Source organism: Enterococcus sp. DIV1208 (genome assembly GCF_050530455.1).
Lineage (GTDB): Bacteria > Bacillota > Bacilli > Lactobacillales > Enterococcaceae > Enterococcus_B > Enterococcus_B hirae.
In genome coordinates this window covers 2,142,501-2,200,171 of the sequence record NZ_CP172887.1, presented here as the reverse complement: position 1 = coordinate 2,200,171, position 57,671 = coordinate 2,142,501, and the positions used below count along the sequence as shown (strand labels likewise).

Annotated in this window: 52 protein-coding genes, 2 rRNA genes, 1 other RNA gene and 1 riboswitch (2 of these 56 cut by a window edge); of the genes, 42 read left to right on the top strand and 13 right to left on the bottom strand. The window is 37.3% G+C overall.

What is annotated here, in order from left to right:
* On the bottom strand, positions 1-311 hold the 5' end (the start) of the coding sequence (locus tag IGK91_RS10135; protein WP_010720765.1) for an ABC transporter ATP-binding protein. 799 nt of this gene lie to the left of the window's left edge; 311 of the gene's 1,110 nt are visible here — the first part of the coding sequence; it begins with the start codon at positions 309-311; the stop codon falls past the left edge of the window.
* A gap of 173 nt (positions 312-484) precedes the next feature.
* On the opposite strand from IGK91_RS10135, the gene mgsA reads away from it, so the two are divergent.
* Both mgsA and IGK91_RS10125 read left to right on the top strand, forming a co-directional pair.
* Positions 485-910: a methylglyoxal synthase gene (gene mgsA / locus IGK91_RS10130; protein ID WP_014834468.1), complete on the top strand. Its 426-nt coding sequence runs from the start codon at positions 485-487 to the stop codon at positions 908-910.
* Between the two features lie 156 nt (positions 911-1,066).
* A riboswitch (THF riboswitch) is annotated at positions 1,067-1,165 on the top strand.
* Positions 1,166-1,202: 37 nt separating this feature from the next.
* Positions 1,203-1,739, top strand: coding sequence for a folate family ECF transporter S component (locus IGK91_RS10125; RefSeq protein ID WP_181934391.1), 537 nt, complete (start codon positions 1,203-1,205; stop codon positions 1,737-1,739).
* Between the two features lie 330 nt (positions 1,740-2,069).
* On the opposite strand, the gene IGK91_RS10120 is transcribed toward IGK91_RS10125, so the two are convergent.
* On the bottom strand, positions 2,070-2,501 hold the full coding sequence (locus tag IGK91_RS10120) for a thioredoxin family protein (protein ID WP_010737171.1): 432 nt from the start codon (positions 2,499-2,501) through the stop codon (positions 2,070-2,072).
* Positions 2,502-2,514: 13 nt separating this feature from the next.
* Positions 2,515-3,237 (bottom strand): hypothetical protein, encoded by a 723-nt coding sequence (locus IGK91_RS10115; RefSeq protein WP_228012216.1) that lies wholly within the window; start codon positions 3,235-3,237, stop codon positions 2,515-2,517.
* A 420-nt stretch (positions 3,238-3,657) separates the two neighbouring features.
* Between IGK91_RS10115 and IGK91_RS10110 the strand changes: the two genes are divergently transcribed.
* Positions 3,658-4,548, top strand: a complete 891-nt coding sequence (locus IGK91_RS10110; RefSeq protein WP_010737173.1) for a helix-turn-helix domain-containing protein — start codon at positions 3,658-3,660, stop codon at positions 4,546-4,548.
* A 283-nt stretch (positions 4,549-4,831) separates the two neighbouring features.
* Here the strand turns inward: IGK91_RS10110 and IGK91_RS10105 are convergent, their stop codons facing one another.
* Together IGK91_RS10105 and IGK91_RS10100 are read right to left on the bottom strand one after the other, a co-directional pair.
* Positions 4,832-6,598 (bottom strand): ABC transporter ATP-binding protein, encoded by a 1,767-nt coding sequence (locus IGK91_RS10105; protein ID WP_010737174.1) that lies wholly within the window; start codon positions 6,596-6,598, stop codon positions 4,832-4,834.
* 1 nt (position 6,599) lies between these two features.
* The gene (locus tag IGK91_RS10100) at positions 6,600-8,315 is read right to left on the bottom strand and encodes an ABC transporter ATP-binding protein (RefSeq protein WP_081129601.1); all 1,716 of its coding nucleotides are present in this window, start codon (positions 8,313-8,315) and stop codon (positions 6,600-6,602) included.
* A 386-nt stretch (positions 8,316-8,701) separates the two neighbouring features.
* Between IGK91_RS10100 and IGK91_RS10095 the strand changes: the two genes are divergently transcribed.
* From IGK91_RS10095 to IGK91_RS10065, 7 genes are all read left to right on the top strand, one after another.
* Complete coding sequence (locus tag IGK91_RS10095; protein ID WP_010737176.1) at positions 8,702-11,470, top strand: sigma 54-interacting transcriptional regulator; 2,769 nt, start codon at positions 8,702-8,704, stop codon at positions 11,468-11,470.
* Between the two features lie 76 nt (positions 11,471-11,546).
* Complete coding sequence (locus IGK91_RS10090) at positions 11,547-11,966, top strand: PTS sugar transporter subunit IIA (RefSeq protein ID WP_010720759.1); 420 nt, start codon at positions 11,547-11,549, stop codon at positions 11,964-11,966.
* A 12-nt stretch (positions 11,967-11,978) separates the two neighbouring features.
* The gene (locus tag IGK91_RS10085; RefSeq protein WP_010737177.1) at positions 11,979-12,449 is read left to right on the top strand and encodes a PTS sugar transporter subunit IIB; all 471 of its coding nucleotides are present in this window, start codon (positions 11,979-11,981) and stop codon (positions 12,447-12,449) included.
* A 17-nt stretch (positions 12,450-12,466) separates the two neighbouring features.
* On the top strand, positions 12,467-13,246 hold the full coding sequence (locus tag IGK91_RS10080; RefSeq protein WP_081123357.1) for a PTS mannose/fructose/sorbose/N-acetylgalactosamine transporter subunit IIC: 780 nt from the start codon (positions 12,467-12,469) through the stop codon (positions 13,244-13,246).
* On the top strand, positions 13,233-14,054 hold the full coding sequence (locus IGK91_RS10075) for a PTS system mannose/fructose/sorbose family transporter subunit IID (protein WP_010737178.1): 822 nt from the start codon (positions 13,233-13,235) through the stop codon (positions 14,052-14,054). The genes IGK91_RS10080 and IGK91_RS10075 overlap by 14 nt, the downstream gene beginning before the upstream one ends.
* Positions 14,055-14,070: 16 nt before the next feature.
* On the top strand, positions 14,071-15,120 hold the full coding sequence (locus tag IGK91_RS10070; RefSeq protein ID WP_010737179.1) for an SIS domain-containing protein: 1,050 nt from the start codon (positions 14,071-14,073) through the stop codon (positions 15,118-15,120).
* 12 nt (positions 15,121-15,132) lie between these two features.
* Positions 15,133-16,134 carry an SIS domain-containing protein gene (locus IGK91_RS10065; RefSeq protein WP_010737180.1) on the top strand — a complete coding sequence of 334 codons (1,002 nt, stop codon included), beginning with the start codon at positions 15,133-15,135 and terminating at the stop codon, positions 16,132-16,134.
* A 170-nt stretch (positions 16,135-16,304) separates the two neighbouring features.
* On the opposite strand, the gene IGK91_RS10060 is transcribed toward IGK91_RS10065, so the two are convergent.
* From IGK91_RS10060 to IGK91_RS10050, 3 genes are all read right to left on the bottom strand, one after another.
* Complete coding sequence (locus tag IGK91_RS10060) at positions 16,305-16,949, bottom strand: lytic polysaccharide monooxygenase (RefSeq protein WP_010737181.1); 645 nt, start codon at positions 16,947-16,949, stop codon at positions 16,305-16,307.
* 343 nt (positions 16,950-17,292) lie between these two features.
* Positions 17,293-17,940 carry a lytic polysaccharide monooxygenase auxiliary activity family 9 protein gene (locus IGK91_RS10055; protein ID WP_010737182.1) on the bottom strand — a complete coding sequence of 216 codons (648 nt, stop codon included), beginning with the start codon at positions 17,938-17,940 and terminating at the stop codon, positions 17,293-17,295.
* 132 nt (positions 17,941-18,072) lie between these two features.
* Positions 18,073-18,945, bottom strand: a complete 873-nt coding sequence (locus tag IGK91_RS10050) for a helix-turn-helix domain-containing protein (protein ID WP_010737183.1) — start codon at positions 18,943-18,945, stop codon at positions 18,073-18,075.
* A gap of 217 nt (positions 18,946-19,162) precedes the next feature.
* Between IGK91_RS10050 and IGK91_RS10045 the strand changes: the two genes are divergently transcribed.
* The 15 genes from IGK91_RS10045 (at position 19,163) to IGK91_RS09975 (ending at position 36,911) form a co-directional block, all read left to right on the top strand.
* Entirely contained in the window at positions 19,163-20,896 is a 1,734-nt protein-coding gene (locus IGK91_RS10045; RefSeq protein ID WP_081123354.1) for a fibronectin type III domain-containing protein, read from the top strand.
* 561 nt (positions 20,897-21,457) lie between these two features.
* A complete protein-coding gene (locus IGK91_RS10040) occupies positions 21,458-22,477 on the top strand; it encodes an NAD(P)H-dependent glycerol-3-phosphate dehydrogenase (RefSeq protein WP_010737185.1) in 1,020 nt (339 codons plus the stop codon).
* Positions 22,478-22,508: 31 nt separating this feature from the next.
* Positions 22,509-23,378 (top strand): UTP--glucose-1-phosphate uridylyltransferase GalU, encoded by an 870-nt coding sequence (gene galU, locus IGK91_RS10035; RefSeq protein WP_010737186.1) that lies wholly within the window; start codon positions 22,509-22,511, stop codon positions 23,376-23,378.
* A gap of 169 nt (positions 23,379-23,547) precedes the next feature.
* Entirely contained in the window at positions 23,548-23,904 is a 357-nt protein-coding gene (locus tag IGK91_RS10030; protein WP_010720747.1) for a hypothetical protein, read from the top strand.
* A gap of 781 nt (positions 23,905-24,685) precedes the next feature.
* Positions 24,686-25,285 (top strand): SIS domain-containing protein, encoded by a 600-nt coding sequence (locus tag IGK91_RS10025; RefSeq protein WP_081123353.1) that lies wholly within the window; start codon positions 24,686-24,688, stop codon positions 25,283-25,285.
* Between the two features lie 680 nt (positions 25,286-25,965).
* Positions 25,966-27,705 carry a putative basic amino acid antiporter YfcC gene (yfcC, locus tag IGK91_RS10020; RefSeq protein ID WP_010720745.1) on the top strand — a complete coding sequence of 580 codons (1,740 nt, stop codon included), beginning with the start codon at positions 25,966-25,968 and terminating at the stop codon, positions 27,703-27,705.
* A 244-nt stretch (positions 27,706-27,949) separates the two neighbouring features.
* Complete coding sequence (gene iadA / locus IGK91_RS10015; protein ID WP_081123352.1) at positions 27,950-29,134, top strand: beta-aspartyl-peptidase; 1,185 nt, start codon at positions 27,950-27,952, stop codon at positions 29,132-29,134.
* A gap of 88 nt (positions 29,135-29,222) precedes the next feature.
* The gene (locus IGK91_RS10010; RefSeq protein WP_010720743.1) at positions 29,223-29,447 is read left to right on the top strand and encodes a CsbD family protein; all 225 of its coding nucleotides are present in this window, start codon (positions 29,223-29,225) and stop codon (positions 29,445-29,447) included.
* 758 nt (positions 29,448-30,205) lie between these two features.
* The gene (locus tag IGK91_RS10005) at positions 30,206-31,885 is read left to right on the top strand and encodes a ribonuclease J (RefSeq protein WP_010720742.1); all 1,680 of its coding nucleotides are present in this window, start codon (positions 30,206-30,208) and stop codon (positions 31,883-31,885) included.
* 154 nt (positions 31,886-32,039) lie between these two features.
* Positions 32,040-32,513: a YbaK/EbsC family protein gene (locus IGK91_RS10000; protein ID WP_430605296.1), complete on the top strand. Its 474-nt coding sequence runs from the start codon at positions 32,040-32,042 to the stop codon at positions 32,511-32,513.
* 153 nt (positions 32,514-32,666) lie between these two features.
* Complete coding sequence (locus tag IGK91_RS09995) at positions 32,667-33,347, top strand: metal-dependent hydrolase (protein ID WP_010720740.1); 681 nt, start codon at positions 32,667-32,669, stop codon at positions 33,345-33,347.
* 9 nt (positions 33,348-33,356) lie between these two features.
* Complete coding sequence (locus IGK91_RS09990) at positions 33,357-34,688, top strand: DRTGG domain-containing protein (protein WP_081123351.1); 1,332 nt, start codon at positions 33,357-33,359, stop codon at positions 34,686-34,688.
* A 14-nt stretch (positions 34,689-34,702) separates the two neighbouring features.
* Positions 34,703-35,653, top strand: a complete 951-nt coding sequence (locus IGK91_RS09985; RefSeq protein ID WP_081123350.1) for a DHH family phosphoesterase — start codon at positions 34,703-34,705, stop codon at positions 35,651-35,653.
* Between the two features lie 140 nt (positions 35,654-35,793).
* A complete protein-coding gene (locus tag IGK91_RS09980; RefSeq protein WP_010720737.1) occupies positions 35,794-36,126 on the top strand; it encodes a zinc ribbon domain-containing protein YjdM in 333 nt (110 codons plus the stop codon).
* 77 nt (positions 36,127-36,203) lie between these two features.
* A complete protein-coding gene (locus tag IGK91_RS09975) occupies positions 36,204-36,911 on the top strand; it encodes a zinc metallopeptidase (protein WP_010720736.1) in 708 nt (235 codons plus the stop codon).
* 201 nt (positions 36,912-37,112) lie between these two features.
* On the opposite strand, the gene IGK91_RS09970 is transcribed toward IGK91_RS09975, so the two are convergent.
* Positions 37,113-38,576 (bottom strand): helix-turn-helix domain-containing protein, encoded by a 1,464-nt coding sequence (locus IGK91_RS09970; RefSeq protein ID WP_010737192.1) that lies wholly within the window; start codon positions 38,574-38,576, stop codon positions 37,113-37,115.
* Positions 38,577-39,021: 445 nt separating this feature from the next.
* Here IGK91_RS09970 and IGK91_RS09965 point away from each other — a divergent pair, with 445 nt between their 5' ends.
* Both IGK91_RS09965 and IGK91_RS09960 read left to right on the top strand, forming a co-directional pair.
* Entirely contained in the window at positions 39,022-39,564 is a 543-nt protein-coding gene (locus tag IGK91_RS09965) for a hypothetical protein (protein WP_010720734.1), read from the top strand.
* A 159-nt stretch (positions 39,565-39,723) separates the two neighbouring features.
* A complete protein-coding gene (locus tag IGK91_RS09960; protein WP_010737193.1) occupies positions 39,724-40,059 on the top strand; it encodes a hypothetical protein in 336 nt (111 codons plus the stop codon).
* 106 nt (positions 40,060-40,165) lie between these two features.
* Here IGK91_RS09960 and IGK91_RS09955 read toward each other — a convergent pair whose 3' ends face one another.
* Positions 40,166-41,026, bottom strand: coding sequence for a helix-turn-helix domain-containing protein (locus IGK91_RS09955; RefSeq protein WP_010737194.1), 861 nt, complete (start codon positions 41,024-41,026; stop codon positions 40,166-40,168).
* 108 nt (positions 41,027-41,134) lie between these two features.
* Here IGK91_RS09955 and tadA point away from each other — a divergent pair, with 108 nt between their 5' ends.
* From tadA to IGK91_RS09905, 10 genes are all read left to right on the top strand, one after another.
* On the top strand, positions 41,135-41,626 hold the full coding sequence (gene tadA, locus IGK91_RS09950) for a tRNA adenosine(34) deaminase TadA (protein ID WP_010720731.1): 492 nt from the start codon (positions 41,135-41,137) through the stop codon (positions 41,624-41,626).
* Between the two features lie 40 nt (positions 41,627-41,666).
* Positions 41,667-41,751: signal recognition particle sRNA small type (gene ffs, locus IGK91_RS09945), an RNA gene on the top strand.
* A 433-nt stretch (positions 41,752-42,184) separates the two neighbouring features.
* Positions 42,185-42,307 carry a hypothetical protein gene (locus IGK91_RS09940; protein ID WP_256734524.1) on the top strand — a complete coding sequence of 41 codons (123 nt, stop codon included), beginning with the start codon at positions 42,185-42,187 and terminating at the stop codon, positions 42,305-42,307.
* Between the two features lie 444 nt (positions 42,308-42,751).
* On the top strand, positions 42,752-43,123 hold the full coding sequence (locus IGK91_RS09935; protein WP_010737197.1) for a phage holin family protein: 372 nt from the start codon (positions 42,752-42,754) through the stop codon (positions 43,121-43,123).
* A gap of 293 nt (positions 43,124-43,416) precedes the next feature.
* Positions 43,417-44,154, top strand: coding sequence for a phage tail tip lysozyme (locus IGK91_RS09930; RefSeq protein WP_228022568.1), 738 nt, complete (start codon positions 43,417-43,419; stop codon positions 44,152-44,154).
* Positions 44,147-45,352, top strand: a complete 1,206-nt coding sequence (locus IGK91_RS09925; protein ID WP_240187597.1) for a hypothetical protein — start codon at positions 44,147-44,149, stop codon at positions 45,350-45,352. Before IGK91_RS09930 ends, IGK91_RS09925 begins: the two co-directional genes overlap by 8 nt.
* Positions 45,353-45,802: 450 nt before the next feature.
* Positions 45,803-47,188 carry a bifunctional metallophosphatase/5'-nucleotidase gene (locus IGK91_RS09920; RefSeq protein WP_181934389.1) on the top strand — a complete coding sequence of 462 codons (1,386 nt, stop codon included), beginning with the start codon at positions 45,803-45,805 and terminating at the stop codon, positions 47,186-47,188.
* A 36-nt stretch (positions 47,189-47,224) separates the two neighbouring features.
* The gene (locus IGK91_RS09915) at positions 47,225-47,884 is read left to right on the top strand and encodes a YutD family protein (protein WP_010720726.1); all 660 of its coding nucleotides are present in this window, start codon (positions 47,225-47,227) and stop codon (positions 47,882-47,884) included.
* A gap of 2 nt (positions 47,885-47,886) precedes the next feature.
* On the top strand, positions 47,887-48,651 hold the full coding sequence (locus tag IGK91_RS09910) for a TIGR01457 family HAD-type hydrolase (RefSeq protein WP_181934388.1): 765 nt from the start codon (positions 47,887-47,889) through the stop codon (positions 48,649-48,651).
* A gap of 1 nt (position 48,652) precedes the next feature.
* Entirely contained in the window at positions 48,653-49,294 is a 642-nt protein-coding gene (locus tag IGK91_RS09905) for a TIGR01906 family membrane protein (RefSeq protein WP_010737201.1), read from the top strand.
* Positions 49,295-49,872: 578 nt separating this feature from the next.
* Here the strand turns inward: IGK91_RS09905 and IGK91_RS09900 are convergent.
* Together IGK91_RS09900 and IGK91_RS09895 are read right to left on the bottom strand one after the other, a co-directional pair.
* Positions 49,873-50,382, bottom strand: a complete 510-nt coding sequence (locus IGK91_RS09900; RefSeq protein WP_010720723.1) for a phosphatidylglycerophosphatase A family protein — start codon at positions 50,380-50,382, stop codon at positions 49,873-49,875.
* Between the two features lie 120 nt (positions 50,383-50,502).
* The gene (locus IGK91_RS09895; RefSeq protein ID WP_430605295.1) at positions 50,503-51,501 is read right to left on the bottom strand and encodes an NAD(P)/FAD-dependent oxidoreductase; all 999 of its coding nucleotides are present in this window, start codon (positions 51,499-51,501) and stop codon (positions 50,503-50,505) included.
* Between the two features lie 327 nt (positions 51,502-51,828).
* Between IGK91_RS09895 and IGK91_RS09890 the strand changes: the two genes are divergently transcribed.
* Entirely contained in the window at positions 51,829-52,413 is a 585-nt protein-coding gene (locus tag IGK91_RS09890; RefSeq protein WP_010720721.1) for a peptidylprolyl isomerase, read from the top strand.
* 142 nt (positions 52,414-52,555) lie between these two features.
* On the opposite strand, the gene IGK91_RS09885 is transcribed toward IGK91_RS09890, so the two are convergent.
* On the bottom strand, positions 52,556-53,722 hold the full coding sequence (locus IGK91_RS09885) for a MalY/PatB family protein (protein ID WP_081123348.1): 1,167 nt from the start codon (positions 53,720-53,722) through the stop codon (positions 52,556-52,558).
* 91 nt (positions 53,723-53,813) lie between these two features.
* On the opposite strand from IGK91_RS09885, the gene IGK91_RS09880 reads away from it, so the two are divergent.
* The 4 genes from IGK91_RS09880 to IGK91_RS09865 all read left to right on the top strand — a co-directional run.
* Positions 53,814-54,194, top strand: a complete 381-nt coding sequence (locus tag IGK91_RS09880) for a CvfD/Ygs/GSP13 family RNA-binding post-transcriptional regulator (RefSeq protein WP_010720719.1) — start codon at positions 53,814-53,816, stop codon at positions 54,192-54,194.
* Positions 54,195-54,267: 73 nt separating this feature from the next.
* A complete protein-coding gene (locus IGK91_RS09875) occupies positions 54,268-54,630 on the top strand; it encodes a hypothetical protein (protein WP_010720718.1) in 363 nt (120 codons plus the stop codon).
* 689 nt (positions 54,631-55,319) lie between these two features.
* A 16S ribosomal RNA gene (locus tag IGK91_RS09870) occupies positions 55,320-56,879 on the top strand.
* 232 nt (positions 56,880-57,111) lie between these two features.
* Positions 57,112-57,671 (top strand): 23S ribosomal RNA (locus IGK91_RS09865) (it continues 2,354 nt past the right edge of the window).
* The 16S and 23S rRNA genes sit together here, the layout of an rRNA operon.

Genomic DNA, 57,671 nt, shown 5'->3' with positions numbered 1-57,671 from the left:
AACTTCAACCCAAAAGCCATATTGTCAAATACAGTCATGTGTGGGTATAACGCATAGTTCTGGAATACCATAGCGATATCACGATCTTTTGGTGCTACATCGTTCATTACTTTACCGCCGATGCTTAATTCTCCTTCCGAGATATCTTCTAGCCCAGCAATCATTCTTAATGTAGTTGATTTTCCACAACCAGAAGGTCCAACAAAGACAATAAATTCACGATCATCGATTGCTAAGTTAAAATCCGTTACGGAATAATTTTCTGCGTTGTCATATTGTTTGTATACATGTTTCAGTGCCATTTCTACCATGATTCATTCCACGCTTTCTGTTTAGTTTTAATGTTGAATTAAGTATAAATGAAAGCGTTATCTATGATCAATGGCAACTTGAACAAGAATTGATTGTCTTTTTGGGCAATATGCTACACCTTGAGGTAGAATAGAGTAGGAACAAGATGTTGAGAGAGGAAAGGATGATCAATATGAAAATTGCTTTAATTGCTCATGACCGCAAAAAGCCCTTGATGATCAAGTTGACAACCGCCTATAAGGCAATCCTGGAAAAACATGAATTATTCGCAACTGGGACAACAGGTGGTAAAATCACCGAAGCAACTGGCTTAAAAGTCCATCGCTTTAAATCCGGTCCTTTAGGTGGTGACCAACAAATTGGTGCAATGATCTCAGAAGATCAATTAGACCTCGTGATTTTTCTGCGAGATCCGTTGGCTGCACAGCCTCATGAACCGGATGTGACTGCACTGATCCGCTTATCGGATGTTTACGAAATTCCTTTAGCGACCAATATTGGAACAGCAGAAGTACTGTTGCGAGGACTAGAAGCTGGCTTTCTGGATTTCCGTACTGTAGTTCATGAGTTAGAAAATCGACCGTTGTCTCTGGAATAAAATTCGTTATTTGCTATTGATCGTCCATTTATGTTCGTTGAATGTGTGATTTTTCACGAACATGAATTACTTTTTATTCGGGAATGTATGTTTTTTTTATTTACAGTCGTGTGTGATCTATGCTATAGTTTTGCTGGGAATGACTTCCCAAAAATAAACAGAGTAGAAAATAAAGCGTTAAGTGCTGAGAGGATGGGATGTTGCCTCTTTGACGAAGGACAAGTTGTTTGCGGTTTTATTTTCGCATTCGCTGCATGTAGGATGTAGCAGCTCTTAAAGGAGATGCTAAGAAATGAAGAAAAATCGGTTAGACGCACGCATGATCGCTATCATGGGATTGTTGATTGCTTTGATGGTCACTTTATCCCGTTTGGTATCGATCGAAACCCCTTTTGTGAAGATCAGTGTCACATTTATTCCACAAATGATCATGGGGATTTTATTTGGCCCGTTTTGGTCTGGAATTGGGGGTGTATTAGCTGACTTAGTAGGAATGGCGTTATTTTCAAAAACAGCTTTCTTCATTGGTTTTACTTTGAATGCCTTTATTGAAGGAGCAATTTATGGTTTCTTTTTTTATCGAAAAGAGATTACTTGGAAAAATTCGCTATTAGCTACACTTTCGGTCACGCTGATCCTTAATTTGCTATTGACTCCTTTGTGGCTAGCGATGATGTATCACGTTCCATTATTTAGTTGGATCGTCTGGGCACCAAGGTTATTAAAAACAGTCGTTTGGATTCCTATTCAAACCATTGCGATGTATTACGTCGGACGTAGTATTCCATACAAAAAGATTTTAAGAAGTATGACTCTTTACGCAAAATAGTCAACTCAGAAACCAAAGAAGCAACCTTCCCATCCCAGAAGGTTGCTTCTTTTGCTTATTTATTGTAAAAAAGGAGACGTTTATTTCTATAAAATAGTGAACAACGATTGAAAGAGATGATATATGGCCATACCACCTAGAATACTACTGATGATGGTCAAAAGGATTGTGACACTTTTAGAGGGCTTTGTTAATGAAAGATAGTAATAGGCAAGCCCAATTTGAAGATTGAAGTAGAAAATAGCACTTCCAGATCTAAAATTAGGGAAAAGTGTCATAATAATATTTATACACAGTGATATCTTTAACAATTCTTTGTACCAATTCTTTTTAGCCATTTAGGATAAACTCCTCGATTGCTTTTTCATTTTTTAGGCCAATTATTCGATCAATAACTTTCCCATCCACAATTTTTATTATGGCCGGGATAGAATTAATTCCTAAGCTGTCAGCCATTATTTCCAACTTATCCTCATTCTCTTTACGAGCGTGATCTGTATTATAATATCCCATAGATTGGTGCTGGTTGTTTAGTACTTTTCGCAAAATAGGCTCAAATTCTTTACATTGGGGGCATGTAGGTCTCCCTACATAAACAAATAAAGTATCCTTTCCATTCATTATTTTTTCTAAAGAAATACTATCCACTTCATATAAACCCTCTTTAGATGTTGCCATTTGAGTATAGACATATAAAATAGTAGGTAAACTACAAATAATTAAAATGAAACACATCAATTTTTTTGGATTAATATTTATCATAAACACAACCAGTTTATAATTTAAAACATGCGACTACTCCACCGATGGCACCACCAGCAAGAGCGACAAAACCTGTTATACAAGCAGCACATACTAATGGAACTGCAAGACAAGCAGCAGCACATGTAGGGGCAATGATGTTAGCAACTGCACGGCTTATTCCTAAAACAATTGCTAGACAGGCTGCTTTTTCAGCCATTCCACGGGCTTGCTTCAAATGAAGAAACTCCCTTTGAACTTCTTGTAACTGTTTTTTCAATTCATTATTTGGTATAAATTTATCTTCAAGAATTTGGTGAGTCATTTCTTCGCCATTGGAAAATGTTCTAATCTCGAAAGTATCTTTTTCTGATTGAGTGATCAAAGATTCTTGGACTCCCTTAATGTTGTACATCATATCAAAGATTACCGTAACACTGCTGAATAGATTATAGTGTTCATTTGTGATTGGTACAGTCAATGAATAATAATCTTTATTTTCTCCATTTTCACTTATAATTTGTAACGCTGTAGCATTGTCCAATGTTAAATATTTTTCTGAAACATGTAATTGAATAGTAGAGTCAAGTTTAGATGAAAATACGTCCATTAGTTTGTTTTTTTCTTTCGAGCTAATTTCTTTTGCTGTTTCAGACAAAATGACCATATTTTTAACGATTGATGTAGCTTCTTTCGAATTTATACCAGGAACCGTCACTGGATTACTTTCAAAATAGGTACTAATCGTTTGTGTCATTGGCACATAGTCAGTCTCTTGAATCATCTCTGCATTGACAATCATAGAAAAGTTAGGAATGATAAAGGAAGCTAGAGTTATAACAGCAATAAGACTTATAATGAATTTGTTTTTTTAACATATTTTTTTAATTCCTTTCGATGATCCAGTTTAAGTAAAAAATAGTTACTCTTAGTCGTGTGAATTCTTACATAACATTTCTTTTTTGTACTTTGCAGTAAAAATAAGCACTTTATAACAATTTAGTGAATAAAACATAATCACCAAATAACTATATTCACAAATCTCCTGATATTTTCTCCTTTACTATTATTTAAAGCGCTTTTATTACTTGTATCCATAGTATAGAATGAAAACGAGTAAATTATTTTATATGGTATCAATAGTCACATTGAATTTAAAAAAGGAAGTGAACGACGAATGGAAATTCATGAATTACTACGTAAATTTCGAAAGGAAAGGGGGTTATCTCAAAAAGAGTTAGCACATAAAATAACTTCTAGAGAATCTTTAGTAAAATACGAAAGTGGTAAAAATCAGATTCCATTGATTCCTTTATTAGCTTTTTTAAAAAAGATGAACATTGAGTTAGACGAATGTTTATTTTATTTAAATAAAATAAACGGAAATCATCCAAGACAAAAGTTAAATCAGCTACTTAGTCAATTGGAAGATGTCCAGTTACCAATTGACGACCGATTAAGAAATTTAGAATTAGATATCAAAAAAACAAAAAGCATTGTTGATAAGCGGAATTATCTAATAGCTAAAGGCTATCAATGGCATTTACTACCGAATGATGAAAGAAAGTTTACCCTACATGATAAGGTTTATATCAAAGCGATCATGAACCATCTAGAAAAAGTAGCAGAATATGGTCGTTTTGAAATAGTCACATTTACTTCACTGGCTTTTCTTTTTACAACAGAATTTATTCAAATGCAAGCTTCGAAAGTAGAAAGAATGGGTGATAACGAAAATTTTCTCTCTTCACTTTGCACGTTGTATCATGTTCTCTTTCTTTTAATGCTAGAAAGAAAAGAAAGCGGCTATTCAAAAGAATATCTAGAAAAATTAAAGATGGTTCGAGGTAGACTAGTGACACCACAAAAAACAGAGGTACACGAAAGGTTTGACGATTTGCTACTGAATAGCTTGGTCGAGCGTACAGCTAATCCTAAGCAATTAACAGATTTTTTTATGGGGATTAGGTTAATTGGTGCAACTCAACTTGAAGAGGAGTTTCTTTTAGCTTTAAAAAAATATGAGAGACTTTATGGTCTTTCTCTTTTACCTTCAATTATAGAATAAAAACCGTTGGTAGTAAGGAAGTTTTGGGCAGCTAAGCTATTTAAAGATGAGCTAGGGATGAAATGTTTTGCTTTTGTTTTTTTATGAAGAAGTATAGTTTTGATAACCATTTACATATAAAGTGAGTCATGTCGCAAAGACGTTGTTCATGTTTTAGGAGTGAATGAATAGGTTCTTTTAATGCTTTTCTCTAATAAAATAATAACTGTCCCACAAAAGTTAGTGAAAAACTAGCTCTTGAGGGACAGTTACACTGATTTATTACAACTACTTTTTGATTGAGTTAACTATTTTTAGTAAACTGCGCTTGATATAGTTGATGATAGTACCCGTCTTTTTGTAGTAATTCATCGTGGGTACCCATCTCAACGATGGCGCCTTGCTCCATGACTAAGATTTGATCGGCATTTTTGATTGTCGATAAACGGTGGGCAATCACAAAGCTCGTTTTGCCTTCCATCATTGTTAAAAAGGCATCTTGAATTTTCTTTTCCGTCAAAGTATCGACTGAACTAGTTGCTTCATCTAGGATCAACATGGGAGGGTTGCTGATCATTGTACGGGCGATCGTTAACAATTGTCTTTGTCCGTCAGAGATTTTCAGACCTTGTCCGCCGATTTTTGTTGCTAACTTTTCAGGCAAGCGTTCCACAAATTCATACATATACGAAGCTTTGAGTGCTTGATTGATTTCTTCATCACTAGCATCTGGATTGCCATACTGTAGATTTTCTTTTAACGTACTGTCAAAGAGCCAAGTATCTTGTAAAACCATACCAAAGCTTTTTCGCAAGCTATCTCTTTGGATATCTCGAATATCATACCCGTCGATCGTAATGGTTCCACCTGTCGCATCATAAAAACGCATCAACAGGTTAACTAACGTGGATTTACCAGCACCAGTCTTACCTACAATCGCAATCGTTTGCCCTGGTTTAGCAACAAAACTGAAATTTTCGATCAATCGTTGACTTGGTTCATAAGAAAAGGATACATGATTGAACGCTACTTCACCTTTGATTGTTGCTGGATTCAACGCATAAGCATTAGGTTCATCTGGCGTTTCTTCGGGTTGATCGATGAGTTCAAAGGCACGTTCTAATCCAGAAAAAGCGGTTTGGATCTGTGTCGTGATTCCAGAAAGTTCAATAAACGGTTTAGAAAACTGACTAGAATAGATCGTGAAACTAGAGATCACACCGACTGTAATGGCTGAGCCACTTCTTAATGCTAGTAAACCACCAACTAATCCAATCGAAAGATAAGCTAAGTGATCCACAAAACGAGAAGACGGATTCGTCAAAGAAGAAGAAAATTGGGCACGTTGTCCTTTTTGATAAAGATCAGTGTTCAATGCTTGGAATTGTCGTTGATTCATTTCTTCTTGTTGAAAGGCTTTGACGATTTTTTGATTCCCAATCCGTTCGGTAACAAAGCCAGAGATATTCCCGATAATCTTTTGTTGATTGTCAAAGTCGTTTTGTGATGCACGGGCAACGATCCAACTCACAAGAAAAATGATCGGTGTGGAGCAAATCACGACGAGTGTCAATAACGGGCTAAGGCGTAACATAAATATAAAAGACAAGACGATGATAGCCACGCCGGCAAACATTTGGTTAAACGCCGCAGAGATCGCAATGGAAATATTATCCATATCGTTGGTAAAACGACTAACGATATTCCCGTGTGAATTTTGATCATAGTAACGAAGCGGTAATTTATTCAAACGTGCAAAGGCATCTTTTCTTAATTTTGCTACGGAAAGATAAGCCAAGCGATTACTTAAGACTTGGATTAGCCATTGACTGATCACGTTGATCAATACGATCCCTCCAAATAATAATAAGAGGTGGAACAATTGAGCAAATCGAACTTGACCTGCGCCGATCATTTGGTCAATACTTTGACCAATCTGTAAAGTCATTACCACAGTAGCGATCCCGTTGATGATCCCTAAAAGGATCGCAAACCAGATATCTTTTGAATAGGCTGTAAGGTAAGGAACGAATCGTTTGAGGGTTTTCCAGGATAATTTTTTTGTTTTCATCTTATTCTTCCTCCTGTGATGCGACGATTTCGCGATACTCAACGGAATCCTTCAATAAATCTTCATGTTTCCCTTGCGCAACGATCTTTCCTTGATCCATCACGAGGATCTTATGTGCTTCTTGAATCGAGCGGATTCGTTGAGAAATAATAATGACTGTCGTATCTAATGAGGTTTGTAATGCTTTTCTTAAGTTAAGATCGGTTTGATAATCTAACGCGCTTAAAGAATCATCTAAAATCAATAATTCAGGTTTGGCAATTAACGCACGTGCAATCGTTAGCCGTTGTTTTTGACCGCCAGAAAAGTTTTTTCCGTTTTCCATTACCTTTGTTTCTAATCCTTTAGGAAGTTGTCGAACAAAATCTTCTGCTTGAGCAATTCTAAGAGCTTCCCAACATTTTTCATCTGTGGCATCTTCTTTTCCCCATTGAAGGTTTTCACGGATGGTTCCAGTGAATAGAACAGCGGTTTGAGGAACTTGTGAGATTTGGCTTCTTAAAGGATCAAGTTTCCATGAGCGAACATCCACGTCATCAAAAGCGACGGAACCTGCGCTGACGTCATAGAAACGTGGAATCAATTGAGTTAAAGTTGTTTTTCCGCTACCGGTTGGTCCAATGATCCCCAAAACCGTGTTTCGTTTCAAAGCAAAAGTAATGTCTTGTAAAGATAATCCTGATTTTTCAGTATAACGAAAGTCGACATGTTCAAATTGAACGATATTTTCGGATTGGAAATTCGGTGTCAAGGCATCTTCTGCATCTGTCAGTGTAATGTCAGTTTCTAGGACTTCTTTGACCCGATTACCTGAAGCTTCGGCCCGGGTAAAGATAACGACCAGGTTAGATACGACGATCAATGCCAGTAACATTTGATTCATGTAATTGATCAACGCAAGGACTTGACCTTGTTGTAAATGTCCGATATTGACTTTGATCCCACCAACAGTCAATAAACAAATAATACCGATATTCATGATCAATGTGGTAGCCGGTGATAAGAGAGCTGAGATGTTTGAAACACGTAAATAGTTTTTAGCTAATTCATCGGTGTCCTCATCAAAAGTATCAATTTCTGTTTTTGTGCGGGAGAATGCCCGAATTACACGAACACCGCTTAGATTTTGACTAACCGTTTCATTTAAACGATCCAGTTTTTCTTGGACTTTTTGGTACAGTGGAATTGTTTTTTTGATGATAAAGTATAAAATGATTGAAAAAATCGGTAGGATAGCTAAGAAAAACAAGCCGATTTCCCAGTCAATCACAAAGGCCATGACGACTGAACCGATACTTAGAAATGGCGCACGGATCAATAAACGGATTACCATGGCTAATGCTAATTGGAGTTGGTTGATGTCGTTCGTCATTCGAGTGATCAATGTATCTGTACCAAAATGATTTAATTCACTATGTGAAAAGGAATTGATTTTCTTGATTAGTTGATTTCTAAGCTCAGTACCAAATCCTTGTGAAGCTATTGAAGCATAATATTGACAAATGATCGCACAAATCAATCCAACAACTGACATCACGACCATCCAGATCCCCATTTGGATGATCACACCACGATCATTCATCTTTAGACCGTTATCAATCAATGAGGCCATCAATAATGGCAAAATCAATTCAAAGACAGCTTCTAAGAATTTAAAAACGGGACCCAGAATGATTTGTTTACGGTAATCTTTTGCATAACGCAATAACTGAATCATATGATTCCTCCTAAAATATATTTACCATTAGCTAAGAGAATTTTTAAGAAAAAGCCAAATAAATTTTCTCGAATTTCTTTCTTAGCTACTTAAACGGTAGGCACGGATTTAAGAGAAAGGGGAGTCAGTTGAAAGAAATTTCTGTCTATTTTACATTGATGACCCTTTTTCTTAAACGAGTACTTTCCTATGTATAAGTAGGTACTCTCACATTGTATCTTATGAAATTTAGAATGAAAAGTGAATAAGCCTTTTCATAAATGAAACTTTGAAGTGAATTAGCAAAAAAAGTCATTGACGAATCTCGTTTGTTTCTCCTTCTTTTTAGATAAAAATAGCTATTGACAAAATGAATGCGTTTCCTATGATGGAGAAGAGGTGAGAGAATGTTAAAAGAAGAAATCCAAGATTATTTAGAAAATCAAACGGCATTTATCGATTTAGCACAATTAAGTGATGTTTTTACAGCGAAATATTTAGCAGCATACTTTAAAGTGAAACGTAATACGGTCAGTCATTATCTTAATCAATTAAATGAAGCTGGCATTTTGGTTAAGATCAATTCTCGTCCGGTCTATTACTTTCATAAAATGGCTTTTGAACAGCAATTTTTTGCTTTAAGTAAAACGTATTATGCCTCAACTGAAGAAATTAGGGCTGAACAGCCTATTTTTTCAAGAAGTAAAGATCTTTTTTCTTTAGTGATCGGTCACGAAGCAAGCCTGAAAGAAAGCATTGAACAAATCAAAACAGCTCTTTTTTATCCAGATGGTGGGCTACCTGTGTTATTAACTGGAGAAAGTGGTACAGGGAAAAGCTTCTTAGTCAATATCGTTTATCAATACTGTTTAGAACATGATCTCTTACCAGAAAATGCGCCTTTCGTGACGTTGAATTGTGCTCAATATGCCGACAATCCAGAATTGTTGACGAGTAATTTATTTGGATATGTCAGTGGAGCATACACCGGTGCGACACAAGATAAGGTTGGCGCTTTTGAGGCAGCCGATGGGGGATTATTATTTTTAGATGAAGTTCATCGACTTAGCCCTGAAGGACAAGAAAAATTGTTTACGTATCTGGATCAAGGGATTATTTATCGAATGGGAGAAACGAATCAGGGGAAAAAAGTCGATGTTCGGCTCTTCTTTGCTACGACTGAAGAAGTCACCAAACATTTTCTGCCCACTTTTATGCGTCGGATTCCTTTTAAGATTGATCTGCCTTCTTTACGTGCTCGTGGAAAAGAAGAACGATTGGAGCTGATTTATTCTTTTTTCTTAAATGAACAAAGAAAAATCGAGCGTCCAATGAAAGTGAGTGGTCAAGTGCTATCATTATTGACGAACCAAAGTTTTTCAGGCAACATCGGTGAATTGAAAAATAGCGTAAAAGTAGCTGTAGCCAAAGCATTCGCTGAACAAAAAGAGGAAGAGAGCCTATCGATCAAACTCCAACATTTACAAAGATATCTTTTGAAGGTTCCCCATCAAGACAGCCCAGCCCAATCAGCTGTGTGGATCACTGAGAAAAAAGAATTAGCTCATTTGGTTGAAAAAAGACAACCAGAACAGGAGCGAATGATCCGCTGCTTTGAACAACTATTATTGACCTTTAAGAAAAATGGCGCAACAGTAAGTAACTGTGAGGAAAAATTAAAAGAAGAAGTCGTTTATTTATTTGATTTTTTACTCTTTGAAACGAGTCGCCAAGAAAAACATGAACTACTAGTCTACTGGTTGCACTCCATTCGAGAAACGCTAAAACAAATGGAAAGTGCCTATCAGATCAAGTTTGATGGTAACAGCGTATATGCGCTAAGTTATTATCTCTATCAAAGAAGCACAGTAAAGTGGTTACCAGAAGATGGAGAAATCGAACAATTGATCAAGGAACTAGACCGCCAGTTAGAACTAATGTATCCAGCAAACTATCACTACGCCCATCGGATCTTGGAATTGACACAAGCTAAGTTAGATTTAGAAGTTACTTTATTAGATCATATTTTATTAACGATCTATTTGAGACGGACGAAATGGACAAAAGAACAAAGTGTGCCTAAAGCAATCATTGCTGCTCATGGTTATGCTACCGCTAGTAGTATGGCAAACGTCGCTAATCGACTGTTGGGAAATGATCTGTTTGAATCCTTTGATATGCCCTTAGATGTGACACCCCAACAAATTGCGGATGAAATGATCGATTACAGTAATCGTCATGATATCTCTAATGGACTGATCATTTTAGTTGATATGGGCTCGCTAAAAGAAATCCATCAACTATTCAAAGATCAGGTCTTTGCCCCAATCGTTATTTTGAATAATGTGACAACACCATTAGTTATCAGTATTGGAGAAAAAATGCAAAAAATGACTGATCTGGAAGAAATCGTCAAGGAAGCGGTGGCCTCCTTGGAAGCAGAGTGGACGATCATTTACCCTCAAAAAAATAAACAAAAAGCATTACTGATCACTTGCATGACGGGGATCGGAACGGCTGTCCATATGAGTGAACTACTTGAAAAAAGTTTACCAGCAAACAGCGCACTTAAAATCATCCCTTATGAATACCAAGTATTAACACAAAGAAAATTAACGGAATCGGTTTTTTCGATGTACGATGTGATTGGCATCATTGGGACAACGAATCCTCAAATCGACACGATGCCATATCTTTCGTTAGAGTCATTGATTTCAGGAGAGAAAATGGATGAACTTGTTCAATGGCTGGCTCCTATTTTTTCATTGAAAGAACAAGCTAACTTTGATCAGCAATTTGTCCGAAATTTTTCATTAGAAAAAGTACTGGAGTCGGTGACGATCCTTGATACAGAAAAAGTGATGACAGAAATCGAGTTGTTTATGCGTGAATTGGAGATGCGTTTTGATAAGAACATCACGACGCCACAAAAGATCGCCCTTTTTGTCCATGTCAGTTGTTTGATCGAGCGATTGATCAGGCAGATCCCGATTGAAAGTTACCATGGTCAAGAACAGTTGTTACAGTGTCAAAAAGAAACCTTGGATCGAATCAAAGAAGCATTTAGTGTCATCGAAGAACATTATAGTGTCACGATCCCACCATCAGAAGTCGCTTATATTTATGATATTCTCGAAAATGTAGAGGATAAAATAGGCTCAGAAGAAGAATTTTAATCGTAAGCAAGATACCGCCACTATGTTGGCACGTATCTTGCTTTATTTGTAGTGAGAGTAAGAAAGAGGTGGAAACATGGAAAGAACAATTATTCTAGCCTCCCATGGACGTTTTGCTTCAGGGATTTTAGATTCTTTGGAACTTATTTTTGGTAAAACGCATTCGATCCTAGCGTTAGATTGCTATGGAACTGAAACGTTTGATTTAGCAAAATCAGTGCAGCAATTGATCAACGATCATCAAGGGCAAGAGTTGATCATCATCACTGACTTATTTGGTGGCAGTGTAAACAATGAATTTTTGCAGTACATTAACCGACCGAATATCTACTTGATTGCTGGTTTGAATCTGCCATTGTTGATCGAGATTGCCACAAAAATTGAGACAGCTGATTCAATCGTTGAATTGATCCATCAGGTATTGAATGATTCAAAAGAAATGATCCAATTTTGTAATGAAAGTATCGAAAAAAAAATGGAAGAAGAAGAATTTTAGGAGGGATTGGAAATGATTATTTTAACAAGAGTCGACCATCGTTTATTGCATGGTCAAGTCGCTTTTTCTTGGACACAATCAATTGGGGCAGATTGTATTTTGATCGCAAATGATGATGTGCCAAACAATGAAATACGCAAAACAACCATTAAGTTGGCAAAGCCACAAGGAGTGAAACTAGTGATCAAATCGATTGAAGATTCGATCGCTGCATTACAAAGTGGCGTAACGGATAAATATAAACTATTTATCGTAGTAGAGTCTGTGAGAGATGCGTATCAATTAGCAAAAGCTTGTCCACAGATCAAGCAAATCAATTTAGGTGGGATTAAAGCAAAGGAAGGAACGCGGAGTCTAGGTAAAGCGGTCAACGTATTACCTGAAGAAGAAAAATTGTTGGAACAAATGATCGCTGATGGGATAGAAGTAGAAATTCGTCAAGTACCAGCAGATAAAAAAATAGCAGCAAAGGAAGTCTTATGAGAAAGGAAGAATAAAAGATGATCCTACAAGCAATTCTTTTAGGTCTGGTTGCCTTTATTGCGCAATCAGAGTATGCGTTAGGAACTTCCCTGCTTTCTCGTCCGATCGTAACGGGATTATTTACAGGGATTGTTTTGGGAGATGTAAAAACAGGTATTATTATGGGAGCAACTTTGGAATTAGCTTTTATTGGTTCATTTTCAGTTGGAGCATCGATTCCACCAGACGTTGTGACCGGTGGAATCTTAGGAACTGCATTTGCCATTACTGCAGGAGCAGGAACAGAAACAGCATTACTATTAGGTTTACCAATTGCGACACTTACCCTTATTTTTAAAAATGTTTATTTAGGACTATTGATTCCGATCATGAACCACAGAGCAGATCGTTATGCGGAGGATGGGAATTATAAAGGGGTCGAACACATGCACTTATTAGCTGGTTTCGGCTTGTCATTGATGCTTGGTCTGGTAGTCATGATTTCTTATTTAGTCGGAAGTCAAACGATCGGGAATCTCTTAGCGAAAATACCAGATTTTGTGCAAAACGGCTTGACCGTTGCAACTGGGTTGATTCCAGCACTTGGATTTGCCATGCTGGCACGTTTATTGATCAATAAAAAAGTAGCACCTTATTTCTTTTTAGGCTTTGCTGTAGCAGCTTACTTAGAGATTCCAGTAACAGGTATTGCCATCTTTGGGGCGATCTTAGCCGTCATTGTCGTCAATATCATGAACGTACGTCAAGTATCCGTTCAAACTTCAGCAGGGGAGGTAGAAGAGGATGAAGACTTCTAATCAAGAAGAACACAAAGTGACCAAAAAAGAATTGAATCAGGTCTTTTGGCGCTCATTTCAAATGGAATTTTCATGGAACTATGAAAGACAGATGAATATGGCCTATGTCTTTGCCATTATTCCCATCTTGAAAAAGCTCTATCATACCAAAGAAGAAATGTCAGCGGCGCTTAAACGCCATTTAGAGTTTTTTAACACGACACCACATATCGTGACCCTGATCTTAGGGATCAATGCAGCGATGGAAGAAGAAAATAAAAATGACCCAGAATTTGATGTAACAGCTATCGATAGTATCAAGACCTCACTGATGGGACCTTTAGCAGGGTTAGGCGATTCATTCTTTTGGGGAACGTTGCGTTTGATCGCGACGGGTGTTGGGACTTCACTAGCACTACAAGGAAATATTTTAGGACCAATTTTATTCCTTTTGATTTTCAATATCCCTCATGTTTTGTTTCGTTACTTGGCAACAAGTTGGGGCTATCGACTAGGTACTGGATTTTTAAAGAAAATCCAAGCAAACGGAATGATGGAAAGTTTAACGTTAGGTGCTTCAATCATTGGATTGATGGTAGTTGGCGGGATGACTGCGACGATGATCGATATCAATATTCCTTTGAAAATCGGAACAGGTGAAAATGCTGTCACGGTTCAAAGTATTTTTGATGATATCGTTCCTCATATTTTAAGTTTAGGTGCCTTTGGAGCAGTCTTTTATTTATTGAAAAAAGAAGTCAAACCATTGATGATTTTGATTGGATTAGCTATTTTTGGGATTGCTGGTTCATGGATTGGTATCTTTTAGAAAAGGAGAGAACAAGATGGTCACAATGCTTGATTATATTCATGAAGAAAAAACAGCTTTATCAGCGATTCTTGAAAAGAATGATTCGTCACTTCATGTGTCTTATCAAAACATGCAACACGTTCTGATTCTGGCGACAGGTTCTTCGTATAATGCTTGTCTTGCTGCAAAGCCGGCACTAGAAAGCTATGGAGACATCACTGTGGATATCCAAGAACCTTATCATTTTAATCATTATGGGAAATTGTCAGAAGAAGTTGATACAGTCATCGCTGTTTCTCAAAGTGGGAAAAGTGCTTCGACAGTCGATGCCATTCGAAAGATCCGATCATCAAAACGACGGACGATCGCTTTAACTGGAGATGATCAAAGTCCGATCACCAAAGAAGTGGATCAAGTGATTGACTTGAATATGGGCGTGGAAAAAGTGGGGTTTGTTACCAAGGGCTATTCAGCAACCGTTCTTCAGTTGATTCTCTTAGGTCTAGCGATTGGAACCAGTAAAGACAGAATAACAGCAGCGCAAAAAGAAGAAAAACTAGTTCAACTAAGAGAAATCGTGATGAAAATTCCTCAGATCATTGCGCAAACAGAACAATTTTTTGAAAAAAATGAAGCACTCTTTCGTGTAGCAAAACGATTTATTGCGATCGGGTATGGACCGAATTGGGGAACAGCAAAAGAGTTTGAAACCAAGTTTACAGAAACTGTTCGGGAACCTTCCCAAGGCTTTGAATTAGAAGCATACATGCACGGTCCGTATTTAGAAGCCAATCCTGGTCACATCCTATTCTTCCTGGAAACCGATAGTGATAGTCAAAAACGTTCCCAGCGATTAGCACAATACATGAAACAATATGTTGGACAGGTCATTGTTGTAACGACTGAAGGAGAAACGACTGAGAATCAGCTTAGTCTGGGAATCACTAGCGAAGAAGATCTTTCTGTTTTAGCTTTAGTTGTACCGATCCAAGTTTTGGCTTATAAAATTGCGACTGCCAAAGGGATCGATTTAGGACAAAGAATTTTTGATGATTTTGATGAAGTATTAAAAAGTAAAATTTAAGAGGTGGAGACTATGTTAAAATTCAATGAACAAAAACAAATCGAGGATATCAATGGGGCGCTAGCTTTACGTCCGCAAGTGGAACAAATCATTGACGGATTGGGAGAGGGATTCGATGCAATTTATTATTTAGGAATCGGCGGAACCTACGCGTCAGCGATGCAAGCTGTGACTTATATGAATGGTAAAAGTAACCTACCTGTTTATGTCCAACATGCAGCAGAATATTACACAACTGGCAACAAACGCCTAACAGAAAAATCAATTGTTGTCTTGTCTTCAGTTACTGGTACCACGCAAGAAGTCGTGCAAGCAGTCAAAGAAATCAAAACAGTGGGTGCGACACTGATCGGGTTTATTGATACAAAAGAGAGTATTCTCGCTGAACTTTGTGACCATACGATCACTTATCCTGCACCTGGAACCGAACAAATCAAATTCTTTATGGTCGCAGATCGTTTGATGTATAATCATGGCGAATTTGAAGACTACGAAACCTATTATCAACAATTAGAAGAGCACTTAGCAGTTGGCTTAGTCGAAGCCGAAAAACAAGCAGATGCTTTTGGATTAGCGTTTGCTGAAAAACATCGTCACGATTCGATGCACTATTTTATCGGTGCTGGGAACCAATGGGGCGCTGTCTATTCTTATGCGATGTGTTATTGGGAAGAGCAAAGTTGGTTGCCTTCTAAATCGATCCACGCTGCTGAATTTTTACATGGTACGCTAGAAGTGATTGAAGAAACGACACCAGTGACGTTGTTCTTAGGAGAAGATGAACAACGTGTACTTGCAGAAAGAGTCGCAAACCTATTACCAAAAATCTGTGCAAATTATACATTGATTGATACAAAAGACTATCCAATTGAAGGAATTGACGAAAGTTATCGTGGACGTGTCCTTTCTTATTTGCTGATGCATGCGGTGACGCAACGAATCGATGCGCATATCGAGCAATTAAATTGTCACCCCTTAGAAATCAGAAGATATTACCGTCAATTTGAGTATTAAGCGACACAATCAGTTCTAAGAGGAACGATTTCGTAAAATAATAAAATAAAACATACCAATATGAATCGTCTGTCAGTGAAATAAACGGTTCATGCTGGTATGTTTTTTGGTTATGACATGGATCAAGTGAGCGATTTGATCCGTGTGTTGATATGTTGATAGAAGAATTTTTATGAATTGTTTGATAAGTCAGTTAAGAGATTACGAGGTTGGATATTCGCATCAATCACATTGTAAAAGGCATTTGAAGTATCATTCACATCCCAAACGGCTAAGATGACATGATAACCGAGATGATCACTTGGAATAGTGATCGTGTGTGTTAGATTTGTGTCAGCATCTTTCCCGTGACCGTCTACCTCACCTATAAATTGAAATTCATCGCGGGATAATGGTTTGTTTGGATTCCAATTATTTTTCGTGATATAGTAATGCCATTTAGCTGTTTTATGCGCGGCAGTATAAGACCAAGTGAATTTCGTTGGACCAGTTGAAAGGTTTTGTTTTGTCCAAATAGTAGCAGTTTGTTTGTCTAATTCAAATCCTTTGGCACCATTTGCGGAAGCAATTTTTCCATCTGCAGGTCCACCATTTGGGAATCCTTTAGGTGCTTCTAGTGATTGTGGCTCAGTAATTATTTCACCGTATTTTTCAAGAGCTGCATGCCAATTCTTCCTACTGTCTAATTCTCCTTGATAGGCACGACTGATAGGTTTCTCCACATAACCGTGAGCATCCACATTAACTGTCGATAAGGCAGTTAAACCAGTTGTTGCTAAAACGAGTCCTAATCCTACGACTAAACTTTTTTTCATCTTGATTCCCTCCATCAATTGCTTATTACGTGAAATAAATTTTTTCACAAAAATAGTATAAAACGATAGGAGAAGAGGGTTAAATATTGTTTGTTATTGCAACAAAAAAAGTATGGTTCCTAAAAAAGTTCGCTCAGTTCGCTATCATGAAAAAGCGTTCGATAAAAGATAACTTCTTTCTGATACGCTCTTATTATTGATGAGTGGCAAAAGTGAAACGAAAAAGATCCCACGATGTTGAGCCTAGCAATACTAGAACTACCCATCGTGGGAAAGATTGAGCAAATGTTTTCAATAAACAGTAAAGAAAATGAAGAATGATTGATTGTTCAGTTAAAGAGAATCACATGGATTCATTTAAATCATTTAAGATACTACGAGGTTGGATATTCGCATCAATGACATTGTAGAAGGCATTTGATGTATCACTTACATCCCAAACTGCTAAAATCACATGATAACCTATCCGGTCATTTGGAATCGTAATGGTGTGAGTTGGACTCGTGCTAGCTTGCGCACCTTTTCCTTGGACTTCGCCGATCAATTGAAGTTCATTGCGAGAAAGTGGTTTATTCTGGTTCCAACCTGGTTTAGTGATATAGTAATGCCATTTACTAGTTGGGTGTGATTGCGTATACTTCCAAGTGAATTTTGTCGCTCCCCCTGTTAAATTTTGTTTCGTCCATAGACTAGAAGTTTGCTTATCTAATTCAAATCCTCTTGCACCATTTGCAGAAGCGATTTTTCCATCTGCTGGTCCACCTTTAGGGAATCCCTGAGGAGCTTCTAGTGATTGTGGTTCATTAATGATCGGACCATATTTTTGAACTGCGAAATCATAGCCAATGTTTTCTTTATCCAATTGACCTTGATAGGCACGGCTAATTGGCGAGATAACATAACCATGTGCTGAAACATTGACGGAAGATAATGTTGTCAATCCTGTCGTTGCTAAAACCAAACCTAACCCTAATAAAGAACTTTTTTTCATATTATAACTTTCCTCCAAATAATTTTTATGAAAAGGTTTTCTTTTCATGGATTTAGTATAACGGGGAGAACAATAAGCTTAGATTGTTTGTCTAGCATTACAACAAAAATAACATCTTCCGGTTCGTAATTGTTAATTAGCTTTGTTTTGTAAACTGCTTTCAATCAATGAATTTTTGAGATTGCTAAAATATTCTTTAGCATTAGTCAAATCTAACCACTCAAAAAAACGAAGCCCCTTTTCGATTTCCGAGATGGCTGAATGATCGCCATCTGCTAATCGATCCAAAGCCGCAAATAATTTATACTGGGCAAGATCAACTGACTGTTTGTGGTTTTGCGTTAATCTTTTCAGTTCGCATAGAAAAAGTTTTCTAAGAATCGCAGAATGACGGTTAAATGAGAGGCGTAAACCATTAAGAATAAAATTAGAGAAAAGTTCTGAATAGTAGGTAGCGTCTATGTACGTTTTCATTTTTGATACACTGGTTTGAAAGAGATGGATGATGTATTGATCATCAAAAATAAACAAACAGTTTGAAAAAATCGTTAGTTCAAAATGTCCCCAGGTTTCAATTTTTTCAAGATAATTTTTGATCACAAAAATTTCTTCTTCTATTTTCAAATTGGTATCAGTATGGTTGTAGAGGTAGTTCATAATCAATTTTCGTTGGGCATAAATCAAACGATAGTAAATGCTGCCTGTTTTTTCGTATTCGTTTAGTAGTTCTAATTCTTGTTCGTGAGTGATTTTTTTGGATGAGATGAGATAGTTGGTCAATTTTTGTTTATTCGTAAGTGAATTGCTATTAAGAAGAAATTGATACTCTTCTAAAGTAATGTTCATTCGTTCAAGGTAGTTAACTAATAGTTCAAAACTGATCTTTGTTCCTCTTGATTCAAACGCAGCAAGGGTTCCTCGTTGTGAGATACCTCGTGTCAACTGTTCTTGTGTTAAGCCACGTTCTTTTCTTAACTTACGAATCAGAGACGAATGGTTAGTCATATTTTTATCCTCCTAGTGTTTTTTTATATATATTGTAGATGTTTTTTTAAATATATCACAAATGTAATAAAATTTAAATAAAGCGTCATTTTTGCGCGCTTTTAAAGAAAAAGTGCGTAATCGATTATTTGGGTGTTGCAATACTATGCAAATAATTGTAATCGTTTTAATCGATGGTGTAATATGTTATGTAATAAAGAATAATGGAGGCGGTTTGATGAAGAAAAAACTAGTATTATTTTCTGTAGGTGTGTTTAGTGCAATAGTAAGTGGAGGTACGACGGTTTTTGCAGCTGATGCAGCAGACACGATGCCTGACCTCGCGAATAAACAAATTGCAGTCGGATACTATCATAACTGGCAAGCGGAACAAGGCGCAGGCTATCAAGGAGGTCGTCCAGCCGACATTGATTTGGCCAAAATAAATCCTTTTTACAATGTAGTGACGGTTTCGTTTATGAAAGGAGAAGGGATTCCTACTTTTAAACCTTATAATATGACGGATCAGGCCTTTCGTGAAAAAGTAGCAACATTGAATGCGCAAGGGCGAGCAGTCATTATTTCTCTAGGAGGAGCAGATTCACATATTGAATTACATCGTGGCCAGGAACAAGCTTTTGCGAATGAAATCATTCGGTTAGTAGAAGTATATGGCTTTGATGGATTAGATATTGATTTGGAACAAACTGCGGTGGCTGCTGGGGATAATCAAACAGTCATTCCGGCGGCATTAAAAATCGTTCGTGAGCATTACAAGAAAGAAAACAAACATTTTATTATCTCAATGGCGCCTGAATTTCCATACTTAAGAACAAATGGAGCATATGTACCATATATTACAGCTTTACAAAATGAATATGACTTTATTGCCCCTCAATTGTATAATCAAGCAGGCGATGGGATCAGTGTTGGGACGGAATGGATTGCCCAAAACAATGACAATAAAAAGTATGAATTTTTGTACGGGATTTCAAAATCATTTAATGAAGGAAGCGGTGGCTTTATCCAAATTCCGGCAAGTAAACTAGCTCTAGGGATCCCAGCTAACGAAGATGCCGCAGCGAATGGCTATGTTAAAGATCCTTCAAAGGTCTACCAAGTATTTGAACAAATGACAAAAGATCAAACGCCATTAAAAGGAATCATGACATGGAGTGTCAATTGGGACGAGGGCAGAAATAAAGCTGGGATTGCCTATAATCAGTCGTTTGCGAATGCTTATCAAGGATTGTTCAAAGAGCAAGTACCAGATACTGAGAAACCTTCTAAACCAGAAAATTTAAAAGGAACTGCAACGCAATCAAGCATTTCATTAAGCTGGTCAGCTTCTACTGATAATGTGCGTGTTTCTCATTATAATATTTATCAAAACAAACAACTCATTGGCACTAGTAACACAACCAATTATACGGTGAGCAACTTATCCCCTGACACAACCTATTCATTTACGGTTGAAGCAGTCGATACATCAGGAAATCGCTCAACATCGTCTGACGTATTAACGATCAGAATACAAGCTGGTTCACAATTACCAGCCCCTTCGATGCCAACTGGTTTAGTAGTAAAAGGTGTATCGCAAAACTCTGTGACACTCGGTTGGTCTGCAAATGATCCGAAAGAAGAGGTCATCGGCTATGAAATCTATCGAAATGGAACGCTAGTGACAATAACGAAGTCACCAACTTTCGTAGATACTGGTTTAACTCCTGACACAACGTATACTTATCAAATAGCAGCTGTTAACATTTCTGGTATTTCTAAGAAAAGTCAACAAGTGACAGCGAAAACGACAGCAGATAATCAAGCAGAAGAATGGAAAATTGGGAAATTATATAATATCAGTGATATTGTGACCTATAAAGGAAATCTTTACCGTTGTCGTAACATCCACATGGGACAAATCGGTTGGGAACCTGATGTAGCTTTAGCATTATGGCTGAAGATCAGTTAATAAAGTTAACAAAATAAAAAAAGAGTCAGAGTGCAGTATGTCAGGGCTATTACAATGAGGATGTAATGAGGACATAGACATATAAGGCGCACTCTGATTTTTTTACATAAAATTGTCAGAATCAAAATATAAGATAAGCCACGCAACCATTTTACATGCTCTGATCTAAATAGTTATTTTCAGTTGTTCAGGATGAGAGAATAAACAAAAGAAGAAAACACACAGTTCAATCTGAATTCTGGTGTTTTCTTCTTTTATCATTTAGTAACGATCGTACAAAAGTGATGGGACAAACGATGCAACCCATATCGCTGGAATAAAAATAACTGAAACATTAATTAAAATGGCGGTGTAACAGACCACATATTCTAGCCCCCCTTTCTAGTTGATTCAATGATTATTTATATGATAATTATAACGCTTTGAATGACATAAAATTAAAATGTATCTTAATACAACAATGTCAAGTGTTAAACAAACTGTTAAAACGGGAAAAATAGTTTTCAACATTTAGAGTATCTATACTATAATAGTTACTATCAACTATTTGGAGGAATATCAATGAAACAAAAAATTGCAGTTTTAGGCCCAGGCTCTTGGGGGACTGCTTTAGCGCAAACCTTAGCAGAAAACGGACATGATGTTCGTATTTGGGGAAATGTTCCTGAACAAATCGATGAAATGAATCAGTATCATACAAATAAACAATTTTTACCTAACCTAAAAATTTCCGAAACGATTATCGGTTATAAAGAATTAGCAGAAGCAGTGAAGGATGTCGATGCGGTTTTATTCGTTGTACCAACGAAAGCCATTCGTTCAGTTGCTCAAGAATTGATTGAGAAAATGAATACTAAACCAATCATCATTCATGCAAGTAAAGGGTTAGAGCAAGGAACACATAAACGCATTTCTGAAGTTATTGCTGAAGAGATTCCAGAGGAAAAAAGAAAGGCAATCGTCGTGCTTTCTGGACCAAGCCACGCGGAAGAAGTTGCTGTTCATGATATTACGACCATTACTGCTGCAAGCATTGATCAGCAAGCGGCAATCTATGTGCAAGATCTGTTCATGAATGATTATTTTAGAATTTATACGAATAATGATGTCATCGGAGTTGAAACGGGTGCGGCTTTAAAAAATATCATTGCTATCGGTGCTGGTGCCATCCATGGATTAGGTTTTGGTGATGATGCAAAAGCGGCGATCATGACTCGAGGATTAGCGGAGATTAGCCGTCTAGGAGTGGCAATGGGTGCCAATCCATTGACATTTATTGGCTTGAGTGGTGTAGGTGACTTAATCGTGACTTGTACAAGTGTCCATTCTCGTAACTGGCGAGCAGGAAATTTGCTTGGTCAAGGACATAAATTAGAAGAAGTACTTGAGAATATGGGAATGGTGGTTGAAGGAGTCTCTACTACTAAAGCTGCGGTTGAATTAGCGGAACAACTAGGGGTAGAGATGCCGATCACACAGACAATCTACAATGTATTATATAATGGAGAAGACATCAAACAAGCAGCCAAAGAAATCATGTTGCGAGATGGTAAAATAGAGAATGAATTTTCATTAAGCTAAGGGCTTATATTGAAATGAGAGGACGGGGTGTATGAAAGTTAAGAAAGCAATCATACCTGCAGGTGGTTTAGGCACGCGTTTTTTACCTGCGACAAAAGCAATGGCTAAAGAAATGCTTCCTATTGTTGACAAACCAACGATCCAATTCATTGTTGAAGAAGCATTAAAATCTGGGATTGAAGATATTTTAATTGTTACTGGGAAAGAAAAACGTCCGATCGAAGATCATTTTGATGCTAACCTTGAATTGGAATTAAATCTGCGTGAGAAGGGAAAACTCGATTTATTAAGTACCATCAAGGAAACAGAAGCTGTTAATCTTCATTTTATCCGACAATCTTACCCCAAAGGATTAGGGCATGCAGTTCTTCAGGCCAAAGCATTTGTAGGAGATGAACCATTTGTTGTCATGTTAGGGGACGACTTGATGGTGGATCAAGTCCCTTTGACAAAACAGCTAATGATGGACTTCGAGGAAACTCATTCATCAACGATTGCAGTGATGGAAGTTTTGCCAGAAGATACAGGAAAATATGGAATCATTGATCCTGGAGAGGAAGAAAAAACTGGGTTATATCGAGTAAGAAAAATGGTAGAAAAACCTACTCCTCAAGAGGCGCCTAGTAACCTTGCCATTATTGGACGCTATTTATTAACACCAGACATTTTTCCAATACTCGAAACGCAAACACCAGGTGCGGGCAATGAAATCCAATTAACGGATGCGATTGATACATTAAATCGCCATCAAAAAGTCTATGCAAGAAATTTTAAAGGGAGACGATATGATGTTGGTGATAAATATGGTTACATGCGAACCAATATTGATTATGGGTTACAACATCCAGAAATCGGCGCTACCCTTAAAGAGTATCTGATACAACTTAGTAAAGAGTTATAATTTCTAAACTAAGGTACTTTTACTTGGTCTTATCTAGTTCGTTGCTTAAATTTTAGTAAAATACTTTTTGTTAGCTATTAAAATAAACGTCATTTTGCTTATTATGTAGTAATATAAAAGAGTTATGGCAAAATTGACTTTTAAATACAGAAAAGGTGTGTAGCTTTGTATGGGAAAATTGATTACAATCGGTCAAACACTTCTTGATGGATTGAAATGGCTGATGGAAGGAAATAACTGGTTGTTTTTGACTCCATTGGTGCTAATTTGTGGATATGTTTTCATTCAAATGGCTAGAAAAAAAGAGAAATTATTGATTTTTATCTGGTATTTAGCAACAATTTCTATTTTAAGTGTTATGCTTGAACTTGCTTTAGGTGCGTGGGAAGCTATGATTTTTGCTTTGATATTTATCATAGGTTATTTCATCATCTTTATCCCTTATTTCTTTAGAGGCGTTCATATCGGCAAAAAAGGCAGACACACGGCTTCTCATCGCAGAACAAAACGATCAGATAAACGCTAAAAGCAGTGAGTTAAGAAAGTTGATCTATGTAGCTTGCAACTACGGTTATTGCTCGCTTGAGTTTTTCGTTAGAACAAAGCAATCGCTGGTTAAATCCATTTTATTTGGATGAGCGGTTGCTTTTTTGTCTGGTTTTAGGGTCTGAGTATACCATTTAAGGAATGGGAGTTAGCAAAAAGCAGTAGGGGAGAGTCATCCTGGTAGGCTAAGCAAAAAAATGATCATGACATGTCTAATTGTGGACGGCAAATTTATTTATTTAAGTAGATATTGGCTGTTATCATTGATAAAAAATAAATCTAAAAACAAGAATCCTATCACGATAGGATTCTTGTTCAGTTAAAAAAAGTTGATTTATATGTCAAGAAAACAGACCATGGTTTTTTTATTTTTTCGGACTTGCACTTGTCTGATAGATTACTTAAAATGATTGAAGATAGAAACAGCAGAATAAAAAAAGGCTCCCTAATAGTTAGCGGCAACTAACTATCAGGGAATGACCAGTCACACGTATACACCCTGACCGATCATTTGCCATAGTCAATGCAAGGCATCGACCGTATTTATTGTACCTAATTTCTGGGGAGATTTCTACCCTTGTGTCGGTTTTTCGATGGTCGGTAGCTCGTTTATTTACTATGTCAAGGTATTGGGCAGTATGCTCAATGCCTTTTTTTATCTTTCATTTTCAAGCAAAAGGTTGATACGTCTTAACTGATTTCTTTTTTTATGTTTTAGCACACTTGCTGTTTTTGTTGTGAAATTAAAGGTGGAGAAATAAATGAGTTTACGCTATTTTGATTATTATCAGCGACTAGAAAAGAAATTAAGAATCGAAGAACCCTTGATGGTTCAAGCTGCTTCTTTAATTGCTCGTCAAGTTTCATTAGGTGGACGTTTACAAATCTTTGCTAGTCGTACACTAAACGGGATAGCATTTGAGTTTTGGGAGCATTTACCTGAAATGATACCGGGCAAGTTAATTGAAAATCCGGCAAATGGGATATATGAAACTTTGGAAGGAACAGGAAAAGCGATCATTGATCAGCTCTCTGTCAAACAAGCAGATATTTTTCTACTTCTTTCCAATGAAGGTAGGGATCCAAGTATTGTGGAGTTAGCTCAATGGATCAAGTCAAATGGTCATTTACTGATTATTGTTACTGGATTTGATCTCTCGCGAAGTATCAAATCACAACACAGTAATGGGTTGCGATTGTTTGAATTTGCTGACCTAGTATTGGATAACCATGCACAAATGAATGATACCGCTTTATCATTGTCAGAAGTTGAGCTTGCTCTTTGTGATAGTTCCTCTATCGCTACCATATTACTATTGCAGCAAACCCTATATTTTACAGTCTGCCAGCTGATTCGTTAGGGAACGTAAAAATAGAATGAATGGAAACATTGCCTTGAAGTAGATGAAAAAGGGACACCTTTGAATAAAACTAGGAACATTCGGCGATTTCTAAGTGTTAGTGTAAAAATTAGAGCAAGGTAACATCTTTTTTCAATAGTTAAAACAAGCAAAATATCACAAAGAAGAGACAAAAAAGAGTTCACTTGAATTCTTTTTTGTCTCTTAATACACGTTGATGAAAGAGTCTTCCCCAAAACTCTTTACATTGCAATTATAGTACATTAGTTATGATTATTGCAATGAAGATTGTTTATAGATTAAAAAAAGTCTGAAGCAGCTATTTTTTCTAATACACTATCTGTTTTTTTATTCGTTTTTTTTCGGATAAATAATGAATAAAAAATTCTATTTATATCGAATGTTGAAAAAATATACATATTTTAAAAATGATAAAATGTAATTGGTTTTTCTTCATAAATAATAAAACAAGTAAAGATATCATATGAAACTAATTGATTATATGCTTGCGTCACAAAATACAAGAGAGTTATTTAACTTTTTTGGGTTGTTTTTAACAAAAATAAAAAAGATTGCTTTAATAGATAATTAATGTGTTTAGCGTTTTTTTGCTGTATAATCTAATCTGATATTGATTGTTTTATTCATAAAAATTTAAAGATAGAAAGGAAGACTTCATAGTGAAGAAGCAAGTGTCTTCGGGGAAATCCAAACGGGATCTCACAAAAATGACGACACCTCATACTTATGTCATCATTTTTGGAGTGGTCATCCTTGCTTGGTTGCTGACATTTATTGTACCAGCAGGAAAATTTAGTACACAAGATATCGAATACCAAGATGCAAATGGAGAAACAAGTACGCGAACTGTATTACGCCAAGATTCATTTCGTTATGCTTATGCCTTGGATCGCTCCTATGTATTTGATCAATTAGAGAAGTTACAAAATGATCCGACGGAAAGAGAGAAATTAAAAGTCCCTGAAAAAGGGTTAGAAGAAGTGATTTCTGAAGGTGAAAAGAAATTAACGCAAGAAAAGTTAGATGAAATCTCTTTAACAGATGATGTACTTTATGACCAATTTGGCGAACGCATTTATGATACTTCAAAAAAACTCCATAAAACGGCTCGAGTATGGGGGACCGATGATTTTGGTGGTTTCGGATTTTTGAATTTTGTCTTTGAAGGGTTAGTTTCAGGAGACAAGTATGGATCGGCTGTCGGAATCGCTGCGCTTATTTTAGTTGTTGGTGGTGCTTTTGGAATTATCATGCGCACCGGGGCAATTGATGCAGGGATCTATGCTTTCATCAGTAAGACAAGGGGACTGGAGCGTTTAGCCTTACCGCTATTATTTTTTGCTTTTTCATTCGGTGGCGCGACATTCGGCATGGCAGAGGAAGTCATTCCTTTTTCTATGGTGATGGTCCCATTTGTGATAGCTCTTGGTTATGACTCGATCGTTGCAGTAACAGTCACGTATGTCGCCTCTCAAGTCGGAAATGCGACTTCCTGGATGAGTCCGTTTAGTGTAGCAGTTGCTCAAGGGATCGCTGGCATTCCAGTGTTATCGGGTGCGACGTTCCGATTGATCATGTGGGTCGTTATCACAGCGTTATCTGCTGGCTATTTGATGATTTATGGGGAGAAAATCCGTAAAAACCCTGAAAGCTCATTGACGTATAAATCAGATGATTATTTCAGAAGTCATTTGAAAAAAACAACCGACGAGAAAAAAGCGTTTATGTTGGGACACAAATTGATTTTACTTGAAATGCTCATCGTATTGGTTTGGATCGTTTGGGGTGTTACGCAAGAAGGGTATTATATCCCAGAAATTGCTTCACAATTTTTTGTTATGGGATTAGTCGCAGGGATCATTGCAGTAATCTTCAAATTGGATGGCATGCGGATCAATGATATTGCCTCTTCTTTCCAATCGGGTGCTGCTGATTTAGCTGGAACAGCAATCGTTGTAGGGATGGCAAAAGGGATCTTATTAGTATTAGGTGGCTCAGATGCTTCTGTTCCTTCTGCTTTAAACACCATTCTACATGGTATCGGTACAGCTTTAGCAGGAGTACCAGCGGCTATCGGAGCGTGGGCAATGTATATTTTCCAAAGCCTGTTTAATTTAGTCGTGACATCCAATTCTGGTCAAGCGGCGTTAACGATGCCAATCATGGCACCACTTGCTGACTTAGTAGGGGTCTCTCGTCAAGTAGCTGTATTAGCTTATCAATTAGGCGCTGGATTTATGGATGCCTTTACCCCTGTATCAGCTAGTTTGATTGGTGTCTTAGGTGTTGCACGTATCGAGTGGGCAAAATGGGCAAGATTCCAAATCAAAATGCAAGGATTCTTTTTTGTCCTAGGTACTATCTTTATCATGATTGCGATAGCAATCGGCTTACAATAGCGAAGTAAGAATACTATTTATTAAGGTCAGGGTTAGTGAAGTATGCACGGTGTTTTTTCTGATGACAGAGGAACTCGATGCTTTTTCAAACTTACTAGCCAAAAAGTTGACTTATAGAAAGCAAGCCGAAGAGACTGAAAATAGTTTGTCTTATTTTCATTATTCTTCGGCTTTTTTATACTAAAAATAGTTACTTTTGAAACAAAGAAAACCAAAATATCGGTATCAGAAAGGATGAAGTCAAATGAAAATCATTCGTCAAATTGAGGTCTATGCACCAGATTATTTAGGGGTCATGGATGTATTGATTGCTGGGGATAAAATTATTGCGCTTGAAGAAGCGTTGACCGGTGGCTATGCTGAGTTAGAAGTGGAAGAAATTTCCGGTAGTGGGAAAGTGTTGACACCGGGCTTTATTGATTGCCATTTTCACCTTTTAGGTGGAGGTGGAGAGGGCGGTTTTCAAAATCGTACGCCAGAAGTAACTTTAAGTCAATTGACGACAGCGGGTGTAACAACAGTTGTTGGGTGTTTGGGAACAGATGGTGAAGGTCGTGACATGACTGCGCTTATCAGTAAGGGAAAAGGCTTAGAAGCAGAAGGGATCTCAACTTACGTCTATGAAGGTTCTTATCGGTTACCACTCAAAACGGTTACGGATTCAATCATCAAAGATTTTTTGACAATTGATAAAATCATCGGAATTGGCGAAATTGCTGTTTCTGACCATCGATCATCTCAGCCCACATTTGAAGAATTTTCTCGAGCAACTGCTGATGCCCGAGTAGGAGGCATGTTGTCTGGTAAAGCTGGTATCGTCAATGTCCATTTAGGTGGAGGAAAACGTAAACTAGAGTTATTAACAAGGGTAGTTGAGGAAACCGAGATTCCGATTACGCAATTTTTACCTACCCATGCCAACCGCACGCCAGAACTTTTAACAGCTTGTATCGAGTTTGCGAAAAAAGGTGGGACAATTGACTTCACAGCGAGCGAAGATCCTGATTTTTGGGAACGAACAGATGGGGAAGTCCGCTTTAGTAAAGCTTTAAAACAGTTGATCGAAGCTGGCGTTTCCCTTGATCATTTTACAATGTCATCTGATGGACAAGGAAGTTTACCTTATTTTGATGAAAAAAATCACTTTCTTGGTATGGGTGTCGGAAGCGCAAAATCACTACTGGTAGGTATCAAAGAAGCGGTAGAAAAAGAAGAGATTCCACTTGAAGTAGCCTTGCGAGCAATCACAGTCAATCCCGCTCGTGTGTTAAAGCTGGAGCGAAAAGGAACAATCAAAGTAGGGAACGATGCTGATCTATGTATACTTGACAAAGAAACCTTAGCCATCGAAACAGTGATCGCCAAAGGACAAGTAATGGTTGAAGACAAAGAAGTTAAAGTGTGGGGAACCTTTGAAAAAACGATCTAAGAGCATACTGTTTGTCTGTTTTTCAAGTTGATGATACCCTGATAATAGTTAGATAGTTAGAAATGAGAAATTTAAGGGAGGAATTAAGATGGCAGATTTAAAAGGACGTTCTGAAGATGCAAAAGACAAAGTAGTTGGTAAAGGAAAAGAAGCTTACGGTAAAGCAACAGATGATAAAAGCAAAGAAGCTGAAGGAAAAGCACAATCACTTGGTGCTGATATCAAAGAAAAAGCTCGTAATTTAGGCGATGATATCAAAGAAGGCTTTGAAGATGTCAAAGAAAAATTCTCCAAAAAAGATGATAAAAAATAGTTTCTCCAAAAGAGAAGTTTGGTTAAAACTTTGAGAATGATCCTCTGGTTTTGTCCAAAGCGAGTTCTTAAGGAAGATTGATTGTAAAAGACGATAGATTTGGTTTATTGTGTTTTGCACCTCTTATAGTTAGTAAACGAACTTTTGAGGTGCGCCACGATACCGATTCTACCGTCTTTTTTTAGTATGCGTTCCAGCAAATCTGTTGATGTACTCTCTCGAATTATAATAAGTATAATTATAAGTCAATGAACTTAATAGAGCTTTGAAGTGATTGGTAGTAAGAAAGCCTTTATTGAGATCGAAAATCCTACTATAGTTATTCCTAAAAATATGGTAAAATAGACGGAGTATGTTTGTAACAGAAGAACGGATAAAAGTAGACAGTTTGTTAAATTGAGACTGTTTTAATCAATGATTTGAGGCAAGATTGGTTGTGCTTTATAAAACCAGGCTTTTTTTCTTGAGAATAGCAGATGCTAGCGATTTATCTAATTTGTTGTATAATGATGGGGAGTAGTCGAATCCATTGTTTTCGACTTTTGTGTTAAAAATAATCGATTCATCGCTTTAATGAAACTTATTCAAAAATGGCAGAAGATAAACAAGAGGACTGTCAATCAGCTGCTTTTTCTTGCTAAGCAATAGAAGAAGTCAGCTAAAATTTTGTGAGTTGCTCATTGAGATGAATCATCTATTTAGTTAAAGAAGAGAATCGATGTCTTTAAACTTGGACATCATAAGAAGAGGTGAAATTTGTGAGTACCATTAAAATTATCCCTTTAGGCGGCGTACGTGAAAATGGAAAAAATATGTACATCGCTGAAGTGGGAGAAGATATTTTTGTTTTAGACTGTGGTTTAAAATATCCTGAAAACGAATTGTTAGGTATTGATGTAGTCATTCCTGACTTTACGTATCTGGAAGAAAACATTGATCGGGTAGCGGGAGTCTTTTTGACACATGGACATGCAGATGCGATCGGAGCGTTACCTTATTTACTTTCTAAGCTCTCTGTACCAGTATTTGGAACCGAGTTAACGATCGAGCTTGCTAAATTGAGTGTGGGACGAAATGATGCAGCAAAAGGTTTCAAAGATTTCCATGTAGTCGATGAACACACGGAGATTGATTTTGGCGAGACGATCGTCAGCTTTTTCCGAACCACCCACACGATTCCAGACTCAGTCGGGATCAACTTGAAAACCAAAGAGGGCAGTATCGTTTACACAGGCGATTTTAAATTCGATCAGACAGCTATTCCAATGTATCAAACTGATTATGCTCGTTTGGCAGAAATCGGTAAAGAAGGCGTATTGGCATTACTTAGTGAATCAGCGAACGCTGAAAACTCAGTTCCTGTAGCATCAGAGCTGCAGATTGCGGATGAAGTCTTCGATACGATCAAGTATTGGGAAGGTAGAATCATCGTTGCTTGTGTGGCAAGTAATCTACAGCGGGTTCAACAAGTCTTGGATGCAGCCGAAAAGGCACAAAGAAAAGTAGTATTGACAGGGCAAGATTTTGAACGGATTATTCGAACAGCAATGCGTCTGGAAAAACTACAACTTCCGAGTGAAGATTTGCTTGTGACCTTGAAGGACATGAAGAAATACAAACCAGAAGAAATCATCATTTTAGAAACTGGACGGATGGGTGAACCAATTAAGTCATTGCAAAAAATGGCCAATAAAACCCACCGTAATATCAAAATCGAAGAAGGCGACTTAGTCTATATCACAACTACTCCAAGTATTGCGATGGAAACGATGGTAGCTAAAACAGAAGATATCATTTATCGTGCAGGTGGTACGGTCAAATTGATCTCTGAAAACATGCGAGTGTCTGGACATGCGAACCCTAACGATCTTCAGTTGATGCTTAATTTGATGAGACCAACTTATTTTATTCCTGTTCAAGGTGAATATCGTGAATTAGCTGCTCATGCTGATTTAGCTCATGCCGTCGGGATCCCTTACAAAAACATTTACATCACAGGACGTGGTGATGTGTTGGAATATAAAAATAAACGGATGAGTGTCGCTGGAACGATCAGTGCTGAAAATGTGATGATCGATGGTTTAGGAATTGGTGATATTGGTAATATTGTGTTACGTGACCGTAAAATCTTGTCAGAAGATGGTATTTTTGTAGCTGTAGTTACTATTAGTCGCCGTGAAAAGAAAATCGTCTCAAAACCACAAATCACATCTCGCGGTTTCGTTTATGTCAAAGCTAGTCGTGACTTGATGAAAGAAAGTGGGACGATGATCGAAGAAATCGTGGAAAAACACTTGGAAAGTAACGACTTTGAGTGGAGTAAATTAAAACAAGACATTCGAGATCAATTAGGACGCTACCTATTTGAACAAACAAAACGTCGTCCAGTGATTTTACCAGTGATCATGGAAGCAACACAACGTAGAGGCAAAAAATAATTGAAACAATAATGGTGTGGAAAAGGTCGTAATCTTTTAAAGAGGTGACTTTTCCATACCATTTTTTGTATCAGTTGAACCAAAGTTCTTGCTCGTTCTTTTTTTTCTATTTTTTTGTAAAATAAAAGAGAAGGAAATGGAAGGAAGATAGTAGATGAAAACAAAAGTAGAAGAATATTTAGAAAAAGAAAGAATTTCTTACGAAGCTCTGACATTTAATCAGACAGAATTGAATGATTTTCAAAAAATACTCAAGCAAAAACAGATTGATCAAAACAGTGTTTGTAAAACATTAGTTTTGAAAGGGGATAAAACAGGTGTAATCATTGCCGTTGTTCCATTGTCGGAACATTTAGATTACAAAAAAACCAGGAAAATTTCTGGTGATCACAAAGTCGGTTTTCCCGGAATGGATTTTGTGATGGCATCTACTGGTTATCCACATGGTGCAAATACACCGATCGGCATTTATCTTAAACACCCAGATTATCTTTTTTTAGTTGATGCGTCTTTCAAAGAAAATCAAGTGTTGGTCATGTCAAGTGGCGAAATTGGCAGAAGCATTAAGATCGCTAGAACAGACTTCGAAAAAATAGTTCCTTTTACGTATGCAGAGTTAGTGGAGTAGCGTACTTAGAGTGGTTTGAGCTGATTTGCCACTTGGTACAAACTGTATTATCTGTTACAATGATTACGTATGTACTGTACTATTATTTAGGATTATTCTCTAAATGAAATCGGTTTATTTAATGTATGAAAGAAAGTAAAAGGAGTGAGAAAAGTGAAAATTACTTATCACGGACATTCATGTGTGTCGATCGAAATGAAAAATGGTGAACGCTTGATTATCGACCCGTTTATTACAGGCAATCCGTTAACAGATTTAACAGTGGATAAGGTAGAAGTAGACTGGGTTTTAGTTACTCATGGGCACAACGATCATGTAGGAGACATGGTGCCGATTGCTAAACAAAATGATGCAACGATTATCAGCATTGTTGAGATTACCAATTATGCGGAACAGTTAGGTGCCAAAGGACATGGGATGAATATTGGTGGAAAATATGAATTTCCATTTGGGATCGTAAAATTTGTTCCTGCTCAGCACAGCTCAAGTTATGAGGTAGCTGGCACACCGCTTTATATGGGCGAACCTAGTGGGATTGTGATCCAAGCGGAAGGAAAAACGATCTATCACGCAGGAGATACCGCTGATTTTAGTGATTTGGCTTTACTTGCCGAACAATTTACCATTGACGTTGCCTTTTTACCAATTGGTGATAATTTTACAATGGGACCAGAAGATGCAGCGAGAGCAGCAAAACGGATTGGCGCTAAGCTAGTCGTTCCTATCCATTACAATACATTTCCTGTTATCCAACAAGATCCTCAACTATTTATTGAGAAGTTGGCAGGGAACGAAGGAAAAATAATGAGCGTTTCTGAAACGCTAGAAGTGTAGGTTAAAGATATGGCGACGAAACATGACTTGATTTTAGAATATATCGAAAGCTTACCGGTTGGAAATCGTATTTCAGTCAGAAGTATAGCAAAAGAATTAAACGTAAGTGAAGGAACGGCCTATCGTGCCATCAAGGATGCTGAAAATATCGGATTAGTTTCAACGATCCAACGTGTCGGAACAATCCGGATTGAGCGGAAATTGAAAAAACATATTGAACGACTGACGTTTGGGGAAGTCGTCAGGATCATTGAAGGAGATGTATTGGGAGGTGCAACAGGATTAGACAAAGTATTGAATAAATTTGTGATCGGTGCGATGACGAAACATGCGATGGAACGCTATATCACACCAGGATCACTGATGATCGTCGGTAACCGCTCGGAAGTTCAAAAATTAGCTTTAGAAGATGGAGCCGCCGTGCTGATTACTGGTGGATTTGACACTACCCCCGAGATTGCTCGCTTAGCAGACGAATTAGCGATGCCGATTCTTCGTACGACTTATGATACCTTTACCGTAGCAACGATGATCAACCGTGCTTTGAGTGATCAATTGATTAAAAAAGACATTATGCTTGTCAGTGATATCTATATGTCAGCAGAAAAGACACACTACCTGCTACAAACAGATACGATCGCCGATTATCAAAAACTATCAGAGGAAACGCACCATTCACGATTTCCAGTAGTGAACCGTCACATGCGCTTGATGGGAATTATTACTGCTAAAGATGTACTTGGTAAAGCAGATACACAAGTAATTGAGCGGGTCATGACAAAAGACCCGATCAGTGTGAAAAAAAACATGAGTGTTGCTTCTGTCAGCCATCAAATGATCTGGGATGGTTTAGAAGTCATGCCAGTCGTTTCGGATGATTTGACACTTGAAGGGCTGATTACTCGGCAAGATGTGATGAAAGCCATGCAGTTAGTTCAGCGACAACCGCAAATTGCAGATACGATCTCTGACCAAATCTCAGGAGGAATCCAAACGATCGATCGAGACCGAGACGGGAATCTTTTGGCAAATCCAAAGTTTAAATTTATGGTTACCCCTCAAATGGTCAATGGGGTCGGTACGATTTCATTTGGTGTATTAAGTGAGATCCTTTCTGATGTTGCACAAAAAACCATGGTATTAAATCAACGCAGAAATATCATGATCGAACAGATGAGTCTCCATTATCTACGTTTAATCCAACTTGAAAGCGAATTGGATATTCGTCCAAGAGTGCTTGAAATTGGTCGGAGATCAGCCAAACTAGACATTGAAGTATATATCGAAAATACGATCGTTTCCAAGGCAATCGTTGTTTGCCAAGTAATGGAACGTTCATAGAAAGCAGGGAAATAATGACTGTCCAATCTGAAATTTTAGCAGAAATAAAAACATATGATCGAATCATCATCCATCGACATCAACGTCCTGACCCAGATGCTTTAGGTTCTCAAGTAGGTTTAGCAGAGATTTTAAGAGCAACGTTTCCTCAAAAAGAAATTTACCAAGTCGGGGAAACTGTGGAGGGCTTGCGCTTTTTAGCAGAAATGCAAATAGTTGATGATCAAGTGTATGAAGAAGCTTTGGTCATCGTCACTGATACAGCAAATGCACCTAGAATCAGTGATGATCGTTTTAAGTTAGGTGAGAAATTAATAAAAATTGATCATCATCCAAATGATGAACCGTATGGTGATCTGGTCTGGGTCGATACGAAAGCCAGCAGTTGTAGTGAGATGATTACGGAGTTTGCCCTCATGTTTCCAAATGAGTTAACGTTGAATACTAGTGCAGCGCGTTTGCTTTATGCTGGGATTGTAGGAGATACAGGACGCTTCCTATATCCAGCTACAACCGCCAGGACGTTGGAAATTGCAGCAGATTTAAGACGTTATCCTTTTGATGCCAGTGCATTGAATCGTGAAATTGAACAAATGCCGATGAAAGTTGCTAAACTTTCAGGTTATTTATACCAAAATATCCAGGTTGATGAAAATGGCGCAGGAAAAGTGATTTTATCACAAGAACTCCTTTCGCAATACGGAATTGATGATTCTGAAACAGCAGCTGTTGTTTCCTTGCCTGGTGTCATTGATGAGGTATTAGCTTGGGGAATCTTTGTGCAACAACCTGAAGGATATTACCGTGTACGGTTACGTTCGAAAGGCCCGATCATTAATGAATTAGCGAAAAAGCATCATGGTGGTGGCCACCCGCTCGCAAGTGGCGCAAGTGCGAAAGATTTAGCGGAAGTGGCAGAAATTTATGACGAAATCAAAGAGATTTGTCATGCGTATCAAAGATAGTAACTATTTTAGAAGAGAGAGTTGTTCGTTGTAAAAAGGATTTTTACTAAACTTTGTTTTAAAAATCACAAGTCTCTCTTTTCAAAAGACACGTTATCCGTTACAATAATGCTCAACGCTATTTTTAAAGGAGAAAGAAGATGACATTACCAAACTGCCCACAATGTGGCTCTGAATACACTTACGAAGATCGAGGATTATTTATTTGTCCTGAATGTGCAAATGAATGGACAAATGAAGAACAGGACCAAGTAGATGGCTTGATCGTTCTTGATGCTAATGGTAATCCTTTGGCAGAAGGCGATAGTGTGACAGTGATCAAAGATTTAAAAGTGAAAGGTGCATCTGGTGCCATCAAACAAGGAACAAAAGTGAAAAATATTCGTCTAGTGGAAGGCGACCATAACATTGATTGTAAAGTCGATGGATTTGGACCGATGAAATTAAAATCAGAATTTGTTAAAAAACTCTAATACACTCAAGGTATTTTCACCTTCTTTTTAGATCACTCATGGTAAAATAAGTTAAAATAAAAAGGAGTGGATTTATCATGTATGGATATGGCATGTATGGCTTTTTTGATCCTACATTTTTGTTAGTGATCATCGGATTAGTTATTTCCGGTATTGCCTCAGCTTATGTGAACAGTACTTTTCGTAAATATGACAAAATCAGAAGTAAGAATAACGTGACGGGTACTCAAGCAGCGCAATACATTTTACAAAGTCAACAAATTAATGATGTCGGTGTCCAACAAATTGCAGGAGATTTGACCGATAATTATAATTCAGGAAATAAAATGTTGAGCTTATCACAAGCAACGGCACAGTCTACTTCGGTAGCTGCAATTGGTGTTGCTGCCCATGAATGTGGGCATGCGGTACAAGATGCTGTTGGTTATGCGCCACTAAAGATTCGTGCCGCACTGGTTCCAGTGGCTAATTTTGGTTCGATGATTTCATTTCCATTGATTTTGATTGGTGTTTTACTGAGCTGGAATGATACATTGATCAACATCGGTATTTTTGCTTTTTCACTTGCGCTTTTGTTTCAGCTAGTTACATTACCAGTCGAATTTAATGCATCCAGACGAGCCATTCAAATTCTAAGCGAAGGTGGTCTTCTGACAGCAGAAGAAGTACCAATGGCTAGACACGTACTCTTTGCCGCAGCATTGACATACGTAGCTGCAGCACTTGCCACTTTCTTACAATTGCTTCGTTTGATCTTATTATTCGGTGGTAATCGTAGAGACTAGTACATGGGACATTATTAAGGTCCTTACTAGCAATGAAAAATCGTAAGTAATCATCGTTAAACCGCTTTGACCTGGTTCAAACGCAAAGAGTTGAATAAGATAGGGCTATCTATCAAGATAATAGTTAAGTATAGGACAACAGGTTGTCCTATACTTTTTTGGCTTGTTTCAGCTATTTTCCAGCTTAAGGAAACAAAAGGATTATTTTTGGTGGAGTCTTTGTATCAGATGGAATAAATGGAGCCAAAGTTCATCTTCACGTTCAGGGTCAAGATAAAAGATATCTGCCGTTTGTTGTTGGGTATCGAACCAATCAGTGACGATTAAATCGGCTTCTTCAGGGTTTTCGGTGATTTGTAAAAACTGATGATTAAAAATATTTTTTAATAATTTTTCGATGTGGTAGTTTCCCGAAAAGACCTTGCTTATTTGTAGATGTATCGCTAATTTTTTATTTTCTTCCGATTTTAAAAGTGTATAGATCAGGCGACTAAGATGTTCGTGCAGTAAATTTTGGCTTGGTTGAGAAGTAAACGTGTCAGCGATGATCATTTGTATTTTTTTTAATCGTTGATCCGAGGCATCGATTTTCATATTTTCAGAAGGATAATAAAGTGCATGGAAGTAATCGATTTTTTCTTGGAATAAAAAAATAAACGTCGTCAGCATCATAATCAAATAATGGTAATAATATTTCTTTTCACCAGCAGATATCGAAGGGAATGACTCAGCTATTTTTTTGATCAGAAAAGAAACTTGTCGACAAAGCGAATGATTACTTTTAGAAAACTCATAGCCAAAGAGTGTTTTTTGTTGTTCGGGAATGAGGTTAGGAAAAAAATAGCAAAGTAAAAAATTAAAGTATAGTACTTCATTTTGGACAAGACTTTCAGGCAAGGATTGGGACAATTGTTTTTTCAATTCGCCGCTAAAATCTTTTGTAGAAGTTAAAATTTTCATTGTTTCATAGCTTTCTAAGAGGCTAGCATCTGGTAATTGATGATGAGCAGATCGCATTAAAAAGATTGCCACTAATAAGTAAACTTTTTCTTGTATCTTTGATGTTTTCTTGGTCATCAAAAGCTCATTGGATAAATGAGTATGCTTTACTTGGGAAAGTTTCATATTTGTCAAAGGCCAATCAATCCCCTGAAAAGCATCAGAAAAAAAGAAATACATATAAATTCTAATCGATAATTCATCGCCTTTCAAAATGTAACAATTTTGGCGAGAGATGATTTGCAGATGGAACTTTTTAAGTGATTTGTTTAATTGATTAGTTAGTTTTTCTAAATAAGAAGGAGATATGTACAACTTTTCCAGTAATATTTTTTTTGAAACACGGCTGTGTGGCGAATCAAAAAGTAACAATAAAAAATTAAAACGATTTGATTCGCGTAGGAAAAACAATTTTATATAATGAAAGATCGCCATTTTTTCATCTTTATGTTGTGAATCTAATTTCAATTCGCCTTTGGCAGTTGAGTAAATGAATCTAGGGATACTTAGTTGTTGAAAAATAGTCCCGTTTAATTTGCGGATGATTTCTTTGATCGTTCTCTTAGGGATTGATAGAACCTGAGATAATTCACGTAAGGAACATTTATTGGTTTGAACAATGGTATAGAATACTAACAATTCTTTCTTTTTTGCGTCCGTTAACATAAGTTGCTCCTTTTCCTTTTATTTTTTGTCCATGGGAGGACATAAACTGTGAGTGGAAAGAGTTTTTAATGTATGTTATTCTCACATAGTAGTAGTTGTTGTATGTACATGTTGTTATTTAAATGGTATATAACAATCGTTTATTCTATTGTTGTTTTTTTCGCTCATTTTGTCAAGTTATAACAGATTAAATAATCAATTTATATAACAAAAACATTGTTATTTAGCTGATTTTGTTATGTTGGGTTTTGAGTACTGAAGAAAGTTATTAATAAAATAAGCTTCTTGTTGAAATTGTACCTAAATATATTTTTTTGATGTTATGTTGTTATTTTTAATGGGGGATTAGTACTGTTCTCTAAATAATAATGCCTTTAATTTAGAGATGACTAAAAATAATGTCTTTTTAAAAAAAAATGATCAAAAGTGAGAAAGGAAGAATTGTATGAGTAGAGTAACAAATTTTAGCAAAGAGTATTTACTCTTTAAAAGTATGGTATATGCTGAAGAAAATGGCTTATCAAAGATAACAGCTAGGAGTTTAGCTTCTTTTTGTGGCTGTTCCACTTATCCGATTTATGCCCACTTTAAATCAATACGTATATTAAAAGAAAAAATACTTGAAGAAATAACGATCTGTTTTGATCGCTATTTATCAGAATATGTCATTGATGATTTCTTCAGTATCGTCCATCTACTAAAAGAGTTCTTTTCAATCCATGAAAGCATTCGTGGAGTAGTGATTAAGTCTGAGTTAGATATGGCTTCCTTATTTAAACGTGCGTTTTCAGAATATGTCAAAGAACATACTGGGATCAAAGAGCCTTACTTATTAGAATTACTTTGGCTCAATGCATTAGGCAGTTTGAACTCAGATCGATCTTCTCATGAATTTTTTGAAACAATGACATTGATTTGGAATAAATTGGCTGAGTTGGAAGAGAACTTGCCTGAAGTATTAACAAATATTGAATATTCCCCTAAGTAAATGGATGAAACGATGCTGAAGCGTCCTTTCATATAGATGATCAGAAAAATTGGTGGTAGCGTTTTATCTTTCGGCGATTTTGAAAGTGAAAAAGGGTAAATAGTTCGTTTATCTTTTTATCTATGCTATGATTAATATAGATAAAAGGAGCTGATAATGATGAAAACATCAACAAAAGTAACAATTGGATTAGGTGTCGCAGCAGCAGCAAGCGTAGCGACAGCAGTAGTTGTTTCGGGAAAAGTCATTGAAAAAATCCATCATTTGACGAACCGGGCAAAAGTAAAAAAGTTCGTTAATGAGACATTTGATGGAAACGAAAAACTACTAGATATCGTTGAACATTTATCGGATAGTGATTTAGATTCTTTGATGGGAATCCTGGCGAAGATCAAGTCAGGCAAAAAGAAAATTTCTGTCTACGGAGATTCTCTAAAAGGATCAACGGAAGATGTGAAAGACCGTTTACTCCATTACGTTGATAAAATCATGTGATGCAACAAAAAAAGTAAAGTTAAAAGTACAAAAAGAGCGAAAGTATTAGAAAATGGGACAAACATTATTGGTTTGTCTCATGAACGAATACTTTCGCTTTTTGTGTTCAATGTGTTTGTTCTTGCAGTAAGAGCAAATGACAAAACAGTAAATCATTTGCTTCTTTTAAGTTGAACCCAGTTTGTTCTTGGAATTTTTCGATTTTGTATTTCAATGTATTTCGATGAAGAAAGAGTGATTTAGCTGTCGAACTAATATTACCTAAATTTTTCCATAACACTGAAATGATCTCTTCCATTTCTGTCCGTTTGACCATCTCCTGATAACTTGCAATTAACTGATTGTTGTTCATTGTTCCTTTTGTATAATGATGTAAAGCCACCTCCGATAATGAGATTGCGCCACCATGTAAAGCAAAGTGCTTTTTTTCTTCAAAAAATATTTTCCGCTCTTCAAAAAACAGTTCTGAAAAATTGGGAGAAGGCAAATGAAATGAGCCAATAAATACTTGGGTAGTAATTTCAAAGTCTGCATCTAATGAAAGAAAAATACCTCTTAGCTCAGAAATTTCTAGATAACTAGGATATTTTTTTTCAATCAGTACAGCATCGGTTTCTGTATAAAAGAAAAAATCTTCTAAGTGGAAAAACATTTCACCGATTGTTTCTTGCCATTGGCGCTTAAGAAATTCTCCTCTTGGATCAATGTGAAATTGAATCATGCGAAAGCTTTCTTCTGCTACTAGCGGTTTATTTTCAAATAGATAATGATACCACGGATGATTATCTTCGACAGTAGCTACAGGGAATAACGCTTTCAAAATATTTGTTTCTTGTGTCGAAATCGTCGATTGATCGATCCATAAAAAATAATCATCAATTGCTAAAGAGAGAATTCCTTTATCGGAAGCAGGAGAATTTTTTTTCTGTGCATTAGGATAAAGTGTTATCAGTTTTGTCAAGTCCATCAAAGTCACCTCAAGTTTTATTTTACCATAAGACAAAAAGCTAGTTACAACCTTTTTGTCTTATGCTAAAGTTAAGCAAGAAAATGAAAAGTAGGGGATCGATTGGAAATGAAGGAAATCGATAATGAAAAACATGAAAAATGGATGCGGTTAGCCATTGAAGAAGCTCAGAAAGCCCAACAATTAGCGGAAGTACCAATTGGAGCGATTGTTGTTTTAAATGATGAAATCATTGGAAGAGGCTACAATTTAAGAGAAACCACGCAAGATGCAACCACGCATGCGGAAATGATTGCGATCCGTGAAGCTTGTCAAAATGTTGGAAGTTGGCGTTTAGAAGAAGCCCAATTATATGTGACACTCGAGCCTTGTCCTATGTGTAGCGGTGCGATGATTTTATCTCGAGTCAAAGAAGTATACTTCGGTGCGTATGATCCAAAGGGCGGAACAGCGGGAACATTAATGAACTTGTTGACAGATGAACGCTTTAACCACCAAGCCCATGTAGTAGGAGGCGTTTTGGAAACGGAATGTGGCCAACTTTTAACGGATTTTTTTAGAGAGTTGCGCTTAAGAAAAAAGAAATTAAAAAAAGGCTAGCCAAATAAAAAAAAATCAGGTATACTATTATTTGCCGAAAGGCTAGGACAATGGCGGGCTTGTGAAGCGTGTCAGATCTGGAAGGAAGCAGCACTAAGCAGGATCCGCCATGTGTCTGATTAAAACGAATCTTAAAAGCGTGATAGGTAGTACTTTACTACTTGTTACGTTTTTTTTTTGTATAATGAACCAGTGTCTCTTTAGTTTTTTAGGTACTTTATTTGTATTTTATAGAGAAGTAAATAGATAGAGTATAATTGTTATTGGTAAAAAGACAGCATTCCATACCAATGACCTAAAAATAAATAATCGAAAGAGGTACATATTGATGGGAACGGAACACAAGCAAATGATATAAACGACGGTATACAGATGGCTAGTGACTATCTTGGGCTACAATTGTCTTATTATATTGAGGAAGAAAATAAATTGCCGTCTAGCTCAAGTATAAATAATATTAATGTAGAAAACTCTTTTCCTTTTGAGTAGACAAATACATACAATAAAGAGTATTTATTTGTCACGCTTGTTTCAGTTAATATAAAAGAGTATCTGGACATGGAAAAGAGAGAACGTAAAAATGTGTCTATTCCTAAATGGGCAGATAAATTAGGCAAAGAATTGAAGATCAATTTTTCTGAAACATTGACACATGCGATTTTAAGAAAGCAGAAGAAGTAAAAAATAATTAAAATAAATGACAAGAAAAAAGCCTAGAATAAAATTTAACTTTAAGCTGAAATATGGATTTTACAAATATTCACAACGAATATTTTGTGAAATTCTTTTTTTGAATATGCAGAGAACTTGATAAAATGACAGCTCTAAATTTAATAGTGAACGAATAAGTTGACTTAAGAACAGTGAAAAGTTGAAAGAATCATTTGAGTGATTTTGCTCAAATGATTCTTTTTTTTGTCACAAATTTTATTATTTTCCAACATATCTAAATGGAAACAAAAATCTTTAGCAAAGTAGTGAAAGGAAGGTCTGACAATGTAAAAAGAAGAATAGTGTATCAAACAAATGATGAAAGCTAAAAGCAAGGGACTCAAAACTGCAAACTAATGTCTGTTATTGAGGGCATTTCTTTCGCAGTCATTACGTTTAAAAGGAGGTGTTAGTATGACGGCATTAACGAAAGTCTTTGCTAATGATCAAGCATTAATTCACAGTTTTTTTCTAGTGGTTCTATTAGATCTCATAACAGGTTGGCTTAAAGCAAAAGTCAATCATGTTTGGTATTCAACGCTAAGTTGGCGAGGACTTTGGAAAAAACTCAGTCATTTTGTGTTATTGATCCTGACGGGAGTCGTTGATTTTGTGTTGATCCAAAACGGCGTTCATTTTGAATTTACGTTAGTAAAGGTTTTTACGACTTGCCTGATTTTCACTGAGATTGGGAGCATTTTGACCAATATTGCTGAGTCAGAAGTAACGACTTATTTTGAGGGGATTTTAAAATCAATTCAAGACAAAATGAAACCAAAACAATAACGAAACAGAGAACGATTAGGAAGGATCAAAGTGAATTTACTGAGATACTACGTGATAATGACTTTTTTATTTACTAACAAAGCAACCTAGGCACAGCTTTTTAGAAAAAAGTGAAAGATTTTATTTTTTCTGTCACAAATCACTAAAATAGCTCACATATCTATGTGATTCGAATCAAATGATCAAAATAATTTTTTAGGAGGATGAAAGATAACAGTAAGTAATAAGCTGTGTACATTTAAAGGCGCAACTAATATGAAAAAATGATTGAAAGTAAGGAGCGAACAATTATTATGGGACAATTTGAAACAGCAAAAACAATTTGGGATTACTTGGTCAGTCAAGGTTGGTCAAAAACCGCAGTTGCTGGATTATTAGGGAACATGCAATCAGAAAGTGGCATTATTGCCGACCGATGGGAGAGCGACATTGTCGGAAATATGTCTGGTGGATACGGACTAGTGCAATGGACACCAGCATCTAAATATATCAATTGGGCAAATGCGAATGGATTAAATTACAAAGACGTCATTTCTCAATGCAAACGTATTGAGTGGGAGGTAGCAAACAATCAACAATTTTATAATATATCTATGACGTTTCAACAATTTAAGACAAGTAACAAATCTCCAGAAGAACTGGCGAATATTTTCATTCAATATTATGAAAGACCGGCAAATGCAAACCAACCAGCAAGAGCGCAACAAGCTAGATACTGGTACCAACAATTAAACCGAACAAAAGTCGTGGATTGGTTCAATAAACATCGTGGACAGATAACCTATTCCATGACTGGCTCAAGAAACGGTACAGATGGAACGGCAGATTGTTCTGGAAGTATTACTCAAGCAGTCAAAGACAGCTCTGGAATTCCTTATAGCTATTTATATAATACGGTTACCCTTGGTGGTTATCTCCAGAGATGTGGTTATGTATTAGTTTTAGTCGGAAATTCAAACGCTTCCAATCTCTCTCAGCTGAAAGATGAGGATATTGTTTTACTTTCTGGTGGGTGGGTCCTCGATGGCTGATTCAGGTGGTGCGATTGGACATACAGGTGTGATTACTGGTGGTGGTAAAAACATCACTTCAACTTGTTACTATACGCAAGGAGAAAAAAATACTGCGATTCAAGAATTACGTTTTGATAAAAATTATATCGTTGCAAATGGGTTTCATTATTATGAAGTTTGGCGTTTTTCTGGCGGTTTTAATCAATCAAGTTCAACAGGAATGACTAATGACCCAACGCCACCTTCATTTTCGACAAATGTTCATTATAGTTTACGAGTGTTGGGGGGAGCTTGGTTAGGAGAAATCACTAACTTTAACAATTCAGATTCTAATGGTTTTTCAGGATTACCGAATCATCAACACGATATGCTATATATCAAGGTTGATAAAGGAACATTACGTTATCGAGTACACACGATGACAAGCGGTTGGTTAGATTGGGTTAGTAAAGGTGATCCAAATGACATGGTCAATGGATGTGCAGGGAATCCTGGAGAAGCGATTGATGGTGTACAAATTTATTACACAACACCTGCTGGAGAAACTTATTCACAAGCATATTACCGTTCACAAACGACCGCTCGTGCTGACTGGTTACAAACTTGTTGCGATGATGGAACATCGATCGTCGGTTATGATGGTTGGGCGGGGATGTTTGGCGAACCGCTAGACCGTCTGCAAATCGTGATTGCGAAATCCAATCCTTTATTTACTTATTCACCAGGGGTAAATAATGGGGGAAGTTTTTCTACCAATGTTCACTATGGGTTACGTGTGTTGGGCGGAAGTTGGTTAGGAGAAATTACCAATTTCAATGATGTCGATTCCAACGGTTTTTCAGGATTGCCAAATAATCAACATGACATGCTTTATATCAAAGTAGATGCGGGAACGATTCGTTATCGAGTCCATACGGTAAAAAGTGGTTGGTTAGATTGGGTCAGCAAAGGTGATCCAAATGATATGGTCAATGGATGTGCAGGAAATCCTGGTGAAGCCATCGATGGTGTGCAACTTTACTATACAACACCTACAGGTAAGACATTATCGCAAGCCTACTACCGTTCACAAACGACCGCCCGAGCTGGTTGGCTAGGAGTATGTTGTGATGATGGCACCTCTATTGCTGGCTACGATGGCTGGGCAGGGATGTTTGGCGAACCATTGGATCGTCTACAAATCGGGATAGCTGCATCTAATCAATTTTTTGATTAAAAAAACTTTAATTAGTTGTCTGAAAAGAGAAAAATGAGAAACTGATTACTACTTGATTACTACTTGATTATTACTGAAGAAGTAGTGATAGAAGAGTTAGTTTTAAGAAATAAGCCGAAGAATTCCGACATTCGTCCTGCGTATATTGGAAATTCTACGGCTTATTTCTGTCGATTTGATTGAAAGTTAGCTGACGAATGAATGGGCAATGCCAATAGAATTATGTCTATTAATCATGTTTTGCTGTAACGTATTTTTTCATCACTTTTCTACCCTAAATCGCTAGCTAGGGATAGACTGATTATTAGCTTGATCCGATATTATCCACAAGGCTAACGTTTAGAATGGGGTCTATTCACAGCGGAGGAATTTGATTTTCTTTAAAATCTTTCAAAGTGAACAAAGAAAAAGCCTATGGTATGATAAAGAAAAGTGAGGCGAAAGAATAAGATGGAAAAAATAGTTCTATTACATACGAATGATTTACACTCGCATCTAGAAAACTGGCCTAAAATCAGAAGGTTTATTGAGCAAAAAAAGCGTGAAAACGAAAAAAAAGAAAATACCACGACCATCACTGTTGATTTAGGTGACTTTGTTGATCGCTGGCACCCGCTATCAGAAGCAACCGATGGACAAGCAAATGTTGAACTAATGAATAACGTAGGTTATGATGCTGTGACGATAGGTAATAATGAAGGCGTGGGAAATGCCAAGGATCAATTGAATCATCTTTATGATCAGGCAAACTTTGATATTTTATTGGATAATTTGTTTGATAAACATCTGTTGCAACCGCCGAAATGGGCAAAAAAGTACAAGATCATTGAAACTCCTCAACAGACTAAAATCGGCTTACTGGCTTTGACGGCTCCTTTTCCCTTAACTTATAGTCCAAATGGTTGGGATATCAGAAACCCTTATGATATTTTGCCTGAATTAGTGGAAGAACTAAGACCAAAAGTAGACATCTTGGTATTGATGAGCCATCTAGGTATCCAAGACGATCGTCAAATTGCCCAAGAACTTCCATCAATCGATGTAATCTTAGGATCACATACGCATCATTTGCTGATTGATGGTCAAATCGTTAATGGTGTTCAGCTTGCAGCAGCGGGAAAATATGGACAATACGTTGGAGAGGTTCATCTCACCGTTGATGAGCATAAAAACATCATCCAAAAATCAGCTCGGGCTATCCCAACAGAAACGATGATGACGTTTATTGAAGATGAGCAGGAAAGCCAAGATTATTTAACTAAAGGGCACGAACTATTAGCGGCAAAAAAAGTAGCCAAGTTACCTTATGATTTATCAGTAGATATTTTTGCGGAACATTCTTTTATCTATGAGGCGTTAGAAGCAGTCAAGTATCGTGGGCAAACACAAGGCGCAATGCTAAATAGTGGGTTGTTTTTAACTGGATTACCAGCAGGGCTGATCAATCAGGATCAACTGCATACGGCATTGCCTCATCCAATGCATTTACTGAATGTCACACTTAAAGGAAGTGATTTGATTCGATTGGTATTAGAAATCGAAAAAAATCGTGCCTTTTTACGCAATTACCCAATCAGAGGTATGGGATTTCGGGGAAAAATTTTTGGACAAGTGGTTTATAGTGGGATCTCTTATGATGCAGTGAATCATCAAGTTCACTGGCTGAATCAGCCGATAGATAACGAGCGTCGATATACATTTACAACAGTGGATCATTTTATGTTTGTACCTTTCTTTCCAACGATTGAGATTGCTGGTGAAAATGAATTTTTATTTCCGGAATTTATTCGTAGCGCAGTAGGGGAATACTTAAATGCTCACTATCCAATAAAATAAAAACAAGGTATAATAGGAATGATAGGTGGTGAAAGCATGTCGGCAAAACAAAAAGAGCAACACGCCGTTGAAGCTAAAACAAAAGAAAAACAGACAGCGAAAAATGTCGAGGACCATACGGTGACAGAAGAAATCACCGCCGTGTTAGAAGAAATTATCGAAGAACCCAAACCGGAGAAAGTAAAGGGAGAAATCATTACTTTCATCGATGAGAAGAATTTTTTGATTGGCGAACAGCACTATCGCCTAGTAAAGGATCATCGAGAGGGGTTCAATCCAGAAAAACTTGGCGAAAGATATAGTGAAGTCTTGTCGCGTTATGACTATATCGTTGGTGATTGGGGCTATGAACAACTAAGATTAAAAGGATTTTTCCGTGTAGATAACAGACGTGCTCATCCCGACCAACGAATTGATGCTTTGGAAGATTATTTGTATGAGTATTGTAATTTTGGTTGCGCTTATTTTGTGATTGAACAAATCGGAGGTAAGAAGGAAAAAAATACTCCTCGCCGAAGAAAAAAGAAAAATCAAAACCAACATCGTGCGTACATTGATGAGAAAAAAGGACCCGTTTCTTCAAATCACAAAAAACCGGTCATCAAAAAAAGAAAAACAGAACAAAAAAAGACTGAAAAAACATCAACTAAACCAAAAGCCAACACTAATTTTACGATAAGACAAAGGGAAGAGTAAAGATGGATTATAAAGGATATTTGATTGATTTAGATGGAACGATTTATCGGGGGACTGAACCTATACCTGCTGGGAAACGTTTTGTGGAGGCTCTTCAGGCAAAAAAACAGCCTTTTCTGTTTGTTACGAATAACACCACAAAAAGTCCACAAGCAGTAGCAAATCGCTTGGCAGATGAATTTGATATACACGTTAGCCCTGAAACTGTTTATACAGCTTCTTTAGCAACGATCGATTTTATGCACGCTGCCGGGAAAGGAAACACGTTTTATGCCATAGGTGAAGCTGGTTTGATCGATTTGATTTTAGAAGCAGGATTTGTCTGGGACGAAGAAAATCCCGATTATGTAGTAGTCGGTCTAGATAATTATCTGACGTATGAAAAAGTAGTCAAAGCGACTCTTGCAATCCAAAAAGGGGCAACATTTATTGGAACAAATCCAGATAAAAATATTCCAACTGAGCGTGGGTTGCTGCCGGGTGCAGGATCGGTAATTTCGTTTGTGGAGACAGCTACGCAGACGCCACCGATTTATATTGGCAAACCAGAAGCGATCATTATGGATAAGGCGGTAGAAAAATTAGATTTAACGAAAGCAGATGTCATCATGGTTGGAGACAACTATGAAACAGACATCCAAGCAGGGATTCGAAATGGGATTGATACGTTGTTGGTGCTCTCAGGATTTACGAAAGCTGAGGATGTACCTTTATTACCGGTACCTGCTACACACGTTCTCCGTTCGTTAGATGAGTGGAGTTTCTAGAATGAGAAAAACAAAATGGGTGTGGGGAGAATATGCTGGTTTGGTTTGTCTATTCTTCATGCTGATCAGTCTGGCGATCGCGATAACAATCAATTTTCGCTTTCTCTATGAACTAGACATCAAATATCTGAACATATTGGATCATACTACGCTTGATCAAGAAACTTTATTGAAAAATTTTGATCAATTAATGGCTTATTTAAATAATCCTTTTCAGAAGGAATTAAGTCTGCAAAATTTTCCTATTTCTACAAGTGGGGCACATCATTTTTATGAAGTCAAAAAACTTTTTTTACTTAACTATTTTGTGCTGCTGCTGACGTTGATACCTAGTATCTACTATCTTTTTTATCTGAAACGTCATAAGCGTTTTTGGCGTTTAGTTCAACCGTTTAAGATTGGAATGCTCGTACCGATTGTTTTTGGCTTTTTTATGTTGGTAGGATTTGATCGCTTTTTTATCTTGTTCCATGAAACATTTTTTAACAACGACGATTGGTTGTTTGATCCGACAACCGATCCAATCATTAACGTCTTACCAGAACAATTTTTTATGCATAGTTTTATTTTATTTTTTATTTTAATTGAACTCTTTTTTGCTTTTTTTGTGATCATTGGAAAAAGAGAGCTAAAAAGAAGTTAAAATCAAACATAGAATAGAACAAATCATAATGCCTATTTTGTTTCAACAGAATAAAAAAAGCCCGAGACAAGGAGATTGTCTCGGGTTTTTGCTTTAAACGGTGTTCAAAGAGCTGTCCTTCGGTATTAAGTCAAAAAATCTCAAAACATGAAAAGCTGTTTCGAGATTTTCGTCCTTAATACTCAGGACAAAACGCTCTTTTCACAACCTCTTTCTCTAAACGGTGTTCAAACATCAGCTCCTTGAAATAAGCCTGAATTTTTCAAAATATGAGAAGCTATTTTAAAAAATTCTTTCTTATTGTCATCGGAGCTATACGATGTTTTCACAACCTCTGATTCACGGTGTTCAAAGAGCTGTCCTTCGGTATTAAGTCAAAAAATCTCAAAACATGAAAAGCTGTTTCGAGATTTTCATCCTTAATACTCAGGACAAAACGCTCTTTTCACAACCTCTTTCTCTAAACGGTGTTCAAACATCGGCTCCTTGAAATAAGCCTGAATTTTTCAAAATATGAGAAGCTATTTTAAAAAATCCTCTCTTATTCGCTCGGAGCTGATCGCTTCTTTCACAACCTCTTATTGAGTCAAACGACTGCGTTTTTCTGGCTCTTGGTGAGCAAGACGACTGGCAGCAGAGGCAGCGATTGCACCCACGATGTCATCCAAGAAAGTATGCACATTTTTTCCGTCATGGCTATTTAATTTTTGTAAAATACCAGGCTTTACTTTATCGATATAGCCATAATTAGTGAAACCGATTGTCCCATAGACATTTACAATTGATAAGGCTAGTATTTCATCGATCCCATACAGTCCTTCATCATCTTCAATGATATGTTGGAGCGGTGACATCAACTTATTTTCTTCTGCTAAAATATCTAATTGAACCCCAGTTATGATCGCGTTATGGACTTCACGTTTGGTTAAGACAGCGTGAACACTTTGGATACAATCTGCTAAAGTAAGATCAGTAATGTAATCTTTTTGTAAAAACATCACTAGCTCAGCAATGTCTTCAAGGGTTACTCCACGCTCATTGAGCAATTCACGTGCTTTTTCTTCTAGCGTTTCAGTTTTGATAACCATTTTCTTCCTCCTTTTGCTTCTGTGAATCAACTATATTGTTAGCCTACCAAATAAAAAAGCAAGAAACAAATGTTGTCTCCTCTGCTTTGGACAAAATGGTCAAAAATCACACAAGCTATCCTATTTCGGAGGAACTTTTTTATCATATAAACTGGTACTATGTCCAGGTTGTGTGCGTTCTTTAGGGTTAATAAAGTGTAACGCATTATTGACAGCTGTAGGTGCTTCGCCAAATCCAGTAGCGATCAATTTTACTTTTCCTTTGTAAGAACAGATATCGCCAGCAGCATAAACGCCTGGTATCGAGGTTGACATATCTGAGTTTACTGAAATTGCATTTCTGGTACTTTCAAGTCCCCATGTTGAAAGATGTTCTAGATTTGAGGTGAACCCATAATTAACAATCAATGAATCAATCAGTAACTCAATTGTTTCCTCGCTTTTTACCCGTTTTAAGCGAACAGCAGTCAATTCCCCATTTTTTCCAGATAATTCATCAATGAGATAGGGAGTTAAAAGATTGACTGATGAAGCTTTCAATAAGTTTACACTATGCTCATGAGCTCTAAATTCTGGCCGGCGATGGATAAGATAAACTTCACTCGCAATCGGTTCTAGCATCAATGCCCAATCAATTGCTGAATCACCACCACCTGCAATTGCTACTTTTTTACCAGCATATTTCATTAAATCGTTCACAAAATAATCGAGACCGTGATGCTCATAAGTTGTTGCTTCTGGTACATTTAATTTTCTAGGTTGAAAAGAACCGCTTCCTAAAGTCAAAATGACTGCTTTTGAATAGTGGATTCCTTTAGTAGTTGTGATTTCAATTATTTCATCTTCTTTAGTAATAGAAAGAACTTCCTCATTCAAATGAAAAGAGTGATTGAATGTGGTTAACTGTTTTTCCAGATTTGCTACTAAGTCACTGGCTTTCACGGCGGGATAGCCGGGAATATCATAAATATATTTTTCTGGGTAAAGCGTTGCTAATTGCCCACCTAGTTGAGGTAAACTGTCAATGATCTGAGTTTTTGCTTGACGCATACCTGCGTAAAACGCTGCAAACATCCCTACTGGTCCTGCACCGATAATTGTAATATCATAGATTTCCATAGAAAACTTCCTCCTCATACCCACACTATAGCAGAATTTAATTGAGAATACTTCTCAAACAAATGATTTATTTCTAATTCTCAAGGAGATTGGGGCAGAAGCGAAAACGATCTCTCGTGAAATCTACTGGTTCACATATTTAAAAATACTCGTGGATTATTTTTTAAGTCAGAGAAACGCAGAAAAGTATCTATCATTTGATAAAAAGTATATAATCATTTTTACATAAGGATGAGTCTTTTTGTTTTCTTAAGTTTCATGTAACAGCGAATAGAGAGAATATGTTATTATTACCAATGAAGGAATAATTTTTAGGAGGAAAAAGATATGGTATTCCCACAATTAAGCTTAGAAAATGAAAAAGGACCAAAGGCAGTAATAAAAACAAACCGTGGTGATATTACGGTCCAATTATTCCCAGAATTAGCGCCTAAAACAGTTAAAAATTTTATTGAACTTGCTAAAAAAGGATATTACGACGGAGTAATTTTCCACCGTGTCATCCCTGATTTTATGATTCAAGGTGGCGATCCAACTGGTACAGGTATGGGTGGCGAAAGTATCTATGGTGAAAGTTTTGAAGATGAATTTAGTCGTGAGTTGTTCAACTTACGTGGGGCGTTATCGATGGCTAACTCTGGACCAAATACAAACGGTAGCCAGTTCTTTATCGTGAATAATGAAAATGTACCAGCGAATATGCTAGATCAATTAGAAGGTGCAGGCTTCCCGGCTGAAATCATCGAAGCATACAAAGGTGGTGGGACACCTTGGCTAGATTTCCGTCATACTGTATTTGGTCATGTGATTGATGGCATGACTACCGTAGACGAAATTGCTAACGTACAACGTGGTCCACAAGATCGTCCAGTACATGATGTAGTGATCGAGAAAGTTGAAGTATCAGAATAATCACTCGCAATAGTAAGACATTTTAATTATTAACTAATCACAAAATAAACCAACTGGTTTCAATCATTGACCCAGTTGGTTTATTTTATTTCTAATTAGAATAGAACCTCGTTTAAAAGTCGTCAAAAATGCTTTTGTTTTTTTATGTGAAGGCTTTTTTTATCCGCATCAATCCATCTAGTAGTGTTTCTTCCGGACAAGCTAAATTCAATCGCATATGAGCATGACCGGCAGGACCAAATGAGATGCCAGGATTTAAAACAACTTTTCCTTTGGTAATCAATGTTTGTTCTAGCAACTCGTCATTCGCTTCATAAGCAGAAAAATCTAACCACATCAAATACGTTCCTTCAATCGTCATCACACCTAGTTGAGGTAAATGTTTTTCAAAAAAAGAAGTGGCAGTGGCCGCGTTTTTTTCTATATAAGGAAGCAGTTGACTAAGCCATTCTCTACCCGTTTCGTAAGCAGCTTGTGTACCGATTAGACCAAAAGTATTTATATCTTGTTGCTGATTCATTAGTAACCGCTGTTCAAAATGTTCTTTTAATTTAGGATTTTTTATAAACACCATTGAGTTTTTAATCGCTGCTAAATTAAAGGTCTTGGTTGCCGAAGTAAACGTGATTAAAGACTGACTTAGTGTTTCATCAATCGTTAACATCGAGTTAAAATGGTTCGTTGAAAAAACTAAGTCTTGATGAATTTCATCACTAAAAAGCAGCACTTTGTGTTTCAAACATAGTTCGCTTAGTTGTGATAATTCTTCTTTAGTCCAAACACGCCCCCCTGGATTGTGGGGATTACAAAGGATTACCACTTTTACTTGTTGTTCAACGATCTTTTTTTCCATATCTTGAAAGTCCATCATGAATTTATTGTTTTGTTCAATTAATTGACTCCGTATAAGCTGACGGTGATTACTCTCGACGATTGCAGAAAAAGGTGGGTAAACGGGGTCATGGATCAGCACACTGTCACCTGGTTCAGTAAAAGTTTGAATTGCAACAGCTAAACTAGATAAAACACCGCTAGTAAAGACAATGTGTTCTTTTGTTAAAGATACCTGATGCTGTTGTTTTTCCCAATTGATGACTGCGTGATATAATTTTTCTGAAACGGTAGAGTAACCAAAAAGACCTTGAGAAACATAATTTTCAAAAGCTTTTTTTACTCCAACAGGTGATAAAAAATCCATGTCTGCAACCCATAAAGGCAATAAGTCGTCTCTTTGATAGGTTTCTTTAATTGAATCCCATTTTACGCTATCGGTATGTCTTCTTGAAACTTTCTTGTCAAATTCACTCATCTAAAGGACCCCTTTTTCTATTGAGTATTTTCAAAACTTCTTTTTTTAAATCATTTACAGTATAATGATAAATGCAAAGAGAGGGAAGTACATGACATATAAAATTGGACAAATAATTAAAGGAAAAATAACTGGAATACAGCCTTATGGTGCATTTGTGTCTTTAGACGAGGAAACACAAGGCTTGATTCACGTATCAGAAGTACAATCAGGTTACACGAAAAGTATTCACACATTGTTAAAAGTTGGTCAACCAGTAACTGTTCAAATCATTGATATTGATGAATATTCAAAAAAAATTAGTTTGTCGTTACGTACGTTGGAGAAGAAGAGCCCTGTTATTCCTTATCGAAGGAAAAGATACTTTACGAATAAAAATAAAAAGATCGGGTTTGCCACGATTGCGGAACAACTACCAAAATGGGTGGACGAAGCACTAGAAGAACTAGAACAGAAAGAAAATAAGAAATAAAAAGTGTATTTTTTCTGAAAATGTGCTAGAATTTTTATGTAAACCACAGAACAAGTTGATCGAGGTGGAAATTTTGGCAAGCAAAAAAGTAGCTGGTACAATCATGTTGCATTTGGAGGATGGATCAAAAAAATTTTTAGTCCATTCAATTGATGACAAGCTGGAGTTTGCATTAGCAGAGCTTTCAGAAGAAAAGACGGGGTTAGCAAACATACTTAGCTTTTTAAAAGAAATCGTTCATATTGATGTTAGCAAAATTAATTTGATGGAGTTGACCAATACACATATTAATCACGAAAATGTTCCATTGTTTGTTTTTGAAACTGAGCAAAAAAGTCAAAGTGAAGACTTAGGTAAAGGCTATCTTTGGGAAGACCCAGATCAAATGCGCTCTGTCCTTGGCACTTACGAAGTGGAAGGAGTTCCTTTCTTTTAATGTAGAATTAGACACCAAAAGAAACTTGAAAAAAATTCAAGTTTCTTTTTTTATGGTAACCGGTCCTCTTTAAAGGATGAAACGTTCAGTTTATCATGGATTATATTCGATAATGCAAACTTTTTTATGCTTCTTTTGAAGTAAAAGCGAATGATGATCTTTTGCTTGAATATTCTTTTGAAAAATTAAGTGAAAATGTTTGTTGACGTACCTTGGTTTACGTGATAAATTTATTAACGTTGATTTAAGAAACAGCGTAATGAAACTTTCTAAAAAAATAGCAGAAAAGTTCTTGACGTTTCTAAAAACACATGATAAGATAACTAAGTCGTTAAAAAACGACAGCTTACGAAGCTTGATTCTATCGAAAAAAACTTCAAAAAAGTTGTTGACAAATAACAAACGACGAGTTATGATAAATGGGTTGCTGGAACACTTCTGAAAAACGAAGTCGAAAAAAACTTTTAAAAAGAGTTGACAAACAAACGTCGCTCTGATATGATATGAAAGTTGCTACGGCAATCTCAACTGATTAGCTTTTAATCAAGTAGACCTTTGAAAACTGAACAAAGCAAAGACAAACCAAATGTGTAGGGCGTCTTGATTGATTCAAGACAACAAACATTTTTAACAAGCAAGCAATATGCTAGCAAACAATTGAGCTTAACAATCGCAAGATTGTTCGAACTTTTTATGAGAGTTTGATCCTGGCTCAGGACGAACGCTGGCGGCGTGCCTAATACATGCAAGTCGAACGCCTCTTTTTCCACCGGAGCTTGCTCCACCGGAAAAAGAGGAGTGGCGAACGGGTGAGTAACACGTGGGTAACCTGCCCATCAGAAGGGGATAACACTTGGAAACAGGTGCTAATACCGTATAACAATCGAAACCGCATGGTTTCGATTTGAAAGGCGCTTTCGGGTGTCGCTGATGGATGGACCCGCGGTGCATTAGCTAGTTGGTGAGGTAACGGCTCACCAAGGCGACGATGCATAGCCGACCTGAGAGGGTGATCGGCCACATTGGGACTGAGACACGGCCCAAACTCCTACGGGAGGCAGCAGTAGGGAATCTTCGGCAATGGACGAAAGTCTGACCGAGCAACGCCGCGTGAGTGAAGAAGGTTTTCGGATCGTAAAACTCTGTTGTTAGAGAAGAACAAGGATGAGAGTAACTGTTCATCCCTTGACGGTATCTAACCAGAAAGCCACGGCTAACTACGTGCCAGCAGCCGCGGTAATACGTAGGTGGCAAGCGTTGTCCGGATTTATTGGGCGTAAAGCGAGCGCAGGCGGTTTCTTAAGTCTGATGTGAAAGCCCCCGGCTCAACCGGGGAGGGTCATTGGAAACTGGGAGACTTGAGTGCAGAAGAGGAGAGTGGAATTCCATGTGTAGCGGTGAAATGCGTAGATATATGGAGGAACACCAGTGGCGAAGGCGGCTCTCTGGTCTGTAACTGACGCTGAGGCTCGAAAGCGTGGGGAGCAAACAGGATTAGATACCCTGGTAGTCCACGCCGTAAACGATGAGTGCTAAGTGTTGGAGGGTTTCCGCCCTTCAGTGCTACAGCTAACGCATTAAGCACTCCGCCTGGGGAGTACGACCGCAAGGTTGAAACTCAAAGGAATTGACGGGGGCCCGCACAAGCGGTGGAGCATGTGGTTTAATTCGAAGCAACGCGAAGAACCTTACCAGGTCTTGACATCCTTTGACCACTCTAGAGATAGAGCTTCCCCTTCGGGGGCAAAGTGACAGGTGGTGCATGGTTGTCGTCAGCTCGTGTCGTGAGATGTTGGGTTAAGTCCCGCAACGAGCGCAACCCTTATTGTTAGTTGCCATCATTTAGTTGGGCACTCTAGCAAGACTGCCGGTGACAAACCGGAGGAAGGTGGGGATGACGTCAAATCATCATGCCCCTTATGACCTGGGCTACACACGTGCTACAATGGGAAGTACAACGAGTCGCAAAGTCGCGAGGCTAAGCTAATCTCTTAAAGCTTCTCTCAGTTCGGATTGTAGGCTGCAACTCGCCTACATGAAGCCGGAATCGCTAGTAATCGCGGATCAGCACGCCGCGGTGAATACGTTCCCGGGCCTTGTACACACCGCCCGTCACACCACGAGAGTTTGTAACACCCGAAGTCGGTGAGGTAACCTTTTGGAGCCAGCCGCCTAAGGTGGGATAGATGATTGGGGTGAAGTCGTAACAAGGTAGCCGTATCGGAAGGTGCGGCTGGATCACCTCCTTTCTAAGGAATATTACGGAGACTACACTGTTTGTTTTTCACTTTGTTCAGTTTTGAGAGGTTTACTCTCAAAGATATATTTTTGTTCATTGAAAACTGGATATTTGAAGTAAATTAGTAATACAAACCGAGAACACCGCGTTGAATGAGTTTTTTAATAAGTTCAATTGCTTATTTTCTTGATCGGACTTCTATCGCTAGAAGAAAGATCAAAACCCAACCGCAAGGTTGATAAGGTTAAGTGAATAAGGGCGCACGGTGGATGCCTTGGCACTAGGAGCCGATGAAGGACGGGACTAACACCGATATGCTTTGGGGAGCTGTACGTAAGCTATGATCCAGAGATTTCCGAATGGGGGAACCCAGCATCTTTTATAGGATGTTACGTTTGCGTGAATACATAGCGCATTCGAGGTAGACGCAGAGAACTGAAACATCTAAGTACCTGCAGGAAGAGAAAGAAAATTCGATTCCCTGAGTAGCGGCGAGCGAAACGGGAAAAGCCCAAACCAATGAGCTTGCTCATTGGGGTTGTAGGACTCCAATATGGTAGTTCTTTCAGATAGTCGAATGACTTGGAAAAGTCAGTCAAAGAGGGTAAAAACCCCGTAGATGAAATTTGGAAGGCACCTAGGAGGATCCTGAGTACGGCGGAACACGAGGAATTCCGTCGGAATCCGGGAGGACCATCTCCCAAGGCTAAATACTCCCTAGTGACCGATAGTGAACCAGTACCGTGAGGGAAAGGTGAAAAGCACCCCGGAAGGGGAGTGAAATAGAACCTGAAACCGTGTG

Excerpts from the sequence above, each read along its gene's own strand:
- mgsA (WP_014834468.1), top strand. The coding sequence starts at position 485 with ATGAAAATTGCTTTAATTGCTCATGACCGCAAAAAGCCCTTGATGATC.
- IGK91_RS10125 (WP_181934391.1), top strand. The coding sequence starts at position 1,203 with ATGAAGAAAAATCGGTTAGACGCACGCATGATCGCTATCATGGGATTG.
- IGK91_RS10120 (WP_010737171.1), bottom strand. The coding sequence starts at position 2,501 with ATGATAAATATTAATCCAAAAAAATTGATGTGTTTCATTTTAATTATT.
- IGK91_RS10115 (WP_228012216.1), bottom strand. The coding sequence starts at position 3,237 with ATGACACAAACGATTAGTACCTATTTTGAAAGTAATCCAGTGACGGTT.
- IGK91_RS10110 (WP_010737173.1), top strand. The coding sequence starts at position 3,658 with ATGGAAATTCATGAATTACTACGTAAATTTCGAAAGGAAAGGGGGTTA.
- IGK91_RS10105 (WP_010737174.1), bottom strand. The coding sequence starts at position 6,598 with ATGAAAACAAAAAAATTATCCTGGAAAACCCTCAAACGATTCGTTCCT.
- IGK91_RS10100 (WP_081129601.1), bottom strand. The coding sequence starts at position 8,315 with ATGATTCAGTTATTGCGTTATGCAAAAGATTACCGTAAACAAATCATT.
- IGK91_RS10095 (WP_010737176.1), top strand. The coding sequence starts at position 8,702 with ATGTTAAAAGAAGAAATCCAAGATTATTTAGAAAATCAAACGGCATTT.
- IGK91_RS10090 (WP_010720759.1), top strand. The coding sequence starts at position 11,547 with ATGGAAAGAACAATTATTCTAGCCTCCCATGGACGTTTTGCTTCAGGG.
- IGK91_RS10085 (WP_010737177.1), top strand. The coding sequence starts at position 11,979 with ATGATTATTTTAACAAGAGTCGACCATCGTTTATTGCATGGTCAAGTC.
- IGK91_RS10080 (WP_081123357.1), top strand. The coding sequence starts at position 12,467 with ATGATCCTACAAGCAATTCTTTTAGGTCTGGTTGCCTTTATTGCGCAA.
- IGK91_RS10075 (WP_010737178.1), top strand. The coding sequence starts at position 13,233 with ATGAAGACTTCTAATCAAGAAGAACACAAAGTGACCAAAAAAGAATTG.
- IGK91_RS10070 (WP_010737179.1), top strand. The coding sequence starts at position 14,071 with ATGGTCACAATGCTTGATTATATTCATGAAGAAAAAACAGCTTTATCA.
- IGK91_RS10065 (WP_010737180.1), top strand. The coding sequence starts at position 15,133 with ATGTTAAAATTCAATGAACAAAAACAAATCGAGGATATCAATGGGGCG.
- IGK91_RS10060 (WP_010737181.1), bottom strand. The coding sequence starts at position 16,949 with ATGAAAAAAAGTTTAGTCGTAGGATTAGGACTCGTTTTAGCAACAACT.
- IGK91_RS10055 (WP_010737182.1), bottom strand. The coding sequence starts at position 17,940 with ATGAAAAAAAGTTCTTTATTAGGGTTAGGTTTGGTTTTAGCAACGACA.
- IGK91_RS10050 (WP_010737183.1), bottom strand. The coding sequence starts at position 18,945 with ATGACTAACCATTCGTCTCTGATTCGTAAGTTAAGAAAAGAACGTGGC.
- IGK91_RS10045 (WP_081123354.1), top strand. The coding sequence starts at position 19,163 with ATGAAGAAAAAACTAGTATTATTTTCTGTAGGTGTGTTTAGTGCAATA.
- IGK91_RS10040 (WP_010737185.1), top strand. The coding sequence starts at position 21,458 with ATGAAACAAAAAATTGCAGTTTTAGGCCCAGGCTCTTGGGGGACTGCT.
- galU (WP_010737186.1), top strand. The coding sequence starts at position 22,509 with ATGAAAGTTAAGAAAGCAATCATACCTGCAGGTGGTTTAGGCACGCGT.
- IGK91_RS10030 (WP_010720747.1), top strand. The coding sequence starts at position 23,548 with ATGGGAAAATTGATTACAATCGGTCAAACACTTCTTGATGGATTGAAA.
- IGK91_RS10025 (WP_081123353.1), top strand. The coding sequence starts at position 24,686 with ATGAGTTTACGCTATTTTGATTATTATCAGCGACTAGAAAAGAAATTA.
- iadA (WP_081123352.1), top strand. The coding sequence starts at position 27,950 with ATGAAAATCATTCGTCAAATTGAGGTCTATGCACCAGATTATTTAGGG.
- IGK91_RS10010 (WP_010720743.1), top strand. The coding sequence starts at position 29,223 with ATGGCAGATTTAAAAGGACGTTCTGAAGATGCAAAAGACAAAGTAGTT.
- IGK91_RS10000 (WP_430605296.1), top strand. The coding sequence starts at position 32,040 with ATGAAAACAAAAGTAGAAGAATATTTAGAAAAAGAAAGAATTTCTTAC.
- IGK91_RS09990 (WP_081123351.1), top strand. The coding sequence starts at position 33,357 with ATGGCGACGAAACATGACTTGATTTTAGAATATATCGAAAGCTTACCG.
- IGK91_RS09985 (WP_081123350.1), top strand. The coding sequence starts at position 34,703 with ATGACTGTCCAATCTGAAATTTTAGCAGAAATAAAAACATATGATCGA.
- IGK91_RS09980 (WP_010720737.1), top strand. The coding sequence starts at position 35,794 with ATGACATTACCAAACTGCCCACAATGTGGCTCTGAATACACTTACGAA.
- IGK91_RS09975 (WP_010720736.1), top strand. The coding sequence starts at position 36,204 with ATGTATGGATATGGCATGTATGGCTTTTTTGATCCTACATTTTTGTTA.
- IGK91_RS09970 (WP_010737192.1), bottom strand. The coding sequence starts at position 38,576 with ATGTTAACGGACGCAAAAAAGAAAGAATTGTTAGTATTCTATACCATT.
- IGK91_RS09965 (WP_010720734.1), top strand. The coding sequence starts at position 39,022 with ATGAGTAGAGTAACAAATTTTAGCAAAGAGTATTTACTCTTTAAAAGT.
- IGK91_RS09960 (WP_010737193.1), top strand. The coding sequence starts at position 39,724 with ATGAAAACATCAACAAAAGTAACAATTGGATTAGGTGTCGCAGCAGCA.
- IGK91_RS09955 (WP_010737194.1), bottom strand. The coding sequence starts at position 41,026 with ATGGACTTGACAAAACTGATAACACTTTATCCTAATGCACAGAAAAAA.
- tadA (WP_010720731.1), top strand. The coding sequence starts at position 41,135 with ATGAAGGAAATCGATAATGAAAAACATGAAAAATGGATGCGGTTAGCC.
- IGK91_RS09940 (WP_256734524.1), top strand. The coding sequence starts at position 42,185 with ATGGAAAAGAGAGAACGTAAAAATGTGTCTATTCCTAAATGGGCAGAT.
- IGK91_RS09935 (WP_010737197.1), top strand. The coding sequence starts at position 42,752 with ATGACGGCATTAACGAAAGTCTTTGCTAATGATCAAGCATTAATTCAC.
- IGK91_RS09930 (WP_228022568.1), top strand. The coding sequence starts at position 43,417 with ATGGGACAATTTGAAACAGCAAAAACAATTTGGGATTACTTGGTCAGT.
- IGK91_RS09925 (WP_240187597.1), top strand. The coding sequence starts at position 44,147 with ATGGCTGATTCAGGTGGTGCGATTGGACATACAGGTGTGATTACTGGT.
- IGK91_RS09920 (WP_181934389.1), top strand. The coding sequence starts at position 45,803 with ATGGAAAAAATAGTTCTATTACATACGAATGATTTACACTCGCATCTA.
- IGK91_RS09915 (WP_010720726.1), top strand. The coding sequence starts at position 47,225 with ATGTCGGCAAAACAAAAAGAGCAACACGCCGTTGAAGCTAAAACAAAA.
- IGK91_RS09910 (WP_181934388.1), top strand. The coding sequence starts at position 47,887 with ATGGATTATAAAGGATATTTGATTGATTTAGATGGAACGATTTATCGG.
- IGK91_RS09905 (WP_010737201.1), top strand. The coding sequence starts at position 48,653 with ATGAGAAAAACAAAATGGGTGTGGGGAGAATATGCTGGTTTGGTTTGT.
- IGK91_RS09900 (WP_010720723.1), bottom strand. The coding sequence starts at position 50,382 with ATGGTTATCAAAACTGAAACGCTAGAAGAAAAAGCACGTGAATTGCTC.
- IGK91_RS09895 (WP_430605295.1), bottom strand. The coding sequence starts at position 51,501 with ATGGAAATCTATGATATTACAATTATCGGTGCAGGACCAGTAGGGATG.
- IGK91_RS09890 (WP_010720721.1), top strand. The coding sequence starts at position 51,829 with ATGGTATTCCCACAATTAAGCTTAGAAAATGAAAAAGGACCAAAGGCA.
- IGK91_RS09885 (WP_081123348.1), bottom strand. The coding sequence starts at position 53,722 with ATGAGTGAATTTGACAAGAAAGTTTCAAGAAGACATACCGATAGCGTA.
- IGK91_RS09880 (WP_010720719.1), top strand. The coding sequence starts at position 53,814 with ATGACATATAAAATTGGACAAATAATTAAAGGAAAAATAACTGGAATA.